Here is a 57,490-nt window from a genome sequence, read left to right as displayed (position 1 = left end):
AAAGTTTTTCCTGCCGCCCCTGCAAAAACTGCAGATGGGACGGCTGATCCGACAGAGAGTGATCGCATGGCACGCAAAGTAGTCATAACCGGTCTGGGGGCCACCACTCCCATCGGCGGCGACGTCCCCACAATGTGGCAGAACGCGCTGAAAGGGGTCTCAGGTGCACGCACACTCGAAGACGAGTGGGTGGCCAAGTACGACCTCCCCGTCCACTTTGCTGCCCGGTGCTCGACGCCGGCCCTGGAAGTCCTGAGCCGGGTGGAAGCCAAGCGTATGGACCCGTCCACGCAGTTTGGTGTCATCGCTGCCCGTGAAGCATGGGCTGATTCAGGCATCCAGGACATCGACCACGACCGCCTGGCCGTGGCATTTGCCACGGGCATCGGCGGCGTATGGACGCTCCTTGATGCCTGGGACACGCTCAGGGACAAGGGTCCGCGCCGGGTCCTGCCCATGACCGTTCCCATGCTCATGCCCAACGGCGTAGCCGCTGCTGTCAGCCTTGACCTGGGCGCCCGAGCCGGAGCCCATACTCCAGTCTCCGCCTGCGCATCCGGTACTGAGGCCCTGCACCTTGGCTTGGACCTGATCCGTTCCGGCAAGGCCGACGTCGTCATGTGCGGTGGCGCCGAAGCCGCCATTCACCCGATGCCCTTGGCCGCCTTCTCGTCCATGCAGGCACTCTCCCGTCGCAATGACGATCCTGAGCGCGCTTCACGCCCGTATGACATCGATCGCGACGGCTTTGTCATGGGTGAGGGTGCCGGTGCGCTGGTACTCGAAGCAGAAGAGCACGCAATCGCCCGCGGTGCCCGCATCTACGCTGAGCTTGCCGGTACATCGGTAACGGCCGACGCCTACCACATCACAGCCCCTGATCCCGAAGGTCTCGGCGCCACCCGCGCACTCAAGGCCGCAATGTTTGACGGCAGGATCCAAGCGGAGGACGTAGTCCACGTCAACGCCCACGCCACCTCCACTCCAGTAGGTGACAGGCCTGAATACACGGCCCTCCGCGCCGCACTGGGGGCTCACGTCGACAACGTGGCGGTATCTGCCACCAAGTCCCAGATGGGCCATCTCCTGGGCGCCTCCGGGGCTGTAGAGGCGGTCCTCACTGTCCTGGCTGTCTATGAGCGCAAGGCACCTGTCACCATCAACCTCGAGAACCAGGATCCTGAGATCCCCCTCGACGTCGTGACGTCCGCGCGTGACTTGCCTGCGGGCGACATCGTGGCGCTGAGCAACTCCTTCGGCTTTGGCGGACACAATGCTGTCATCGCGGTCCGCAACGTCTAAGACCTGCGTTCGCCGAATGCGGTGACGTGAAGAGAAGGGCCCACCATCAGGTGGGCCCTTCTCTGTTGCTATGGGAATGTTTTGGCGGTCAGGAGTTGCTGCTACCCGACTTGGTGCAGCCACCGGACCGGAGCGCCCTCAGCAGCGTGGCGGAAGGGCTCCAGTTCCTCATCCCAGGCTTCGCCCAGGGCCAATGACAGCTCATGGTAAACGGCGGACGGGTCTCCGGCTCCTGACTCATAGGCATAGCGGATGCGGTCCTCACCGACCATGATGTTGCCGTGCACATCCGTGACAGCATGGAAGATTCCCAGTTCCGGGGTATGCGACCAGCGTGCGCCATCCACGCCTTGGCTCGGTTCTTCAGTAACCTCGTACCGCAGATGTGCCCAACCCCGAAGAGCAGAAGCCAATTGGGCACCGGTGCCGGGCGTACCTGTCCAGGACAGTTCGGCACGGAACATTCCGGGCGCAGCCGGCTGAGGGGTCCACTCAAGATCGGTCCGCTTGTCCACGACCGATCCGATGGCCCACTCAACGTGCGGGCACAACGCCGTAGGGGCCGAGTGCACGAAAAGGACACCGCGGGTTGTTGCAACAGACATTCCATCCTCCATAGCTGTAGGTACGTCTTCCCCAACGACCTCTGCGACGGATGTTTACTGTTGCTGCCCGGCCCTGTCATTCTTACGGACCCTGCAGGCTATTCAATTAGCTAAGACTCTTTGATTGTGACACGAAACGAACCCTCAACCCTAAATTGAAGGTTCGGCCGTGGTGCTTTCATTTTGCCGTACCCTTCCCTTTTCCGCCAGTGCAACTCTTTGGGCGTCATTTTCAGGCCCGCGGATGTGCCTGCTGGTAGCTCTTCCGAAGCCTGTCCACGGAAACGTGGGTGTAGATCTGGGTAGTGGCAAGGCTGCTGTGACCAAGAATTTCCTGCACTGCCCGAAGATCAGCCCCACCATCCAGCAAATGCGTTGCAGCGCTATGTCTCAAGGCGTGGGGCCCCGTTGCAGCGGTATCGCCAAGCGCCTGCAGGAGGGCGGCTACAACGGCACGGACTTGGCGTGGGTCAACGCGGTTTCCCCTTACGCCCAGGAACAGAGCCGGGCCGCTCGTGGCAGTTACCAGCGCCGGGCGTCCCCTGCGGAGCCAATCGTCGATTGCAAGGGCAGCTGGAACTCCGAAAGGAACGGTACGCTCCTTGTTTCCCTTGCCGATGACACGAAGGGTCCTTCTATCCGGATCCATATCATCGATGTCCAGCCCGGCAAGCTCCCCCACGCGCACACCGGTTGCGTACAGCAATTCCACCATCGCACGATCCCGAAGGGCCAGTGGACCTCCGTCTGCCGCAGCAGCGTCAAGGCTATCCACGACCCTCAGAATTTGCTGCTGCTGGAGGACTCCAGGCAACGATTTCCCGCGTTTAGGAGCTTGCAAACGAAGGGCTGGATCCGTGGCGATGAGTTCCTCCCTCAGAGCCCACTTGGTAAACGACCTGGCCGTGGCGGCACGGCGGGCAAGAGTTGACCGGGCCATCCCGGCTTCACTTTGCGCACCCAGCCATCGGCGGAGCGAACCCAACTCCAATTGATCGAGATCGCGTAGTCCCTCCTGGACCGCGAATCCGAGAAGGCTGTACACATCCGCCAGATATGCGCGGACAGTATGTGCCGACCTCGCGCGTTCACCGTGGAGGTAGCGTTCGAAACCCTCCACTGCGCTCTTTAGCGATGCTGGTAATGATTCTGCGTCCACCCTTCCAACCTTGCCAGCAACATGGACCCTCGCTGCGTATCAACATGCTTCGCTGCTCGTCCGCCTAGGCATTCTTCGTGCGCTTCCAGGCCCCCCGTTCTGAGGATGCGAGACCCAGCAGTCCCAATCGACCCAAGCCCGCACGCACAGAGTCCGGGCTGAGGCCCGCAACGACCGTGAGTTTCTCCACGGAACTTGCCGATCGAAGCGGCAATGCGTCCAGGAGAATCAGGTCTTCCAAGGACAAGCCATCATGCGGTGCGGCCGGCGAATCCTTCTCGGAGACCATCACCTCGCCATTCCGGCCGGCCAGTTCAGCAATTTCTCCGACGTCCGTCACACAGATCGCCCCGCCATCCCGGAGCAGCCTATGGCAACCCGCCGAGTTCGCGCTGTGAATGGATCCGGGAACAGCTGCCACTACCCGCCCTATGCTCTCAGCGTGGTGGGCTGTGTTCAATGCGCCTGACCGCCAACGTGCCTCCACTACCACCGTGACAGCCGCGAGCGCAGCAATGAGGCGGTTTCGCTGCAGGAATCGGTACCTTGTAGGGGCGGATCCGGGTGGAACCTCCGAAATCACGGCTCCTTGGTTGGCGACGGCACGAAGAAGATCCTCGTTCCCGGAGGGATAGAAGCGGTCCACTCCCCCAGCCATGATGGCTATGGTCGGTACGTTTGCCACCCCACCACGGAGGGCCCCACGGTGGGCGTGGGCGTCAATGCCGTAGGCTCCCCCGGAAACAACGCAGTATCCACGCTGGGCCAAGCCGTAGGCAAGATCCCCAGTCACGGACGCTCCATAGCTCGTGCTGTCCCTGGACCCCACCAACGCGATGGTCTGCCGCGTTGAGGGAAGGGGCTGCTCGTGTCCGCGCCACCACAGGCATAAAGGCTCCTGGAGGCCGAGGTCGGACAACTGCTCGGGCCAAAGCTCGTCGCCGGGAACAATCAGGCGGCCTCCGAGCCGCCTCATCGTCTCCAGGTCACGGTCCGGCGCGAGGTCCGGAACACGTGGAGCCCATCGTCTCTTGCTGGCCGTGAGCCCCGGCCAGGAAGCCGGACCTCCGCTTTCGGTCAGTAAAGCGGAGATCTCTTGTTCAAGGCGCGGGCCTGCAGCGAGTTCGCCTGTCACGATACCAAGGGCATCAACAGGTCCAACAGCATGAACCAAGGCGAGCCCCACGGAATCCTGTGGTTCCATCAGACGCGCCAATGCTGCCCGTGCAAGCCTTTCCTTTTCCAGCTTCCCCAACACGGTTCCCCTTGCGCCTTCGGTTGTCATTCCGTCCTTCGTCACGTTGTCCTTCATGCCATCGCCGTTGCTTGCCGGAGGCCGAGCGCTTGTCCGATGTGGTCTGCAGTAGGAGTCTTGCTATGGTCCAGGTCTGCCAGTGTCCACGCCAACCGAAGGACACGGTCATAGCCTCGGGCTGTGAGGATGCCCCGCTCCAGTGCCGTGTCCAGGATGCGGGTGGCGCCCGGTGGCAGCCTCAGTTCCCCGCGCAGGGTGCGTCCCGGCACTTGGGAATTGGTTTCAATGCCAAAAGCCCCCAAGCGATCGGCCTGTCTCTGCCTCGCAGCCAGTACCCGTCCCGCAACAGCTTCCGTTCCCTCTTCCGTGCCTGCCTGCCCAAAATCGGCGAGGGACACGCGTTCGACTTGGAGTTGTATGTCGACGCGATCCAGGAGGGGACCCGATATGCGGCCGAAGTACCGCCTGCGCATTATTGCAGTGCAGGTACAGTCCATCCCCTTGCCCGAGGCTTTGCCGCATGGGCAAGGATTGGCTGCCAGGACCAGTTGAAACCGCGCGGGGTACGCCGCTGTCCCTGCCGAGCGGTGAATCACCAGTTCGCCGCTCTCCAATGGCTGCCGAAGGGCATCCAGGACGCGTCGTTCATACTCGGGAGCCTCGTCAAGGAAGAGGACTCCACGATGTGCCCGCGAGGCAGCTCCCGGGCGCGGAAGTCCAGAGCCTCCGCCGATGATCGCAGCTGCGGTGGCACTGTGGTGGGGATTCTCGAACGGCGGCCTCCGCAGCAACGTGCCGGTTGATGAGCGGACCGCTGCCAGGGAGTGAATGGCAGTAACCTCCATTGCTGCCTTGTCCGCAAGATCCGGCAAGAGTCCTGGCAAACGCTCCGCGAGCATCGTCTTACCGGCACCTGGTGGACCGGTCAGGAGCATATGGTGGCTGCCTGCAGCTGCGACTTCCAGCGCGCGCCGAGCCTCTGATTGCCCCGAAACGTCGGAAAGATCAGGCACGATGCCCACTGCGCCATCATTTTCATCTCCGGGATCACCCGCGGGCGGGTCGTAGTCCAGGGCGAGTTCTTTGGGGTCGGCACCGAAGTCGTAGGCGAGCCGGGCGAGAGTCCGGTATCCCCTGACATGAGCACCCGGTACCAACGTTGCCTCGGCGACGTTTGCCTCGGCGACGACGATCTCCGGGTACCCCGCCTGAACGGCAGCCATCACGGCTGGGAGGATGCCCCTCACCGGACGGAGCCGGCCGTCCAAACCCAGCTCAGCAATGAAGACTGTTCCATCGATCGAACGAATATCCTCCGCAGCACGGAGAACAGCCATGGTGATGGCAAGGTCAAAGCCCGAACCACGTTTGGGCAAGGATGCTGGAATGAGATTGGCTGTGATCTTCCTCCGGCTCAGAGGAATTCCCGAGTTTTGTGCCGCGGACCGAATTCGTTCTTTGGCTTCATTAAGGGCGGCATCGGGTAGCCCCAGAATCACGAATGCGGGGAGGGTTTGGCCGATATCGGCTTCTACCTCGACGATGTAGCCATTGAGTCCAACCAGGGCAATGCAGTAGCTGCGCCCAACCCCCATCAGCCAACACCCTTCAGGTGTTCCAGTTGGGGATCCCCAATGCCGTCGTGGATGACCGAGACCACATCAATGCGTCTTCGTGGAGCATTCACTTCATGTTCCCGGCACCACGATGAAGCGAGCCGATGCAGGCGTCCCAGCTTGGCCGGACCTACTGCCTCAAAGGGATGTCCATAGTCCAGGCTGCTGCGGGTCTTTACCTCCGCCACCACCAGGGTGTCACCCTCAAGTGCCACGATGTCGATTTCACCATCGGCACACCGCCAATTGCGATCGACAATACGCATGCCCTGGTCTTCCAGGAATCCTGCCGCCAACGCCTCGCCGTTACGGCCAAGAATGTCTTTTGCTCTCATGAGCATCACCTCCGCTATCCAGCTTTGACGCTGGCAGCGGCTTGTGACAGACGGCCCAGATGCTATGTGGGTAAACCCGTCACATCAGCCTTGTGGAGGAAGAGTACACGCGGCTGCAGGTGCTAGTTGCCGAGGTCTCCCAGATCTCCGAGGCCACCATCTTTGGGCAACGCAAGATCTTCATTTCGTGGTAGTTCCTCGACGTTGACGTCCTTGAAGGTTATGACCCGGACATTTTTCACGAAGCGGGCTGAACGATAAACATCCCAAACCCAGGCATCCTGCAGGGTCAGATCAAAATAGACTTCGCCGTCTGCGCTGCGGGCTTGTAAATCAACATGGTTGGCCAGGTAGAAACGCCGCTCAGTTTCGACAACGTAGCTGAACAAACCGACAACGTCCCGGTATTCACGGTAGAGCTGAAGCTCCATGTCGGTTTCATAGTTCTCAAGGTCCTCGGCGCTCATAGTTCCATCTTGCACCATCTGCCGCGCACCGGACGCCATCCGCAGGACAGACGCTGCCAAGCAGGCTGTTAGACCACGTCCGGCCCGGTCAGGTTCCAGCTCGTCCGGTGATAGGCACTGGGTCCCTGCAGCCTGATCACGTCGCGATGCGCTGCTGTGGCGTAACCCTTGTTTTCGTTCCAGCCGTAGGCCGGTACTTCAGCGTGGAGATCAACCATGATTCGATCGCGGGCTACTTTTGCCAAGACACTGGCGGCGGCCACGCTGAGACAGCTCATATCCGCTTTTACCTTTGTGTGCACCGGAGCTTCACACCAGGGCCCCGTGTACGCGGTATCGAACAACGAAGCTTGAACTTCCGGAGAAAGCCAGTTGTGGCTGCCGTCCAACAACACGACGTCAGGCGTGATGCCACCGGCCAGAATCTCAAACCAGGCCCGTGTTCCCGCCAGGCGAAGGGCGGCTATGATGCCGACGTCATCGATTTCCCGGGCGGAGGCATGTCCAACTGCGGATGCTACGGCCCAGTCACGGACCAAAGGCTCCAACCTGTCACGGTCCTCGGGCTTGAGCAACTTGCTGTCCCGCACATCCGCCAGCAGGGCATGATCCGCGAGGTTGACCACGGCGATTCCCACACTGACGGGGCCAGCCAGCGCGCCCCTGCCGACCTCGTCCACGCCGGCCAGCAAACGCACCCCGGAAGACAGGAAGGAACGCTCGACGTCCAGGGTCGGAACTTCGGTTGGTGTCTTGGTTTTCAGCCGGGTGCTTGCCATGGCCGTTACTTTCCTGACGTGCCCGCAGGAACGTTCTTGAAGACATCCGGGTAATTGTCCAGCACCGTCCACCGGTTGACGGGCCAGGCTATGACCGTGGCTTTGCCTTCAACGTCCTCGATATTAATGAAACCACCATTGACTTCCTGGTGCGCGCGGGAATCGGCCGAGTGATTGCGGTTGTCTCCCATGACCCAGACCTTGCCCTCTGGAACGATGATGTCGAACGGGTTGGGCTGTGGCACTTCCGCGGGGTTGATGTACGTTTCGTCCACCGGGGTGCCATTGATGCTGACTCGACCCTGCGCGTCACAACAGGAAACGTGATCACCCGGAAGCCCAATCACGCGCTTGACCAGGTGCTGCTCGTTGTCGTCAGCGGCCAACCCAACGAATTCCAAAGTGTCGCCTACCCAATCAAGGGGGCCTGCCGGTTTTTTCAGAACCGCCGGAAGCCAACCTTGCGAATCCTTGAAGACCACTACGTCGCCCCGTTCCAAGGCGAAGGGCTCCGGCACCAGCAGATTGATGAAGATGCGGTCATTGACGTCCAAGGTGCTTTCCATGGATTCAGAAGGAATGTAGAACGCCCGGAAAAGGAACGTCTTGATAAGGAAGGAGAGCACTACGGCAATGGCCACGACTGTGACGATTTCCTTCAGCCATCCCAGGGCAGGGTTCCTGCGGGGCTTCTCAGCCTCGTCGGTTTTGTTGCCGGCATCGGCGGCAGCGTCGGCGACCGGGCTGGGCTCAGCCACTCCAGCGACGCCACCCGTTCCATCCGAGAGCCGCGCGTCGTCGTCGTGTCGCTCGGGATTCTCGGGAACTTTGTCCGGCATTTATTGTCCGTTCTTCGATGGTTCGGCCTGCACGGAGCGAGGCACCTCTGCAAATCTATCAAGGGGCCAGATGATCTGGACGGGTCTGCCGATCACCCGGTCAAACGGGACCATTCCCCCGCCGGGTGCTCCCAGCAATCCGCGGGAATCAGCAGAGCGGGATCGGTGGTCGCCCATCAGCCAGAGCCGGTCCTCGGGGACCTCGACGTCGAACTTCTGTTTGCTGGGTTCGTCCCCGGGGTACACATAGGGTTCCTCAAGTACCTGACCGTTCACTGTGAGGCGCCCCTCGGAGGAACAGCACTGAACGTGGTCACCCGGAACCCCAATGACACGCTTCACGTATGTTGTATCGCTCCCAGTGAGCCCGAACCATTGGCCCGCCGCTGCAATCGCGTCGACAAGAGGACCCTTACCGCTGCTGAGCGGGGCGAATGATCCACGCCCATCAAAGACAACCACGTCTCCACGCTGGATGGGCTCTGAGGTGAATGCCGTCCGCGAAACCAGGATCCTGTCCCCAGTGCCAAGCAACGGCTCCATGGACTCGGAGGGAATGTAGTAGACGTCGATCCACAAGGAGCGGACCAGGCCGCTGATGGCTACGGCAAGGACCAATGCCAGCAAAACAAAACGCCAGCCCTGTTTCCGGGGCTGGCGTTCTGATGTGTCCATGACTCGTATCCCTGTTGCGTTGCGGATTGCTCCGGAACGAACCGGGCACGAATCCTGGACCCGTTGCGTAAGTCGCTGGACTTACTTGGCGAAGTCGCGCTTTTCCTTGATCTTCGCTGCCTTACCGCGCAGTGCGCGCATGTAGTAAAGCTTGGCGCGGCGGACGTCACCCTTGGTGACGACCTCGATCTTGTCGATGATCGGGGAGTGTACCGGGAAGGTACGCTCTACGCCGACACCGAAGGAAACCTTGCGTACGGTGAAGGTTTCGCGAACGCCGTCACCCTGGCGGCCCAGGACGAAGCCCTGGAATACCTGGACACGGGAGTTCTTGCCTTCGATGATGTTGACGTGAACCTTGAGGGTGTCACCCGCGCGGAACTCGGGAACATCGTTACGCAGCGAGGCTGCATCTACGCTATCGAGGATATGCATTAATCCACTCCTGGTGAACGCCACAGGTCATCCACTTTGGGTTACGGCAGATAAGCCCGCGGCACAAAGCCAACCGGAAATCTCCGCCGAAGTTTCTTGGTGTCCGGTTCCACCACTGATTGGCGGCACCGGGTTGTCCGGCTGTTGGCTTCGCTCCCCCTGTGGCAGGTGCTGGCCCAGCAGACACAAGGGTTAATTCTGCCACATGCCGCAGCATCCGACCAACTATGCGGACTCGCAACGCCCGACGGCGGCCAGCGGGGTACTACAGTCGCGTCGGTGACGTGTTGCTTTCCGTGCGGCGGCGCAGGCGACCATCCACGACGTCGTAACCCAGGTCCGCGAGTGCGTTGCGGTCCGCGCGACTCAACTGACCGGCGTCGAAGTGTTCAAGGAGATCCGGACGGCGCTCGGCAGTGCGGCGGAACTGTTCATGGCGCCGCCACTGCGCTATCTTCCCGTGATTGCCGCTCAGCAGGACTGGAGGAACCTCGTGCTCCCGCCATGAGGATGGCTTGGTATATACCGGATACTCCAGGAGGCCGTCCGAATGTGATTCTTCCACGAGGGATTCCGGGTTGCCCACCACGCCTGGAAGCAAACGGCCGATTGCTTCAACCATGGCCAGGACAGCAACTTCGCCGCCATTGAGAACGTAGTCGCCAAGGCTTACAGGCCTCACTGTGAAGTGCCCTTGCGCCCAGTCGATGACGCGCTCATCGATTCCCTCGTACCGACCGCAGGCAAAGACCAGGTGTTCCTCTTCGGCGAGCTCGTAGGCAAGGGCCTGGGTAAACCTCTCCCCTGCCGGCGACGGCACTATCAGGACAGGTTTGGTGCCTTCACCAGGCCCGGAAACCGATTCGAGCGCCTGTGCCCATGGCTCTGGTTTCATGACCATGCCCGCGCCGCCCCCATAAGGAGTGTCGTCCACGGTCCGGTGCTTGTCAGTAGTGAACGTCCGGAGGTCGTGGACGTTAAGTTCCAGGAGCCCATCCTGGCGGGCCTTGCCTATCAGCGAAAGTTCAAGCGGGGCAAGGTACTCCGGGAAGATGCTGACGACATCGATCCTCATTCAGGCATCATCCCCGGCGCCGTCCTTGGACTCCTCAGCCGTGTCATCGTTGATTTCGAAGAGACCGGCAGGCGGAGTGATGAGAATGAACCCGTCCTCGATGTTGACCTCAGGCACGATTTCATCGACGAAGGGAACCAGAATTTCCTTCCCTTCCTCCGTCCTGACCGTCAACAAGTCCTGAACCGGCAGTGTGGTCAGCGCGGCAACTTTGCCCACAACCTGTGAGCCAACCCGCGCCTCCAGCCCAACGAGTTCGTGCTCATACCAGCCTTCGTCGTCGTCTTCGTCATCGAGTTCTTCGGTTTCGATGAAAAGCTTCGCACCGCGGATGGCCTCAGCGGCGTTGCGGTCCCCGATCTCTTCAAAGCCCAGCAGCAGGATGTCTTTGTTCCATCTCGCGCTGCGGATAGTCAGCGGGCCAGCAGAGGCCGGCTCCACGACGAACTCGGTTCCGGCGACAAAGCGCTCGGAGGGGGCGTCGGTGAGCACTTGCACCGTCACCTCGCCGCGTATGCCATGGGGTTTGCCGATCCGGGCCACCTGGAGCTGCATGGGTTCCTCTGAATTCTCGTTGTGCCCGCGCTGCCAGGCAGCAACGGAAGTGAAATGATCGATAAAGCAATCCGGCCCCTCCACCATATTCGGTGAAGGGGCCGGATCTAAGACAAGTATTGCTGAGCGCGCTTACCGGCGACGATCGGTGTCGACGACGTCGACCCTGACCTGCTCGCCACCTGCCAAGGCTGCAACCACAGTGCGCAATGCACGTGCGGTGCGTCCCTGGCGGCCGATCACCCGTCCGAGGTCCTCCTGGTGAACGCGCACCTCAAGGGATTCCCCGCGGCGGTTGTTCCTGGCACTGACCTTGACATCCTCAGGGCTGTCAACGATCCCACGGACCAAGTGCTCGAGCGCTTCTGCCAGCAATTTACTCAGCCTCGGTGGTCTCTGCTTCAGCCTCGGCCGGAGCTTCGGCTTCGTCCTTCTTGGCCTTCTTGGTGATGGCTTCCGGAATGATGACGGAACCCTTCTCCGGGGCTACGAAGGCTTCCTTCGGAGCTTTGGTCTTCAGGGTGCCTTCCTGGCCCGGCAGGCCCTTGAACTTCTGCCAGTCACCGGTGATCTTGAGGATCGCGGCAACCTGCTCGGTCGGCTGGGCGCCAACGGAAAGCCAGTACTGGGCGCGCTCGGAAGCGACCTCGATGTACGACGGCTCTTCGGTGGGGTGGTACTTGCCGATTTCTTCAATGGCACGGCCATCGCGCTTGGCGCGGGCATCCATGACGACGATGCGGTAGTACGGTGCGCGCATCTTACCGAAGCGCTTAAGGCGAATCTTTACGGCCACTTTTGTGGTCACTCCTGTTTCTGAAACGGGGTTGAACCCGACGTTCTGCACCCGTGGGGCGGGCCATACTAAGGGGTTCCAAAGGACAAGATTTGGTCACGGAGAGAGGGGCCGCGCCAATCAAGTACCTGACCATTGTGCCAGATGCCGGAAGTAATTACGACTTTCGCCACTCCCGGGCCCAACGGTCAGACAGACCAGACGTAGAGTCCTGACCGCTCCGCCTTCTCAACGTCAGTGGCCAAGGAAGCCAGCTGCTGCACGTACTGACGCGATTGATCCGCACCAAAAGGCATCTCGTCCTGCTCAGCCCATGCCGCAGCGACGTCGTCGAGAACGTTCCCGTCGCCTTCGCTTTCATAGGTGAGCAGTTCAGCAAGCGCCCTCACCATCGCCTCGGGAACGCCAAGGAGGGCGTCGCTGGTGACATCCACCAGCGCCAGCTCGTAGTCTGCACCGGCAGCATGGACGGCTTTGCCCGCAAGGTCCCCCAGTTGCTCGACCTCAAAGTCGGTGATGCCATCGATCCTGACGGCGGGGCCGGTAACGTCGGCACCCCGGTCCAAGGCAGCTGCCCTCTTGAGTGCTTCATCGTGGGTGGCTACAAAAATTTCGGCAAAGCCCATGGAGAGTGCTCTCATTCGTTCGTGCTGACGGGGCGGCGGCAAGGGCCCCAGGGGGCAAATACCGTCAATGCCCAGCCTAGTGCAGTCCCGGCCCCTGCATTCGGAAGCCAGCGCGAGGGCGCTTCCCGCCAGGGTGCTTAGCGCACTGCCACGCGCAGCTTGTTGCGCCAAGGGTCTTCGAACTGCAGCTCCAGGCCCGTGTGGCGGTTCGCCACGGACGCAACTTTCAGCCGGTCAGCCAGTGCGGCGACGTCATCGGCAGTCGGAACTTCGATCAGGACCTCGCCCAGGCCCAGGGTATCCCTGCGGGGCCCGGCCCCGCGGCTGTTCCACACGTTCATCGCCATGTGGTGGTGGTAGCCGCCCGCAGAAACAAACAACGCCTGCCCGTGCCAGCCCGCCGTCCTCTCAAAACCCAGGGTGTCCACATAAAAATCCTGGGCAGTCTGCACGTCGCCTACCTGAAGGTGCACGTGCCCGACGCCGGCAGCTGCTTCCCGCTGGCCAGTCACGGCCGCCTCATTCAAGTGCTGCTGGAGGAAACGCTGGGGCGGCAAAGCAACATTGTCCATCACCACATTCTTGCCATCCCACTGCCAGACATCGCGCGGCTTGTCGTAATAGAGTTCAATGCCGTTGCCTTCCGGATCTGTGAAGTAGAACGCTTCGCTCACCAAATGGTCGGCACTGCCCACAAAAGCGCGCGGCTCATACTCTGCGGCCGTGGCAATGGTGGCCGCCAGGGAAGGCTGGTCCTGGAACAGGATGGCTGTATGGAAAAGCCCGGCTTCCCCACGGCCTGGAATCTGCAGGCCGGCAGCGGGAGCGAGATGGACTACTGGCTTGCCCACCCGCCCCAGGTACAGCCCGCCATCCTGCTCGGCCACGATCTCCAACCCCAGGGCGCGCTGGTAATAGTCACTCATGACCCTCATATCGCCAACCTTGAGCATGACGGTGCCCATAGTGAGTTCGGCAGGAAGGAGGTCCTGATTGGATGTCGTGGTCATGTCAAGCTCCCGATTTAATAGATGGCCGCCCTTCGGCACGTTCTACTTATCTAAATTACTTGAAGCTTCAATTTATTCCCACTGGACCACTTTGCCCCGCAGGACGACATGGTTCAGGCTCGCCACAGTTGCAAGGTTCTTCCTCGGGTCATCCCGGCAAAGCACGACGTCGGCACTTGCCCCTTCGCTGATGCCCTGGGCTCCCAGCCACTTCCGTGCGCCCCACGTGGCGGCGTCCAGGACGGCCGTGGGCGGCAGGCCGGCGTCGTAAAGTTCCTTCATTTCGTCAGCGATCCTGCCGTGCTTGATCACGCTCCCTGCATCCGTTCCCGCAAAGATGCCAACACCGGCTTCAAAGGCCTCCAGCACCCTTTCACGGCGTCGCTCCCAAAGCCGGGTCATGTGGTCCGCGTACACCGGAAACTTCGGGGCAGCCTGGGCAGCGATATCCGGAAAAGTCGCGATGTTAACCAACGTAGGAACAATCGGGACAGACTGCTCCACAAGACGGGGAATATGCCTGGGCAAGAGTCCTGTGGCGTGCTCAATGCAGTCAATCCCGGCGTCGAGCATGTCATCAATGGTGTCTTCAGCGAAGCAGTGGGCCGTCACCCTGGCCCCTTCGTCATGTGCGGCCGCAATCGCATCCCTCACGACGTTCCGAGGGAAGGAAACCGAGAGGTCTCCCGTCCCGCGATCGATCCAATCGCCCACGAGCTTCACCCAACCGTCCCCGTCCCGGGCTTCCTTGCGGGCTGTCTCCACGAGTTCGTCCGGCTCCACTTCGTGGCCCAAACCACGCAGGTAACGCCGGCTCCGGGCGATGTGGCGTCCGGCGCGAAGAAGCCGTGGGAGATCCTCCCTGCGCTGAACCCAACGCGTATCGCTTGGCGAGCCGGCGTCACGGATCAACAATGTGCCGGCTTTCAGGTCGGCCTGCGCCTGGGCAAGAGTTGTCTGCTCATCAACGGCCCCGCCGACCCCAAGTCCAATGTGGCAATGGGCGTCCACAAAACCAGGAAGGACCCATCCATCCAGCACGGAATCCGGCGCAGCGACTGGACGTTCGAACGTGAGTTTGCCATCAACGGACCAGAGCCCGTGCCGTTGATCGTCGCCTGCCACAAGCACTGGACCGGTGAATTCGATGATGTAGGCCATGCCAAAAGACTAATCTGCCGACATGCCACAAACCTCCGGGATGGGTAAGCGCTACGACGATGACTGTGTCCCCGATGAGAGCTGTGGTAGCTTCGTCTACGACCACACGGGGGCCCCTGCAGGGGCTGAGATCGGACTGAAGCAGTCTGCGACCGTTGAACCTGTCCGGGTAATGCCGGCGAAGGAAGTGAGTAATCCTTTGAGCACCACCGAAACACAGCACAGCCCTGCCGAAAACCAGGCCAACATCAGCGAAAAGACGACGGAAACCGTCACACAGTCACTGAAATCCCACTCGTTGGCGTGGCTGGAAGACCCGGCACATGGTATCCGCGTCCCCGTTACGGAGATTGCCTTGGAGCCCTCCCCCAACGGTGAGGCCAATGAACCACTTCAGGTATACCGAACTGCCGGACCGGGCAGTGACCCCGTGGTGGGCCTTGAACCGTTCCGCACCGGATGGATCGAAGCCCGAGGAGATACCGAGGCATACTCCGGACGGGAGAGGAACTTGCTCGACGACGGCAAATCAGCCGTACGCCGCGGCGCAGCATCCCAGGAATGGAAGGGAACGCAACCGGTGCCCCGCCGCGCCGTCGAAGGTAAGACCGTCACCCAGATGCACTATGCCAAACAAGGCATCGTCACGCCGGAAATGCAGTTTGTGGCGCTGAGGGAGAACTGCGACGTTGAGCTGGTCCGCAGCGAAGTGGCTGCCGGGCGCGCCATCATCCCCAACAACATCAACCACCCCGAGTCCGAGCCCATGATCATTGGCAAGGCCTTCCTGGTCAAGATCAACGCCAACATTGGAAACTCGGCCGTCACCAGTTCCATCGCCGAGGAAGTTGACAAGCTGCAATGGGCAACCCAGTGGGGTGCCGATACCGTCATGGACCTCTCCACCGGAGACGACATCCATACAACCCGCGAATGGATCATCCGCAACTCCCCCGTTCCGATCGGCACCGTGCCCATCTACCAGGCCCTGGAGAAGGTCAACGGTGAAGCCAACAAACTCACGTGGGAAATCTTCCGGGACACCGTAATAGAGCAGTGTGAACAAGGCGTTGACTACATGACCATCCACGCCGGGGTGCTCCTGCGCTACGTGCCCTTGACGGCAAACCGTGTGACAGGCATCGTCTCCCGTGGCGGCTCGATCATGGCCGGGTGGTGCTTGGCGCACCACGAGGAGAACTTCCTCTACACGCATTTTGATGAGCTCTGTGAAATCTTCGCCAAGTACGACGTCGCATTCTCCCTGGGCGACGGATTGCGCCCCGGTGCCACGGCTGACGCCAACGACGCCGCGCAGTTCGCCGAGCTCGATACGCTTGCAGAGCTGACCCAGCGGGCTTGGGAATTCGATGTGCAGGTGATGGTTGAAGGACCCGGACACATTCCCTTCCACTTGGTCCGCGAGAACGTGGAGCGCCAACAGGAACTGTGCAAAGGTGCCCCCTTCTACACCTTGGGACCGCTGGTCACGGACGTCGCTCCTGGCTATGACCACATCACCTCGGCAATCGGCGCAACGGAAATTGCGCGGTACGGCACGGCCATGCTCTGCTACGTAACGCCCAAGGAACACCTGGGACTGCCGAACAAGGATGATGTGAAGACCGGTGTGATCACGTACAAGATCGCAGCGCACGCAGCGGACCTCGCCAAGGGACACCCGGGCGCAAACGAACGCGACGACGCTTTGTCCAAGGCCAGGTTCGAGTTCCGTTGGCGGGACCAGTTCGCGTTGTCGCTGGATCCGGTTACTGCCGAAGCCTTCCACGACGAAACACTTCCTGCCGAACCTGCCAAGACGGCGCACTTCTGCTCGATGTGCGGACCCAAATTCTGCTCGATGCGCATCAGCCAAGACATCAGGGACGAGTTCGGTTCCGCCGACGCGCAGGCCGCCATTGCAGGGATATACGACGGCATGCGGGAAAAGAGCGAAGAATTCCTGGCGTCGGGCGGCAAGGTGTACCTGCCGGAGCTGCAGCTTCCCACTACCCGGATATCCTCCACCAAGAGGGCAGCGTCAGGAAACCTTAACTGACCTCGTCCGGACAATATCGGCTACAAAAGAGCGAATAATCCGGTCTCCATCTACCGAGTCCTGGGGCCGGTGCCCTCCCGCTGCTACGCGTCGGAGGGCACCGGTGTCCTCCAGGTACCCGGCGATTTCTTCGTACAGTGGCTCCCACCCGCCTGTCAGGACAAGGGTAGGAACGCCAGGAACAATGTGCAGGGGCGCCTCCCAAGGAGGCGCCTGAAGCCGGAGGCGACGTGCGGAACGGCGCGCTTCGGGTGTGTCCAGCCCGCTGGCTTCGGCCGAAAATGCACGCCTGAAGTATTCGCGTTCGTAGTCGGCGTCCTTAACCTTGCTCCGCACATCAAACAGCGGCTCCATGAGCGAACGATGGAATGTCGTGGCAGGCAACTCGGCCGTCAAGGATAAACAAGCCGGTTCAACAAGTGTCAGCGAGTGCACGAGGTCCGGGCGTTCAACTGCTGCGAGCATGGCAGAAATTGCACCTTGCTCATGCGCCACCACATGGCCTCCACCAGAATCCACCAGCGAAGCCACTACGATGCCTACATCCGCAGCGACGTCGGATTCCAACGGTTCAGCCACGGGATCAAAGCCGTGCCGGCGGAGGAAAAGTGCGTCATACGACAGGGCCATACCGTGCTGCTTGGGCCATGCCGAGGCGCCAAAGCTCCCCAGTCCGTGGACGAAGACTACGCGCTGCTTGTGCATGGATTCACCCTAGTCCAGAGCTCTGACATCCCAGCCAAAAAGCAGTCGGCGCCGTTATGGACATTCACAACGGCGCCAGCTGTCACAGTATTGATTCGGAGGTTCCGCTTACTTACCCAGGAACTTCTCGAAGCCCTTGGGGAGGTTCAGCGTGGACGGATCGAAGTCCGCAGCGCCCTGACCAAACGCCGCACCCGTCGGAGCTGCCGAGGCCGCGTTGGCTCGCTTGGCCTCAGCCTCGCGGAGTTCCTGGGCTGCCTTTGCGGGGTTGCCGGAGCGCGCCTTCTTCTTGGGAGCGTTCTTGCCACCCTTGCGGCCGCCGCCTGGGCCGCCCATTCCAGGCATGCCCGGCATGCCGGGCATGCCGCCCTGGGCCATCTTTTTCATCATTTTCTGGGCTTGGGCGAAGCGCTCCAGGAGGCCGTTGACCTCCGAAACGTGCACACCTGAACCCTTTGCAATGCGGGCCCTGCGGGAGCCGTTGATGATTTTGGGAGCAACGCGTTCATGCGGAGTCATGGACCTGACGATCGCCTCAACGCGATCGATTTCACGTTCGTCGAAGTTCTCCAGCTGCTGGCGGATGTTTTGGGCACCCGGCATCATCATGAGCATCTTCTTCATGGAACCCATGTTGCGGATCTGCTGCATCTGGGCCAGGAAGTCGTCCAGGGTGAAGTCTTCCTGGTCGGCGAACTTCTTCGCCATCCGGGCAGCTTCGTCCTTGTCCCAGGCCTTCTCAGCCTGTTCGATCAAGGTCAGGACGTCACCCATGTCCAGGATGCGCGACGCCATACGGTCCGGGTGGAAGAGTTCGAAGTCGTCCAGGCCTTCACCAGTGGACGCGAACATGACTGGCTTACCCGTGACCGACGCAACCGAAAGTGCGGCGCCACCGCGGGCATCGCCGTCGAGCTTGGACAGCACAATGCCGGTGAAGTTAACGCCTTCATCAAAGGCCATGGCCGTGTTGACGGCGTCCTGGCCGATCATGGAGTCGATGACGAAGAGGACTTCGTTCGGGATGATCGCCTGACGGATCCGGCGTGCCTGATCCATCATCTCGGCATCCACGCCGAGGCGACCGGCGGTGTCAACGATCACGACGTCGTGAAGCTTCTGGCGCGCTTCTTCCACACCTGCGCTGGCGACCGCCACAGGGTCACCAGCAGGGTGATCCAGCTCCGAGGTTGCTCCCGGGTGCGGCGCGAAGACGGGAACGCCTGCGCGCTTGCCGACAACCTGAAGCTGCGTTACGGCGTTGGGCCGCTGGAGGTCGCAGGCAACCAGCATGGGGCTGTGACCTTGCGCCTTCAGCCACTTTGACAGCTTGCCGGCGAGGGTGGTCTTGCCTGCACCCTGGAGGCCGGCCAGCATGATGATGGTGGGGCCGGTCTTGGCCAAGCGGATGCGCCGGGTTTCACCGCCGAGGATCTCCACGAGTTCCTCGTTGACGATCTTGACGATCTGCTGGCTCGGGTTCAACGCACCGGAAACCTCGGCACCAAGAGCCCGCTCACGGATGCGGGACGTGAATTCGCGGACCACCGAAACGGCAACGTCCGCGTCCAAGAGGGCACGACGGATCTCCCGGACGGTGGCATCGACATCAGCCTCGGAGAGGCGGCCCTTGCCACGGAGGTTCTTGAAGGTTGCTGTCAACCGGTCAGAGAGTGAATTGAACACGCGCCGTGCACTTCTTTCGATGGTCTGCGATTGGCGGCCAGTGCGGCACGCCAGAGTCTTGACTTGTTCTTGTCCCAACAAATTTGTCTCAACCCCAACAAATCTGCGTCAACCAAGGGACTCGACTATCTAGGGTACCAAGTCGCACCTGCAAGATGGCATGCTGGCACAATGACCAGCAAAACAACTGTAAAAACGTTGCTTATCCTTGGCGCCTCCGGTGACCTGACCGGCAGGCTGCTCCTCCCCGGACTGGCAGGGCTGCTCGCTACCGGTCGGGCACCCGGGTTGCGGCTGGTGGGAGCCGGGTCCGACCCCTGGACGCTGAAGCAATGGCAGGAACGGGTCGAGGGAGCATTTGCGGCCGCATCAGAGGCCGCCGATGCAAGCGGGCGCAACGCTTTGGCAGCTGTGGCCGGATCCACCGAGTACCACCAAGTGGACGTGACTGCCGATGGGCCCCTGGCGGACCTCCTGGCACACTTGGAAGGGCCGATAGCTATCTATTTCGCCCTGCCGCCCCACATCAGCCAGAAAGCCTGTGAAGTCCTGCGCCGCGAGCAATTGCCCGCAGGTACTCGCCTGGTGATGGAAAAGCCCTTCGGTTCCGGAAGCGAATCTGCACGCGAACTCAACCAAACCCTGGCCACGCTGGTGCCCGAGGACCACATCCACAGGGTGGATCACTTCCTGGGCAAGGCCACTGTCTTGAACATACTTGGCTTGCGGTTCGCCAACCGGTTCCTTGAGCCTGTGTGGAACCGCGACCACATCGAAAAGGTGGAAATCGTCTTCGACGAGGACCTCGCGCTTGAAGGACGGGCACGCTACTACGACGGCGCCGGTGCGTTACGTGACATGATCCAAAGCCATTTGCTGCACATCATGGCCTTCATCGCTATCGATGCACCAGCCAGCATCCATGAACGTGACCTCCGTGACGCTGTGGCCACGGTCCTGAGGGCCAGCAGCATCAAGGCCCCCTACCACGATTCAACGCGCCGGGCCCGTTATACGGCAGGAACCCTCGGGGCACGGACGGTGACCGATTACACCGCCGAGGAAGGCGTCGATCCTTCCCGCAATACCGAGACGCTGGCCGAAGTCCGCGTAGACATTGATAACTGGCGGTGGAAAGGCGTTCCCTTCCTCCTTCGCTCCGGTAAAGCCATAGGGAGCCGAAGGAAGGAAGCCGTGATCACCTTCCGCCCGGTACCGCACCTGCCCACCGGATTCTCCGGCGTGGACTCCCCCAACCAACTGCGGATTGGATTCGGGCCGGACGTCCTCCAACTCGACGCCGACGTGAATGGTCCAGGCGACATCTTCACACTGGACCGGGCCAGCCTCGTCGCAGAGCTCAACGCGGCAGACATGCTTCCCTACGGTGAAGTACTTGAAGGCGTGCTCACGGGCGATCCCTTGCTCTCCGTCCGGGGTGACACAGCCGAGGATTGCTGGCGGATCGTTGAGCCCGTCCTTCGCGCCTGGGAACGGGATACGGTCCCCTTGGAGGAGTACGACGCCGGTAGCGCCGGGCCGGCGGACTGGCCCACCGCCGTCGAAAATTAAGACGGTCCGCGACGAAGCAGCAGCTACGCACAAAGCGGGCCGGGTACCTTGGCTGGTACCCGGCCCGCTTTCGCGTCAGGAGTGTGATGTCAGGATTGTGACCTCAGGACTTAGATGGCGGCAGAGCCGCGCTCCCCGGTCCTGACTCGAACTGCTTCGTAGACGTCCACGGTCCAGGCTTTGCCGTCTCCGGCTCGTCCGGTATTCGAGCTTGCGATCAGGACATCCAGGATGTCGTCTGCTTGCTCGTCTGTGGCAAGAACCTCAATGCGAATCTTTGGCAGCAGGTCCACGTTGTATTCGGCCCCGCGGTACACCTCGGTGTAGCCGCGCTGCCGGCCGTAGCCGCTTGCCGCGCTGACCGTCAAGCCCTGGACCCCGTACGCTTCCAGGCCTTCCCGGACTGCTTCAAGCTTTTCCGGACGGACAATCGCTGTGATGAGCTTCATGCCTGGACACTCTCCTTGCCTGATACTGCTGCTTCGGAATCGGCCGGTGCCTTGCCGGTGATGAGGTCATGAAGGGGCTGGAAGCTGCCGCCGTGTCCGCCGATGCCGAATTCGTAGGCCGTTTCAGCGTGGAGGCTGAGGTCCGCCCCGGCAATCTCCTGGCGTTCGCTGATACGGAAGCCCATGAGCTTGTGGATGGGGAAGGCGATGATGAACGTCATGACCCCGGTGAAGATGATCGAGCCAAGCGCCGCGAGGCACTGTGCAACCAGCTGGGTGGTTCCACCGCCGTAGAACAGACCGGCGGGGCCCTGGGTCGGGGTAGCGAGGAAACCGATGGCTACTGTGCCGATGACGCCGGACACCAAGTGCACGCCCACCACATCCAAGGAGTCGTCATATCCGAGCTTGAACTTCAACCCGACAGCGAGGGCAGAGGCGACGCCGGCTACGACGCCGAGGGCAATGGCGCCGAGCGGGGAAACGTTGGCGCAGGCAGGGGTAATGGCAACGAGTCCGGCAACGACACCCGAAGCTGCTCCGAGGGAGGTGGGGTGGCCGTCACGGATGCGCTCTACGATCAACCAGCCGAGCATGGCTGCTGCCGGTGCGGCGAGGGTGTTGATCCAGATGAGGCCAGCCTGCTCCACGGTAGCAGCTGCACCGGCATTGAAGCCGAACCAGCCGAACCAGAGGATTGCCGCACCGAGCATGACCAGGGGTACGTTGTGCGGACGGTGGTTGGGGTCCCTGCCGAAGCCCTTGCGGTTGCCGATGATCAGAACGAGGATCAGGCCCGCAACACCGGCGTTGATGTGCACTACCGTTCCACCGGCGAAGTCGATGACCGGTGCAAACGTCTGGCCGAACCAGCCGTCCTTGGAGAAGAGCCCGCCGCCCCACACCATGAAAGCCATGGGTGCGTATACCAGCGTGGCCCAGATCAAAGTGAAAAGGGTCCACGCCGAGAACTTTGCACGGTCCGCAATCGCGCCGGAGATCAAAGCCACGGTGATGATCGCGAAGGTTGCGGCGTAGCCAACGTGAAGGAGGTCCGCGGGATCCGTGAAGTTGTGCAGTCCGAAGTGGCTGAACGGGTTCGCGAAGATCTGGAAGAAATTGTCCGTGTTGCTGGTGGACATTGACGCGCCCCACAGCACCCAGACAATTGTCACCGTGCCGATGGCGATGAAGCTCATCATCATCATGTTCAAGGCGGCCTTGGCGCGGGTCATGCCACCATAAAAGAATGCCAGGCCCGGGGTCATGAACAGCACTAATGCTGAAGCGACCAGGAGCCAAACGAGACCGGCGGTGAAGTCCATGTCTGCGTCCTCTCTGCTTAAGATGCGGGCTAAGCCGCCTGTGCCAACGCATTTGCGTTCTACATAAGAGTTTTGCGGCGCAGTGTTTCGCCTGCGCAGGTTTTACATTGCAGGCTCGTTACAACAACCTCCCCAACGTAAATGGTGCATATCACCGTTGTTACGGATATGTTTCATGCGTCACACTTCACCGCAAATACACAGAATTGAAGGACCCGCACCACATGACTGAGTCGCCCAGATCCGTTGAAGATCCAAGGATCCGGCGGGAGAAGGAACCGCTGCCCCGCGACATCAAGGTGATGTTGGCTGCAGCGCTCTTAATTGCGCTGGGCTTCGGGCTCGTAGCACCGGTACTCCCTCAATTCGCCACCACCTTCGACGTCGGAGCCACCGCTGCCGCCGTCATTGTCAGCATTTTCGCTTTCATGCGGTTGGTTTTCGCCCCGGCAGGGGGCTCGCTCATCGGACGCTTCGGCGAACGGAACGTGTATGTGTCCGGCCTGCTGATCGTTGCCGCTTCCACTGCCGCCTGCGCTTTCGCCCAGAACTATTGGCAGCTGCTGATTTTCCGGGGGCTCGGCGGAGCGGGTTCCGTCATGTTTACAGTCGCCGCCATGGGGCTGCTCATCCGTTTGGCACCGCCGGAACGAAGGGGCCGTGTTTCGGGCGCATACGCGTCGGCCTTTCTGATTGGGAGTGTCCTGGGCCCGGTTGTTGGTGGCCTGCTGGCTGGCTTCGGCCTTCGGGTACCGTTCCTTGCCTACGCGGCGGCCTTGCTCGTTGCAGCACTGGTGGTCCGCACAATGCTCAGCGGCGAGGGTACGCCCGGTCAGGATGCCACCCACGCTCCGCCCATGACGTTGAAGGAGGCGCGCTGGCGGATTCCGCATACCGGGCGGCTGTGTTTTCCAGTTTTGGTAATGGCTGGGTGACTTTTGGTGTGCGGATGGCCACGATTCCGCTCTTTGCCGTCGCGGCACTTCAGTCGCGACCGGAGACCGCGGCATGGGCTTTGGCCGTCTTTGCTGTAGGCAATGCCCTCGCTTTGACGTTCTCCGGGCGCCTTGCCGATGCCTGGGGAAGGAAGCCCCTGCTCATTCCTGGCCTTGTCATCACTGGCCTCGCCACTGGAATCATCGGTTTGACGACGGATCTTCCGGCATTCTTCGCTGCTTCCGCCGTGGCCGGCTTCGGATCCGGCTTGCTGGGCCCGGCGCAGCAGGCTGCTGTCGCTGACGTCATTGGCCGTGGGCGCTCCGGTGGCAAGGTGCTGGCAGTCTTCCAGATGGCCGCAGATACCGGAGCCATCATCGGGCCCGTCGTGGCTGGAATCCTCGCCGATCGCTTCGGCTACGGACTTGCATTTGCTGTCACCGGCGGAGTGCTGCTGCTTACGGCCCTGGCATGGCTCCTTGCGCGCGAACCCCTTAAAAGCAAAAACTGACTGACAGTAGTGGTTGCTTTGATCACTCAAAACAACCACTACTGCAAGTCAGTTGGGCGCCGGCGCTAGTTAAGCAGGGCGTCCACAAAGCCCTCAGCATCGAACGGTGCGAGGTCGTCTGGACCTTCGCCGAGGCCGATGAGCTTGACGGGCACACCGAGGGACTTCTGGATAGCGACCACAATGCCACCCTTGGCCGTGCCGTCCAATTTGGTCAGCACAATGCCTGTGATGTTGACCACTTCAGCAAAGACGCGTGCTTGGTTCAGACCGTTCTGACCCGTGGTGGCGTCCAGGACCAGCAGGACCTCGTCCACCTCGGCCAGTTTCTCGATGACTCGCTTGACCTTGCCGAGTTCGTCCATCAAGCCGGTCTTGTTCTGCAGGCGTCCGGCAGTATCCACCATGACGACGTCGACCTCCTGGTCGATGCCCGCTTTGACTGCTTCGTAGGCAACGGAGGCAGGATCGGCGCCATCGATGTCTGACTTAACGGTGGGTACGCCGACACGCTGGCCCCATGTGGCCAACTGCTCAGCAGCTGCGGCGCGGAAAGTGTCCGCAGCACCGAGGAGCACGTCCTTGTCCTCGGCCACCAGCACGCGCGCCAGCTTGCCAACCGTTGTGGTCTTGCCCACACCGTTGACACCAACAACAAGCACGACGGCGGGTCGGTCACCCTTGCGCTCGACGTTGAGGGAACGGTCCATGGTGGGATCCACGAGCTTGATGAGTTCTTCACGGAGCATGGCCTTGACATCCTCGGGACTGCGGGTGCCCAGCACCTTCACGCGTTCCCGGAGGGCATCAACCAACTGCATGGTGGGCTCGGTGCCGAGATCGGCAAGAAGCAGTGTCTCCTCAACCTCGTCCCACACGTTCTCATCGATTTTGTCGCCGGACAGCAGAGCCAGCAGACCCTTGCCCAGAATGTTGTTCGATTTCACCAAACGGGCGCGGAGGCGAGTGAGGCGGCCTTCCACAGGCGCCGGTGTCTCTACTGCGATGGTCTCCAAGCCGGCGGCGTCATCCGGAACATCGGCACCTTCGACTCGTCCGTCGAAGGTTGGGGCAGGAGGTGCTGTAACGGCGTCCGGCCGGTCCTCCACAAGGGTTCCGCTGCCTGCGGCCGATGACTGAACGGGGTCATTGGCGTCCCGCGTTCCAGGGTAGTTGGCGCCGGACTTCCGGGCCTTCATCAGTACCGGCACCAGCCCGCCGACCACGACGAGCGCAGCGAGAATGGACAGAATTATGGGTAGGAAATCGTTCACTCCCCTACCTTCTCATAAAGCTATGCCCCGGCACCGAGCCGTTGGCTGATGACGGTGGACACCCCGTCGCCACGCATCGTGACGCCGTAGAGGGCATCCGCGACTTCCATGGTGCGCTTCTGGTGCGTGATGACGATCAACTGACTGGACTCCCGAAGCTCTTCGAAAATCGTGATGAGCCGGCTCAAGTTGGTGTCGTCCAAGGCCGCTTCCACTTCGTCCATGACGTAAAAGGGTGACGGCCTGGCTTTGAAGATCGCCACCAGCAGTGCCACAGCTGTGAGTGATCGTTCGCCGCCGGAGAGCAAGGACAACCTCTTGATCTTCTTACCTGCCGGCCTGGCTTCCACCTCGATCCCAGTGGTCAGCATGTCGTCCGGATCCGTCAGGACCAGTCTGCCCTCGCCTCCGGGGAAGAGCCGTGCAAAGACGCGGTCAAACTGCGCTGAGGTATCGGCAAAGGCTTCGGTGAAGACCTGTTGGACGCGGTTATCGACTTCTTTGATGATGTCCAGCAAGTCCTTCCGGCTGGACTTGAGGTCCTCCAGTTGGGAACTGAGGAACTGGTGACGCTCCTCAAGGGCGGCAAACTCTTCCAGCGCCAAGGGGTTGACTTTGCCCAGTGCCGCCAATTCACGCTCGGCCTTTTTTAGCCTTTTCTCCTGCCCCGCCCGGTCGAAGGGAATTCCTTCCACGAGCGGTACACCCGCTTCGTCTACCGGTGCGCGGAGTTCCGCCCATTTGTCCGTGGTTGCGCCAGCCGGCTGTGGGACAGGTTGATCGGGGCCGTAATCTGCAACGAGCTGTTCGGCCGATAATCCGAGTTCCTCGATGGAGCGGGCCTCCAACGCTTCGATGCGAAGACGCTGTTGGGTCCTGGCCATCTCATCCTTGTGCACAGAGTCGGTAAGTTCGGCGAGTTCCTTTGCCAGCGACTCGTTGCCGGAGCGTACGCCGGACAGTTCCCTCTCCAGTTGCTCGCGTGCTTGCTCGGCAACGTCGCGTTCACGGTCTGCGAGATCCACTGATATATCGATGAAACGAAGCGCTTGCTCAACGGCCGACACCACTGCACCAGCACGTTGGGCTTGGGCGCGCCGCCTCTGCGCCCGGCGCGCGGCTTCTTCACGGGCCCGCCGCTCCGTAGCTGCTGCGCGTTCCAGGGAGGCCGCCCGGCCAGCGATGGCCCCCAATTGCTCTTCTGCAGTGCGCAGGGCAAGACGGGCTTCCATTTCGTTGGAACGGGCCAACCTCGCCTGCGCCGCGAGTTCATCCCGCTGGTCGGTGGGGGGTTCCTCGTCGGGAGCTTCCTGGGCGGCGGCGAGCCGCTCGGCCGCGACTTCAAGGTCCAACCTGGCTTCTGCAATGTTCGCTTCCGCGCGCGCCAGCGAAGACTCCAGGCGTTCGCTTTCACCCACTGCACTGCGAAGAAGTGAGTTCAAGTGCCCCAGGCGCTCTGCCACGGCGGCAAGGCGGGCATCGGATTCATGCAGCCTTTCCAAGGCAGCATCGGCCCGGTCTTGCGCCTCGGCCCGGCGGGCTTCAGCGCCAGCCAAGGCAAACCGTCCCCGTTCCAACCGGGCAGTTACCTCCTGGAGCCCGGCAACAGCCTCGTCCACTGCTGCCTGGATCTCCAGCAGGGAAGGCGCGGTGGCTGAACCGCCCTGGGCGGTCAGCGACGTGAAAACATCCCCTGCACGGGTGACCACCTTGAGTTCGGGGTTCCCACCAATCAGCGCCGCAGCACCTGCCGGATCATCGACGACGGCGATCCCGGCCAGCAGGGCCAAGGCACCTTGGGCAGCCGGTTCCGTGACCTTGAGGACGTCCACGGCCCATCTGCAGCCAGCCGGGAGCTGTAAGGAGGACGCTTCAGTAGCCCCAGGCCAAACGTCAGCCAACAGCAGCGCGGCCCTGCCGGCGTCGTCCGCTTTTAACAGTTGGATCGCGGCCACGGCGTCAGCGGAGTCCCCGACCACGAGCGCGTCCGAAGCAGAGCCCAGCGCCGCTGCTATCGCGGCCTCATAACCTGGCTCAATGGCCAGCATCCCGGCAAGCGGCCCCAGGATCCCTTGGACATCTCCGGAGAGCAGGCGCTCCGAGCCGTCCTTGCGGTTGAGACCCAAAAGGAGAGCGTCCCGGCGGGCGTTCAGGGCATCCCGTTGGCGAAGTGCTTCCCGTTCTGCGGATTTCAGCTCTTCGATGTCCGCCAGCACGGCGTCCAGGGCCTCAGTGGCATTCTCGTACTCGGCGTCAAGGCTCTCTTCGCCGTCTTCAACCCCTGCAACCTGGGATTCGAGTGCTGCGAATTCGCTCTGGGCGTGCCGGCGTCGCTCGTTGCCCGCGGCCAATGATTCGCGGAGTCGGCCACGCTCCGCCTCCGCCGCTTCTGCCCTGGAGCGTGCGGCCGCGACCTGGCCCGCGAGCCTGGCGAGCCCTTCGCGGCGGTCAGCTGCTGCCCTTAACATGGCCGTCAGCCGTTTGTCCTCGGCGGCTGCGAGCGCCTCCGCAGAATCCTTCGCCACTGTTGCTTCCAGGAGGGCGGCCTGCTTGGCAAGGATGTCGTGTTCCAAGACGGCCTGTTCCCCGCGGACCTTCGCCGCCTGGCGCTCCAGCTGTTCGGGGTCCCGACCGGCGTCCGGCAAGGCTTCTGATGAGCCCAGCAGCCGACGACGCTCGGCTGCCAGGGAACCCAGCGAGCGGAGCCGCTCACGGCCTGCTGACAGCTGGTACCAGTTGTCCCGTGCTGCGTTGAGCCGGGGGGTTGCTTCGGCTGCTTGCTGCTCCAATGCGGCCTGGCGTCGCCGGCCCTGGCCCAGTTCTGCCTCGACCACCTGCCGGCGTTCCTTGAGGGCGGCTTCGTCTGCGACATCCTGTTCCAGGCTCGATGTCAGTGCAACGAGGTCGTCGGCGAGGAGCCGGGCGCGGGCATCCCTGACATCGAATTGGACTGTTTGTGCACGCCGGGCGATTTCTGCCTGCTTGCCCAAGGGGGTGAGTTGGCGGCGGATCTCTGCGGTGAGATCGCCAAGTCGGGCGAGGTTGGCCTGCATGGCTTCGAGCTTGCGGACGGTTTTTTCCTTGCGGCGCCGGTGCTTGAGGATACCTGCGGCTTCCTCAATGAAACCGCGACGGTCTTCAGGCGTCGCGTGCAGTACCCGGTCCAGCTGGCCTTGGCCCACTATCACGTGCATCTCGCGTCCCAGTCCGGAATCGGACAAAAGCTCCTGGATGTCCAGGAGCCGGCAAGGCGCACCGTTGATGGCGTATTCGGAGCCTCCCGTCCGGAACAGTGTCCGGGAAATCGTGACTTCGCTGTACTCAATGGGAAGCGCGTTGTCCGCGTTGTCGATGGTCAGGGAAACGTGGGCGCGTCCCAACGGAGGCCTGCCCGATGTGCCGGCAAAGATGACATCTTCCATTTTTCCACCGCGCAGCGTCTTGGCGCCTTGCTCGCCCATGACCCATGCCAAGGCATCCACGACGTTGGACTTACCCGAGCCGTTCGGACCGACGACCGCGGTGACGCCGGGCTCGAAGTCGAACGTCGTGGCCGACGCAAACGACTTGAATCCGCGGACAGTCAGACTTTTCAAATGCAAGGTACTTGGTTCTCCTGGATGGCCCGTTGTCAGCCCCTGCGGGCGGCTGCGTCTCCCTAAATCTACTGCCGTTTGGCCGAAATCCATGGATCTGTAACGGGAAAGCCTTGCGGCAGGGATGCTGCGCCCCTACACTCCTGCCAAGGGTTACTTGGCGGATTCGCTCCGGTGATCCGGCTTCTACCTGAAGGTCCCTCGGGTAAAGGCTGGATACGGTTCAGATATTCGGAAACGATCATCCAAGTGCAGAACCCGTATTCCATAACTGAAGATCTTGGTTTGACCCTGGCTGGGGAGCGGCAAGCAGGGACCGTGCGCTAAACGCGGACCCATATTCGCAATTGGCGTACCACTCCAGGAGTTCTGATGACCGGTCCTTCAGCTACCCGACCACAGCAAGTCCTCAAAGGCTTTCTCTTGCCTTTGGTGATTGCCATGGTTGCAGCTTTGCTGCCTCTTACTGCCCCGGCGGCCGTCGCAGCGGGACCATGCGACCCCGGAATGAATCCTGTGGTGTGTGAAAATTCCAAACCCGGAAGTCCACCTTCGGAGTGGGACATTGATGGTGCCGGTGACGACAGCATCCAAGGCTTCTCCACGGAAATCAGCGTCAATGCGGGGCAGGCAATCAAGTTTAAGATCGATACCAGAGCTCCGAGTTACACCATCGCCATCTACCGCACCGGCTGGTATGGCGGCAACGGAGCACGCAAGATCGCCGATGTCACGCCCTCGGCGTTCCGCCAAACCCAACCAGCTTGCCGGAGCGATCTCACAACGGAACTCTATGACTGCGGCACGTGGGCCGTTTCGGCGACGTGGCAAGTTCCTTCGACGGCAGTCTCCGGCGTCTACATCGCGCTCCTCACGCGGCCCGACACAGGTGGGCAGAGCCACATCACCTTTATTGTCCGCAACGACGGCAACCACTCCGCCGTTGTCTTCCAGACTGCCGACGAAACCTGGCAGGCCTACAACACGTACGGCGGTTCAGACTTCTACCAGGGCGCCAACAACGGCCGGGCCTATAAAGTCAGCTACAACCGTCCTGTAGCCACCCGCGACGGGATTGGTGGCCGCGACTTCTATTTCGCCAATGAATACCCCATGGTGCGCTTTCTGGAGCAAAACGGATACGACGTCAGTTACATCAGCGGCCTCGACTCGGACCGCAACGGAGCCGAATTGCTCAACCATAAGGTGTTCCTGTCCGTGGGCCATGACGAATACTGGTCCGGCCCGCAACGCGCCAATGTCACTGCTGCACGGGACGCGGGCGTCAACCTCCAATTCCTCTCCGGCAACGAAATGTATTGGCGCACCCGATTCGAACCGTCCAGTGTCGATGGCGCGGCGGGGAGGACGTTGACCTGCTACAAGGAGACCTGGTCAAACGCCAAGATCGATCCCACTGCCCAATGGACGGGAACCTGGAGGGATCCGCGGTTCGCCTCGCAGGCGAATGGTGGTGGCCTCCCGGAAAACGGCGTAACTGGGACGCTTTACATGTCTAATTTCACTGATCTTCCCGTGACTGTCTCCGCTGCGGAGGGAAAGACGCGCCTGTGGCGGAACACGTCCTTGGCCTCACTTGCAGCAGGCTCTTCGGCAGTGCTGGCTCAGCACACCATAGGTTATGAATCCGACGAAGACTTGGATAACGGCTTCCGGCAGGCGGGCCAGATCCAGCTGTCAACCACCACTGGAGCCGTCAGCGAATACCTCCAGGATTTCGGAAACACAACCAAGCCCGGCACCACGACACATCACCTGACCCTCTACCGGGCTCCCAGCGGCGCACTGGTGTTCTCTGCCGGCAGCGTCCAGTGGACGTGGGGACTGGACCAGGAACACGACGGCACCGGCGCCCCCGCCGATGCCCGTATGAGGCAGGCCCAAGTGAACCTGCTTGCAGACATGGGTGCCTCGCCGGCCTCCCTTGCTGCAGGGCTCGTTGCAACTGCGGCCAGCGGGGACAAAACCGGCCCGACTGTCACCATCAACGCACCAGCCGATGGTGCCTCACTGGCTCATGGAACCAACGTGACTGTCAGCGGAACTGCAACTGACGTCGGTGGTGTGGTTGCCGGCGTCGAAGTTTCAACGGACGGCGGTGCCACGTGGCACCCAGCCAGCGGTAAAGCGACGTGGACTTACAGCTACATTCAGAAGGGCCTTGCCACCGCGACAATTCAAGTGCGTGGCATTGACGACAGCGCCAACATCGGTGCTGTGGCCACCCGAAACCTCAGCCTGAACGGCCCTTACAGCGTCTTTGGGCAAACAGTCCCGCCGACGGTGGACTCCGGCGACGCCGGCGCGTACGAGATGGGTCTGCGGTTCTCTCCCTCCGTTGACGGATTCGTCACCGGTGTCCGGTTCTACAAGAGCACGGCCAACACCGGAACGCACACGGGATCCCTCTGGTCCGCTACCGGTACCCGCCTGGCTACCGCGACCTTCGCCAGTGAGACAGCGTCCGGTTGGCAGACTGTGCTGTTCAGCCAACCCGTCCCGGTGACTGCGGGCCAGAAATACACGGTCTCCTACTGGGCGCCCAAGGGGCATTACTCCACGAAGGACTTCCAGTGGGCCTACACCGGATTCAACGACCCCCCGTTGAAAGTGGCAGGTGGCTTCGGCGCTGAAGCGGCCGGTGTGTACAACACATCGCAGGGCTTCCCCACCTCGAGCTTTAACGGCGGCAACTACTTTGTGGACGCGGTGTTCAGCACCACAGACACCTCACCACTGACTGTTTCCGGACAAACACCCATCCCCTCTTCCTCGAGTGTCTCCGTTTCGACCACGGTGAGCGGTGTCTTCTCGAAGGCCGTCACTGCTACCACCATCCAATTGACCGTAAAGTCCTCTGCCGGCGCGGTTGCGGGCACCACCACCTACGACGCCGTGGCCCGGAAGGCGACGTTCACACCGACGTCCCAACTGGCGTTTAGTACCCAATACACGGCGACGCTTGCCGCCACGGCTACCAACGGCGGGCAAGTAACCTCGGGAGGTACGTGGTCGTTCACGACTGCTGCCACCATTCCACCCCCAGGGTCCTGCCCCTGCAGCCTGTACAACGATAGTGTCACCCCCGGCATCGCCGAGATCCAGGACGGCGTTCCCTTGACACTGGGTGTCCGCTTCTCCAGCGTGTCCGCGGGGCAGGTGACAGGAGTCCGCTTCTACAAGTCGGCAGGAAACACCGGCACTCACACTGGTGCCCTGTACTCCTCCAGCGGACAACAGCTGGCGACAGTGACCTTCGCCAACGAGAGCAGTGCGGGTTGGCAGACGGCTATGTTCAGCCAACCTGTCCAAATGGCTGCCAACACGGAGTACATCGCCTCGTACAAGTCGCTGACGGGTGCCTACTCCGCTACCAGCAACGGTTTTGGCTCGGGTATGAGTGTAGGCCCCTTGCGGACAGTGTCCGATGCGGGCGCGTACTCGTACAGCACCGATTTCCCGAGCTCCCGCTCTACGGCCAGCTACCTCGTGGATGTCGTAGTCATGGTCTCCGCACCGCCATTTACTGTGGGTAACCAGTCTCCGCTGCCAAACGCCTCCAGTGTGCCGTTGGATACGACCGTCAGCGGTGTGCTCTCCGAGGCTGCCGTAACTTCCAGCGTCGCGCTTTCGCTAAAGACAGCAGGTGGCGCTGCGGTGGCCGGCGCCACAGCGTACGACCAATCAACACGCAAGGTCACGTTCACTCCCAGCGCCCCGCTGGCTGCCGGAACGAGCTACACGGCCACCGTAACCGCAACTGCCGTGTCCGGGACGCCGATCTCAGGAAATACCTGGACGTTCGCCACCGTCCCTGCACCGCGCACCCCGGGCGTATGCCCCTGCACGCTGTATCAGGACACCACCACCCCCACCACTCCCGAAGTGAACGACGGCGCGGCACTGGCCTTGGGCGTCAGGTTCAGCAGTGATACGGCGGGCCAGGTAACAGGAATCCGCTTCTACAAGTCTGGCGGCAACACCGGGACACACACCGGTTCCCTCTACACGACTGCCGGACAACAACTCGCCACTGTTACGTTTACCAACGAATCAAGCATGGGCTGGCAGACGGCAACCTTCAGTCAACCCGTCAACATCCAAGCGGACACTGAGTACGTAGCAGCCTACAAAGCTCCCACCGGCACGTACTCATACACTGCAGGCGGATTCGGTGACGGCTTTGCGAGCGGTCCTTTGCGGGTGGTTACCGATTCCGGAGCCTACTCGTATAGCGGCGACTTCCCGAATACGGCATCCACTGCCAGCTATATGGTGGACTTGGTCTTCGCTCTGGCTCCGCAGCCACTGAGCGTCACGGCCCAGGTGCCGGCACCTGGAGCAACCGGGATCCCTACTGATGTGAAACCCTCCATCACGTTCTCCACCGCCATCAACCCCAGCGCGTCCTTCACGCTCAACGCCAGCGGAGGATCGGTAGCGGGAACAGCAGCATTGTCCGCAGATTCCAGGACCATCACCTTCACACCTGCAGCTGCACTGCCTGCCAGCACTGTGATCACGGCCACTGCCTCCAATGTAGCGACACCCCAGGGACAGACCCTTCCGCCAACCACCTGGCAGTTCACTACGGCGGCGGCAACAGCGCAGCAGAGCACCATCTTCGGTTCGCTCCTGCCGCAAGTTGCGGCGGCATCCGAGACGAAGTCCGTGGAGCTCGGAACGGCGTTCAGCGTTTCGCAAGCAGGCAACGTAACGGGTATCCGCTTCTACAAGGGCACCGGTAACACAGGTACGCACGTAGGATCGCTGTGGAACTCGGCTGGCACCCGACTGGCACAGGTGACCTTTACCAACGAGACCGCTACGGGGTGGCAAACTGCTACATTGTCGGCTCCGGTGGCCTTGTCGACCGGCCAGACCTACGTGGTGTCCTACCGCGCACCCAACGGCCGCTACTCCTACACGTCTGGCTTCTTCAACCAGACCTGGACGAGTGGGGTATTTACGGCTTCTGGACCTAATAACGGCGTGTACCGATACGGTTCCGGAGGTGTGATGCCTGCGAACTCATTCAATGCCACGAACTACTTCGTGGACGTGGTGTACTCCACCAGTGCTGCTCCGGCACAAGCGCAGACACAGACGCAGACCACGGCGACAGCAACTCCAACTCCAACCGCGACTCCCACACCCAGCCCATCCCCGACTCCCACCCAGTCCGGTGGCTTGGTCTGCGGCCTCCTTGGGATTTGCTGAGGATCTGCTGAGGATCTGTTGACGCGTTAACACGCCTCCGAACTGCTAACGTCCGGCCCCCTGAACTCCAGGGCCGGACGTTAGCATTTAACGTCCGAGTTAACCTCGGCACTTGCACGGGCACAGCACGCCCGCCGCTCACCATCACGGTCAGCGGACTACGCTGGGCGACCACGCATGGGGGATAAACAGGCTCGGCTGTGATGCCGGATCAGTCGCCAGCTTCCAGATGTTGCTGTCGCCGGGGGTGTTTTCGTCGGCCAATCCGTAAAGCACGGTTTGGTTGTCCAACCATTCGATTTGGTCATCCACGCTTCGCTTCTCGGAAAGGACAGTTTCCTGTCCTGTAGCCAAGTCAAGCAGTGCTACCTTCCAGTGCGCAGTCAACGGCCCGGCGTCGTTCTTTTTATAGGCAATCCGCGTGCCATCCGGTGAGATGGACGGGCACTCAACGTTATCGTGGACCGCAGTCAGGGTCTTGGCCGACAAGCTGCCGCGAACAAGCCAGATACGCCCGGCGGACGCCGCAGTGGCGTAGAAAACATCACTTTGCCCGGGTACGAACGTGACCCCCCAGATGTTTCTGTCCGTGGCCTGCAAGCGCTCGCCGTTGACTATCAGGGCGAAATCCTCCAGATTCCCTGAACCGCCTGAACCACCGGCAGTGACGTTGATTTCAGTAGCGGTGGAGAACCCGGCAGTCGCATAAGAATGGCCTGTGACGAAGACAGTGGTGGCAATCATGGACCCGTCCGGACTGATCCGCGTTCGGCTCGGTATTCCTGGAACGGGCCACGCCCGCTGCTGTTGCCAGTCGCGATCGAGGACAGCGGCTTCGAAGGCAGTCACGAGGCCGCGGTTCGTTTTGAGGCAAATTACCGTGGACGCGGTGCCGTAGACCCTGTCGCAGGCCTGCTCGCTCACTGCGCGTGTGCCGTCGGGAGAGGACAACGGTACGGTAGCGGCATTACCGTAGCCCTGTCCGCCTGCCGTGTTCCGAAAAAGGACGAACGGAACAGCCGGCAACGGCTGGCCGGCGCTGACCCCTACGGACGGGGCGGCAGTGCGGCTCTCCTCAAATCGCTGATAGGCGCCAATTGCATAAATACCCGCCGCAGCAAGCACAACTGCCGTTACCGCAAGGAGAATGCCCCACCGTAGCCTTCCGCCAATGAAGGTAGCGCTCATTCGTTCGCCAGCTTGGGCCTGGCTCCAGGCAGAATGAAGACGACTGCCACTACTGCACATGCCAACAACGCTCCGGCGGCAACCATGGCTGTGGAGGCACCTACTGCGTACCAGAGAACGCCAAAACCGGCCGAGGCCGTCATCCTGCTCAAAGCAACCACGGTCTGTGCGGAGGCGATGCCTGTCGCCAGCTTGCCTGGAGGGGTCAACTGGCTGGCCAAGGCCGCCAGCACTCCGTCAGTTGCTGCATAGAACCCGCCAAGAAGGATCAGGCAGCCCACAGTGCTCCATAGGCCACCGAAAGGCGCCGCCGCCAGAAAGTAGCAGGCAAGCAGGGCAATGTGGCCGCCCACGAAGACCGGGACCCTGCCCACGCGGTCGGCCAGCCGCCCCAGTGGAATCGCAAACGCCAGGAACACAATGTTGGTTCCGACGAAAAGCAAGGGAAACCACTGCACCGCAAAGGAATCCCGGTCCTGCAGTACCAGGTAGATGAAACCGTCGCCAATGGTGAGCAAGCCAAGGAGACCCGCAGAGATCAATAACTTGCCGAGGCCCGGCTCCCGCAGGTGGCTCCACGAGAACGCGAAGAGCCGAGGCCGTTGCTTCCGGGAGTCGGCTGTTTGTTCGGCGCCGCTGGTGGCTTTGATCCCTCTCAGCCCATCCGCCCGAAGGTCCGGCACCACCAGCCCCAGAACTGCAACGCCGATGATCGCAAAAGCCAGGGACACCACAAAAACGGTGCTGAAGCCATTGGGGATCATCAGCAGCACGAGGAAGGCAATCATTGGCCCTGCGGCGGCCCCGATGTTGTCCAACATTCTGTGGACGCCAAAGGAACGGGCCAGGTGTTCGGGTTGCGCTGAAACAGTGATGAGCGCATCACGTGGAGCCGTGCGAATGCCTTTGCCGATCCTGTCTCCGGTCACAATCGCAGCTACCGCCCAGAACCCTCCTGCGAACAGGAAACCTATCCTGGCGAGCATGGACAACCCGTAGCCGGCCAAGGCGATGCGTTTCGGATGTCCGCTGCGGTCCGCGGCCCAGCCCGCCGCGATCCTGACAATTGCACTTGCGCCTTGGTTAATGCCGTCGATGAATCCGAAGGCGATGGTTGAAAGGCCCAGGAATCCTGTCACATACAGCGGGAGGATTGCCGTCACGGACTCTGATGACACATCCGTTACCATGCTGACCAGGCCGAGCCACAAGATGACCGGGGACAAACGAAACGGCACCTCGCTGGATAGTGCCGTTGTGGCTCCCCGGGGTTTTTCCCGTTTGCCACCGCTACGATCCGAAAGTGAGATGTACATACGCGCCCCTAGTCCGCCGTCGTGTGCAGGGTGCCCAAAAGCTGGAAGCGTGAAACGCCCGTTCCCGTCACCGAAACTGACACCGTCACGGTGTCCGTGCCACGCACGAACCTCGCGGCGACAGCTCCGTCAGGCGCAGGCGCGTCCTCGGACCAGAAGCCTTGCCCGACCAATGACTGGCGGAAGGCTCCCAGAACGTCCTCCTGGGACGTGCCCACGATCCCGTCCGCCGTCAACTGCAGGACGTTGCCTGAACTAGAGATGCTGGTGGAGCCCACCGTGGTCCCGGCTGGCATGGTCACAACGCTGCTGGGCCAGCCCTCTACCACCGAGCCCTTCGCTGTGCCCGGTTTCGGCAATGGACCAGTGATGAGTGGGGCCGGTGCAGACGGTACCGGGAGCCCGGTGGGCGTGGCTGTCACGGGCGGCAGGACCTCCAGCGGCTTGGCTGCTGTTCCGCCGTCGCCTGAACCGTTACCTGAACCGTCACCCGCACCGCCCGTTGGGCTGCTTGACGAACTGCCCGACGTCGGGCTGCCGGAGGGAGGCGCACTGGCGTTGCCGGAAGAGTTGCCGTTCGAGGGATCCCCGCCAGGACTCGGAGATGCCGAGCTCTGGGCAGTTGCCGGTCCGGGTTTGGAGGCCATCTGGTCCAGGACGAGAGCTACCGCGGCGATGAGGACGGCGAGGCAGATGCCCGCGATCACCAGGCGCCGCGCCATCATGGTTTGCCCGGACTTGCCGCGCCGCCGAGGAGCTCGTGGGCCTTCGCCTCAAGCCCGTCGTCGACGAAATCGTAAATGAACGATGCCAACCAGATCACTACGGTAGCGCCGATCCAGCCGAAGATGCCGTTGATGGTGAAACCGTTGGAAAAGATGCTTGTTACCAGAAGAATTGCCAGGGTGGCCAGGAGTCCCGCGGCCACCGTCAGGGCCTTGCTGAGGATCCACGTGCGCCTGTCCGCCCGCTGCTCGTGGCGACGGTGGAAAAGGGCCAGAATCAAGGGTTTGACGAAAAGAGTGGCCACCGTGAACACCACGACGGCCCAAAGAAACCCGGCTCCCAAACGGACTCCGGGAAGAACTGACGCCACCCACAACGTGATGGCGTTGAAAACCAATGCGATGGCGATCCGAACCGCCAAGCTTTTCATGGGGACAGTCTGCCATTGCGATCCGGATTCCGGAACAGTTTCGGCCCTACCAACGCCCGTTTCTCGGCCGTGGCTGACAAACGGGACACGTGTAGGAAGATCGGTTCATGAATTGCTCACGTTTGATGATGGAGTGCAGGCCTGCTGCTTCACAGCGGCTGCACAACTCGCCGGCGCGTCCGTAGGCATTGAGCGAGCGAGCGAAGTACCCCGAATCGCCGTTGACGTTGACATATAAGGAGTCAAAGCTCGTGCCTCCAGCCGCCAATGCCGCCTCCATGACCTCTTGGGCAGCCTGCACAAGCCGGGCGGCATCACCGCGTCGCAACGTGTCCGTAGGCCTTGCGTAATGGAGGCGGGCGCGCCAGAGGGCCTCGTCCGCATAGATGTTGCCGATCCCTGAAATCACCGACTGGTCCAGCAACGCCCGCTTCAGGCCTGTCTTTCGGCTCTTTACCTTGCGGTAGAAGGTGTCGAAGGAGAAGCAGGGGTCCAGCGGGTCCCTCGCAATGTGCGCGGCTTCCTCGGCGATCTCGGGCAGGGGCGTTTCCCCCAAGCCTCCAGGGCCGCCGTCGGGAGTTGGCACCAGGGACGTCACAAACAGGCCGCCGAAAATGCGCTGGTCCACAAATCGCAGTTGCTCAGGCATGCCGTCCACGGGGCTAAGGCAAATTCTGACTTTGAGATGCTTCTCGTCAGGGACATCGGGGTCTTGCATGAGCAGTTGTCCGCTCATGCCCAGATGAGCCATCAGCGCTACCTTGGGTAGCGTGCTGTCAACGGAATCCGAGCTGTCCATGGCCAACGGCATCCAGAGAAACTTGCCCCGGCGGACGACGTCCATCACCGTGGCGTGCTCAAGATTCCCAATGAAGTCCTCTGTGCCAAGGCCATGCCTGCGGATCGAGCGGGGGTCAAGGACGTCAACCCCAGTAATGGTGCGGCCACGGACCCAGCGGGCCAGGCCACGGCGAACGACTTCTACTTCGGGAAGTTCAGGCATGGGATTTGTGGACTCGGCTTCAGGCGGAAGCAGGTCCAGCAGGAGCTTGGTCCAGGGCCGTCAGGGCACGCCAGGCGTCGGCGGCAGCTTCCTGCTCCGCTTCCTTCTTCGAATGGCCAGCGCCGCGACCATAGGGAGTCCCGCCGATGTTCAGGACAGCTTCAAACGTACGCGCGTGGTCCGGCCCTGAGCCTTCCACGGCGTAGTGGATTGCCCCGAGTTGGCGACTGGCGGTCAGTTCCTGGATGCTCGTCTTCCAATCGGTACCGGCTCCAAGGGCGCCGGCGTCCTTCAGGAGAGGGCCCACGAGGCGCATTACCAACTGGCGTGCCGTCTCGATGTCGTTGGAGAGGTACGTGGCACCAATGAGCGCTTCCATGGTATCCGCGAGGATCGAGGCTTTGTTCTTCCCATCGGTGAGCTTCTCGCCCTGCCCCAGGTAGATGAACTCGCCCACGCCAAGCTCGCGGCCAATGCCAGCGAGGGCACGCGTACTCACGACGGCGGATCGCCGCTTTGCGAGCTCACCTTCAGGCAGGGCCGGGTTCTCGCGGTAGAGCGAATCGGTCACAGAGAACCCCAGAATGGAGTCGCCAAGGAACTCAAGACGTTCATTGGTGGGAATCCCACCGTTCTCATATGCGTATGAGCGATGTGTCAGAGCAAGACGAAGCGTCTCGGTGTCAATGGAGACACCGAGACGCTTCAGAAGCTCTTCAGTTGAAGACATCCTTTGTCAGCCTATTGGGCAGATTAGGCGTCTGCTACCTTGCGGCCCTTGTATTCAAGGAACAGCGCGGTGCCGGCAGAGTCAGTGACGACCTTTGCCTGGTGCGGCAGGCTGTAAGTAACCTGACCGTTTTCGATGGTCTTGACCAAGTTGGGGGCAGTTGCCTTCCACTGGGCACGGCGGGCGCGTGTGTTTGCGCGAGACATTTTCCGCTTGGGAACAGCCACGGCTATCTCATTTCTCTCTTAGTCCAACACTTACTAATCAGTTTGCCGGTCAGTCTTAGCCAGATCAGCTAGGGCAGCCCAGCGAGGGTCAATGACCTCGTGGTGGTGCCCCGGCTCGTCTTCCAGGCGTGCTCCACATTCGGAACAAAGGCCCTGGCAGTCTTCCCGGCACACCGGCTGGAACGGCAGCATAGTGACAACTGCGTCCCGCAACACCGGCTCAAGATCGATTAGATCGTGCTCGACTCGACGTTGCTCTTCATCGTCTTCTTCATCCGAAAGCTCAACGCCTTCATAGAAGAAAAGTTCTTGCACATTGACTTCAAGGTCATACGCAAGGGGATCCAGGCATCGACCGCATTCGCCGGTTACTTCGACGATTACGGATCCTGATACCAGAATTCCTTCGTGTACGGCCTCAAGGCGAAGATCCAGCTCGACATCCGAGCCTTCCTTCACGCCAATGAGCGCCACACCAAGGTCACTTGGCGCAGGTACATGTTCGTTGAGTGTCCGCATGGTCCCTGGACTGCGTCCAAGGTCCTTGACTACCAGCGCCAAGGGCGAACTTGCATCTCGCTTAATGAGAACTCCTGTAGAACATATGACCGACGTACCATCTTAGCCTGATCAAGCCTGAGGACTCAAACCGGCGCCGGGCGCGCGAAGAGCGCCATGGTTTCAGCTGGGATCCACCGCAAGAAGCTGCGAGGTACCTATCAAGACTACCCCCTTGCGGGAGGCTTACGTTCCAGACTCGCCAGCGAGGAGGCGCTTCAACACAGATTTCGGTACGAAATCAGAAATGTCGCCACCCAATACATTGACCTCTTTGATCAAGGTGGAGGAAAGGTGCACGTAGTGCGCTTCTGCCGGCAGGAAGACAGTTTCGACGCCGGTAAGCTGACGATTCATGGTGGCCATCGGCAATTCATAGTCAAAGTCCGAGGACGAGCGGAGGCCCTTGACGATGGCCGAAACACCCCGATGCCGGCAATACTCGGCCAACAGTCCCTCCCCCATGGGCTCAACGATGATGCCTCGCAGGGACGCCAGCGTCTCCCGGGCCATCTCCATCCGGTCTTCGAGGCTGAAGCGGTACTTCTTGGCGTAATTGGTGGACACGGCCACGATGACTTCGTCAAACAGCCCCGCTGCCCGCGCGATGACTTCGAGATGTCCGTTGTGGATAGGGTCAAAGGATCCAGGGCATACCGCACGTCTCATGACACGAACCTACCCCATAGCTTCACCGGGATACCATGGCTGACATGTCACCAGCAGGCAGCACTTTACCGCTCAACACAACGGCCCATGCCTCCGCGCCATGGCAGCGGGCCGCCACTGGCGCCAACCTGCTTTCACCTGACGGAAACCTCGGAGTGACCATCTTCGAGGAGATGACCACCTTGGCAATCTCCTCCGGCGCCATCAACCTCGGACAGGGCTTCCCCGACGAGGACGGCCCCGCGGAGATCAAAGCCGCAGCGCAGGCAGCGATCGCCGCAGGAGCCAACCAATACGCGCCCGGCAAGGGCATTACGGAGTTGCGGGAAGCCGTCGCGGAACACCAACGCCGCTTTTATGGGCTCGCTCCGGATCCGCAGACGGAAATCATCATTACGACGGGCGCCACGGAAGCCATAGCGGCGTCACTTCTGGCCTTCATCCAGCCCGGTGACGAAGTCCTCACTTTCGAACCGTTCTACGACTCCTACGGAGCCATCATCGGATTGACGGGAGCGCAACATGTCACGGCTCCCCTGCTCGCTCCGGACTTCCTTCCGGACCTCTCCAGACTGGAAGAGGCCTTCAGCAGCCGCACCAAGATGGTGCTCCTGAACAACCCACACAATCCCACCGGCGCCGTTTTCCCCCGAGAGGTCCTGGCAAAGGTGGTTGAGCTGGCCACAAAGTACGGCGCCATCATTGTCAGCGACGAAGTCTACGAGCACCTCACCTTCGGCGTAACGCATATTCCCGTCGCTTCCCTGCCGGGTGCTGCCGAACGGACCCTCACAATTTCTTCTGCAGGAAAGACCTTTTCCTTCACAGGGTGGAAGATTGGCTGGCTCAGCGGACCCGAAGACCTGGTTGCCGCGGTCCGCACCGTCAAACAATTCCTGACATACAGCTCGGGCACGCCGTTCCAGAGTGCAATCGCCGTGGGCCTTGCGCTTCCTGACACCTTTTACGCGGATATAGCCCAGACGCTGCGACGCAAACGTGACATCCTCTCCGAGGGCCTTCGCGCTGCAGGATTCGACGTCTTCACGCCGAACGGTACGTACTTCGTTAACGTCGACACAGAACCCCTGGGCATCAGGGACTCCGTGGACCTGGCCCGCCGGTTACCCGGCCTGGTAGGTGTCGCCGCGATCCCGGTGCCCGTTTTTTGCCATCCGGAAGGAGCAGAACGGACCCGCAGCCTGTTGCGTTTCGCCTTCTGCAAAAAAACCAGTGTCCTCGAAGAAGCGGCCGAACGACTGGCCACGCTCAAGGACCTGCTCTGAACCGCAACGACGCCGGCCGCAAGGACTCCGGCAGCCATCACGCCACGCGTTTCCTGCGGACCACAGGGCAGCACGCAACTGTTGATGCCGATACGCTCATTGAAGGCAGCTATATCCTCAGCATCGGTGGCGCTGAACAATCCCATGTGAATCTGGCCAACCCCGGGGAGATCTTCTACGAATATCTTCGCAGGATCGGTCATGTGGTGGATCTGGCTGCAGAGCCGGGTGAGCCACTCTCCGTGCTCCATCTCGGCGCCGGCGCCCTGACCTTGGCCCGTTACATCCAGGCCACGCGGCCAGGTTCGGACCAGTATGCCGTGGAACTCGAACGCGAACTGCTGGACTTCGTCCTGCAAAAGCTCCCCATGCCGGAGGGCACGCGGCTGCACACGCACATAGGCGACGCACGCGAGGCACTGGCCGAACTTCCCGCGAACCTGAGGTTCGACGTCGTCATCCTTGATATCTTCTCTGGGCCAGAAGCACCAGCCCACATCGCGTGCAGGGAGTTTTATGAAGAGGCTGCAGCCCGCCTCCTGCCCAACGGCGTACTGATTGTGAACGTAGGCGATGAATCGGCGCTAACGCTGGTGCGTAGCCAGGTAGCAGCACTTCGGCAGGCCATGGCGGACGTTGTCGCATTTGCCGAGACGGGAATGTTCGCCGGGCGCTACCCCGGCAACATCATCCTGGTGGGCACCCGAACGCCATGGCCGGCAGCGTGGAGCAGCGCATTACTCGCGCGAGGCCCGCACCCGGCAACAGTTCTCCACGGCGTGGACCTGGACAGAATTTCGGACTAGGACGGTTCAGCGAACCATAGCTTGGTCTCGCCGTACTTCTTGTCAGCGAAACATTCAAGCGCTTCAGGCCAGGCCGGTTCGGGACTCCTGGAGGACCTCTCCACCACCACAACTGCGCCTTCATCCAGATGGGGCGACAATTTGGCCAGCACGGCACTCAATGCTGGTTCGTCCAGCGGATATGGCGGATCCAGGAACACCAGGTCCCACACATCGCGCCCTGTGGCGCGCTCCAGGAAAGACTCCACCTTGGATCGATGGACCGACACTTTCTTGCCGCCCAGGATTTGGTTGACCAAGTCCGCGTTGCGCTGGCAAGAGTCGCTGGCCTTGGCATCGAATTCCACCAGATCCACGCTGCGGGCACCCCGGCTGGCGCTCTCCACACCCAGGGCTCCGGAACCCGCATAGAGATCCAGCACCCGGGAATCGTCGATGACAGCCAAGGACTCCAACCGGGAAAACAGTGCTTCCTTAACACGGTCCGTAGTGGGCCGCGTTGCGGTCCCGGGCACGCTCGTGAGCGGATTGCCGCCAGCAACCCCGGCAATAATCCGGCTCACAGGGCCTCTCCGCTGCCGATGCCCGACTGGTCGCCGATACCATCTGGGGATTCTCTAACCGCGTTCAAGGAACGCCTCCTTTTCAGGGTTCAAGTATTCTTCAATGGCCGCGGCCAGGACCGGTTGGTGTCCCAATGCCGGATCCTGGGCCACCATGTCCTGTGCGTCTGCACGCGCACGGGCAATCAGATCTTCATGCTCCAGGACACGCAGCAGCTTAAGCGTGGACCGCCCACCTGATTGTGAGGCGCCGAGGATATCGCCCTCACGGCGGAGTTTCAGGTCTTCCTGGGAGAGCTCGAACCCGTCGGTGGTGGACGCAACAGCGTCCAGTCTTCGACGGCTCGGGTGCCCCGGCTCCAAAGTAGTGACCAGCAGGCAAGTCCCTGGCAGGCCGCCACGGCCAACCCGGCCGCGAAGCTGGTGGAGTTGGGATATACCAAAACGATCGGCGTCCAGGATGACCATCAGGGTGGCATTATGAACATCGACACCCACCTCGATGACCGTGGTGGAGACCAGCACCTTGGTCTGGTTTGCCGCGAACGATGCCATGGTTTCGGTTTTAAGCAGCGGCTCCTGACGGCCGTGGAGGGGCGCCACGGGCACCCCGGCCATGGACGGCTCCTGCACCAGGCTTTCGACGACGGCTGTCACCGAAGCGAGCTCGCGGGCCGGACCTTCGTCCGAGAGTTCGGCATCGCTTGGCTCCGCCTCTCCTGGGCTGAAGTCGCCGTCGTCATCGGACCCGATTTTGGGACATACAACGTAAACCTGATGACCGGCGTCGACTTCTTCCCGCGATCGTTTCCAGATTCGATCCGCCCAGCCGGGGTTCTCCGCAAGCCCCACAACATGAGTGGAAATGGGTGCCCGCCCAGCGGGGAGTTCATCGAGGATGGAGGTCTCAAGATCGCCGAACACGGTCATCGCCACCGTGCGGGGAATCGGCGTAGCAGTCATAACCAGCAGATGCGGCGGACGTTGGGCCTTGGCGCGCAGGGCGTCACGTTGCTCCACGCCGAAGCGATGCTGCTCGTCCACCACGATCAAGCCGAGATCCTGGAAACTGGTTTTGTCGCTCAACAGAGCGTGGGTGCCGATCACGATGCCGGCATTCCCTGAAGCGGCGTCGAGCATGGCCTGCTTTCGCGCCGCCGTAGGCATGGACCCGGTCAGCAGGGTCACCTGGACGCCAGCCTTGCCGGCATCGGCACCAAGCATGCAGGCACCACCGAACATATGATCGCGGGCCAGTGGACCCAGGGTCCTGCGGATGGAATCGACATGCTGTGCGGCCAAAACCTCAGTGGGCGCCAGGAGCGCCGCCTGTCCCCCCGCATCAACCACCTGCAGCATCGCCCGAAGTGCCACAATCGTCTTGCCCGAACCGACCTCACCTTGCAGGAGTCGATTCATGGGGGTGTCCTGGCCAAGTTCCTCGGAAAGTGTCTTTCCCACCGCTGTCTGGCCGGCAGTGAGCGTGAAGGGCAGGTTCTGGTCAAACTCTTCCAACAGGCCGCCGCTGACGGGACGCCGCGCAGTGGCTTCCTCTGCAGCAAGCTGGGCACGGCGTCTCGCCAATGCCGCCTGCAGCACCAGCGCCTCCTGGTAGCGGAACCGTTCCTGCGCCCGCTGCCAGTCCTTGGCAGTCTCAGGCGAGTGGATCAGGCGATAAGCATCAGCCACGCTGAGCAGTCCGTCCCTGCTGACGATTGACTCCGGGAGCGGGTCCGCCAGGGCGTCGAGGTCCAAAGTTTGCAGCAACGCCGTAATCACTTTGTGGATGGACCAGCTTGTCAGCTTTGCCGTTGCGGGATAGACAGGGATAGGCATGGCTGCCAGCTTTTCCGGGTCCATGGAGCCGTCAGCATCCGGATCCTCATCCAGCAACAGGAAGTCCGGATTAGTCAGCCCCAAGACGCCCCCGTATCGGGTCACCTTCCCGGAAAACATTGCACGGCGTCCCGGAAGGAGCTCCGCCTTGGCCCGGAATCCATTGAAGAAACTGACTTTCAAAGTGCCAGGAACGTGGCTTCCACCGGCTTCATCGGTCACGACGACGTCAGTGATGGAACCCCGCCGGGCACGCATTTGACGGGTGCTGTTGGACAGAACCCGCGCAATCAACGTGACTTCCTCGTCCAGGGGAAGGTTGCTGATGGGAGTAAGTTCGCCCCGGCTCAAATACCTGCGCGGAAAGTAGTTCAGAAGGGCGCCGGTTGTCTTGAGGCCAAGGTGCTTGTCAATGACGGATGCCGAACGCTTGCCGATCCTGCGTTCCAGAGGCAGTTCCAGCTCAGTATTCATGCCGTGACTGGCCCGGGATGCTGCTGGGTTCTGCAGTTTGTGTTGCTTCCTGATGCCGGTGCCCGTCTTCAGAATCGCGGGACCCGTCTTCAGGATCCCGGGACCCGTCTTCAGAGTCACGAGGTAGGGCAAGCTGACTGACGGCAATGTCCGTTGGCTCCCCCAGAGACCGGATGAGCGCCACTGCCGGCGCGGGATCAGGTACGTGGACATGAACCCGCCAACGATAACTGGCTTCAGCAGTGGATTCGTCGTCGTCGTCGGGATGGTGGCCTGTATTGCCAACCTGGCTCATGATGACGGAATCACCCATCTCGTCCAGGCGTTGGCGCAGCACGGCCGCGTCCAATGGCGAAAGGCTGATGGTGCACATGACTTCCACGCCGTCGTCGGCCGGCATCTGCTGGTGGATGTGCGGATCCTGCAACTGGTAACCGTGGAGGCCATCAAGGAGCTCATCCTGCAGTTCTTCGCCGAGCACTGCGGAGCGGAGACAGTCCAGCACCAACAACATACCTACACCGCCGGCGTCCACCACATGCGCCGCCTGCAGGGGTGCGAGTTCATCCTCTGTGCGTACGACGGCTTGAAAGGCAGCTTCCACCACAGCATCCAAGGCGAGGCCCAGTGCGTGGTTGCTGTCATCACCATTCTGGGAAGAATCCGCCGCTTGGGCTGCATTGGCTGCTGCTTCAAGGACGGACAGCATGGTTCCGGAGACCGGTTCGCTCAAGGCCGACCATGCCCGGATCTGGGCCCTGTTAAGGGCCGTGGCCAGCAGCGGCGCGCTCAAACGTGTTTTTCCGGCAAGCGGCTCCGCCGCTGCACACAGGAAAACAGCAAAAAGGGTGCCGGAGTTGCCTCTTGCCTGCTCCATGGCTGCCTGACCAGCGCGCGACAGCACAGCACCGACGTCGTTACCGGCCTCGATGGCGTCAGGAGCGGTGCCGGCCAACGCGGACACAGCCGCGCGCGCGGTGAGGTAAAGGTTGGTTCCAGTATCGCCGTCGGCGACGGGGAAGATGTTGATCGCGTTCAGGCGGTCGCTATGGTTGCCAAGGACCACCTCTGTCTTGCCGAGCCAACGTTTCATGGCGTGCGCATTCGCGGCGATCTTAGTCTGCAAAATGATCCCATCCCACGGTGTCAGCAGCTTGCCCGGCAATCCGGACGCCGCTGCCTTGAGACTGGACAACGGCTTGAACTGAGCCTATCGCAGTGAAGCCCTGCGGCAGCTGAATTCCCGCTGGGAACGTAGCGAGCAGTCCGTGGTCTTCCCCCCCGCCCAGAACCCACGGCATGGAATCTACGCCCAGCAAGGCGGCAGCTGGTTCCAGCGGAAGTGCGTGCGCCTTCAACGCAACAGCGTCAAAATCCAGGATGACGTTGCTTGCCGCAGCGAGCCTGCCGCCGTCGCGCAGCAAACCATCTGAAATGTCCATCATTGCTGTTACGCCCGAACGTGCGGCAAGCGGCCCGCCAGCCAACGGCGGCAAGGGCCGGCATTGGCTATCCAACAGTGCACGCTGCTCAGCCGAGAGGTCCGTTAAGGCGATATCGCTTTCCAACAGCGCCAGACCGGCGGCAGCACGCCCCAGGGTGCCTGCCACCGCCACCACGTCTCCCGGGCTCGCCCCGGAACGCAGAACGGGGGCCCGTCCGGCCAAACTTCCGACGACGGCCACAGTCACCGCAATCTCCCGTCCGCGGCCCAAGTCTCCCCCCGCGACGGAGCAGTCAGGAACCCCCAACCCGATGATTCCAGCGGTGAGGCCATCCGCAAAGTCCTCCACCCATTGAACTGGTGTGGCCGGCGGCATAGTCAGGCTCACCACCAGTGAGGTGGCCGTTCCGCCCATGGCGTTGATATCGCTAAGGTTCTGCGCCGCGGACTTCCATCCGACGTCGTAGCCTGTGGTTCGGTAGCCGTTGTTCCACTCCAGCCGGAAGTCCTGGTCCTGGGTCTGGGTATCGATGGAAATCAGTGTGCGGCCGTCCGAGGCGGCAACCAGGGCGGCGTCGTCGCCGGGACCCAGCAGGACGCTGGGGCTGCTGTTCAGGCGGGGGAAGATCCGGGCAAGGAGCTGGGACTCCGAGAGATCCGCGACTGTTGGACATTCTTCGGATGGATGTTTTACGTCGGATGGCTGTTTTGGGGGCACGGCTCTACGCTATCGCGGCACACCGACAAAACAGTGCCGCAGCCTGTACAGCACAGACCACCGGCAATGTGACCCTCGCAACGGGTGCACCAACCGCACGTCAGGCGGCAGCGTGGGCGGGATAGGCTGGACTGATGCACCGAAAGACCCTTCCGCGGAAAGCCGTGGCCTTCAGCTTGGCCGCAGCGTCCGTCCTCGCAGTATCAGCCTGCGCCCCCATTGTGGACGTCACGCCGGCAACCGACGCCGCCAATCCGGCCTGCGCCCCCATGATGGTGGCGCTCCCGGACAAGATCGGGGATGCCGCACTCCGCAAGACCAACAGCCAGGCCACTGCTGCGTGGGGCGATCCCTCCCAGATCATCCTGCGTTGCGGTGTCAACGTCCCGGGGCCAACCACTGACCGCTGCGTTAGCGTGAATGACATCGACTGGGTGATCAAAGAAGACGATGGTGTCTACACCCTGACTACTTTTGGACGCGAGCCGGCGACGGAAATCCTCGTGGATCCGGTCAAATTGGAAGCCGCCAACATCAGCTCCGCCACAGTCCTCACCGAACTTGCAGCCGCCGCTGGCAAGATCAAAGCCACGCGCCACTGCGTAGGCCAGGAAGACCTGCAGAACCTGCCGACCACCAAGTAGCGGGTGCTCTGCCGCTACTTGTTGGGGTTACCGCAGGCCCGTTTTGCGGGTCAGGGCCAAGTGAATGAGTTCGTCAATCAGCTCGGAATACGCCAAGCCGGAAGCCGCCCACATCTGCGGATACATGCTCTTGGGGGTGAAGCCTGGCATGGTGTTGATTTCGTTAATGATCAGCTCCCCCGCGGGCGTGTAGAAGAAGTCCACACGGCTCAGGCCCTCCGCGCCCACGGCGTCGAAGGCGGCAGCGGCCAATTCCCGGACGCGGGCAATGGCCTCATCCGGCATATCAGCCGGGCAACTCAGCGCAGCAGCACCGTCGTCGACATATTTGGCAGCAAAGTCGTAGAACTGGTGTTCGCCGATAGCCACCGCGATTTCGCCGGGCATGGACGTACGGGGCGCGTCTGTGCCCCGGCCTTGCAGGACAGCGCACTCGATTTCGCGCCCGACTATGCCGGCTTCGATGACCAACTTCAAGTCGTGGCGGCGGGCTTCCTCGATGGCAGCGTCCAGTCCCTCCAAAGAATCCACCTTGGAAATTCCCATGGAGGAGCCTGCACGGGCAGGTTTGACGAACACCGGGAAACCGAGCTTGTCCACGCGCTTGCGGACAGCCTCGGCATCAGTGAGCCATTCGCGGTCCGTGACAGCGATATAAGGGCCCACGGTCAATCCAGCGGCTTCGAAAACTACCTTCATGAAGTGCTTGTCCATGCCCACTGCCGAGGCGAGCACTCCGGCACCAACATAGCGTGTGTCGGATAGCTCCAGGAGGCCCTGGACCGTTCCATCCTCGCCCCAAGGACCATGGAGCAAAGGAAAGACGACGTCCACAGAACCGAGTTCCTCGGGGATGGCATTCGGCGCGGTCACGATGAGCTGGTGCTCGCCGCCCACCTCTGCCAAGGTGACAGTCCGGTCCGACGGCGATACTTCAGGAAGTGCCGACGAGCTCAAGGACCACTGGCTGGTGTCCCCCGAGGCAAGGACCCACTGTCCGGACTTGGCAATACCGATGGGCACGACGTCGTATTTGCTCTTATCAATGGCACCCATGACGCCTGCCGCCGTCACGCAACTAACAGCGTGCTCGCTGGAACGTCCGCCGAACAGGACCGCCACGCGGGGTCGACGGCCGGTTACGGGGGTGGATTCTTCAGTCACAATCAGTAGTCGCCTTCGGACTTCAGGGCCCGGGCCAGCAATCGCGGCCCCAGGTCATCAACGGACATTTTGCCTTCAAGCACCGCCACAACGGCGGCCGTAATGGGCATTTCGACGTTCAGTTTGCCCGCCAATTCATGCACGGCAGGGCCGGATTTAATGCCTTCTGCGGTTTGCGTCATCTGTTCGGCCACCTGCTCGAGGCTCAGCCCCTCGCCCAACAGCCTTCCAGCTGTGTGGTTTCGGGAGAGGGCAGAAGAGCATGTCGCAACGAGGTCGCCGAGCCCCGCCAGACCGGCCATGGTGTGAGCCTCGCCTCCCAGGGCAAGGGCAAGGCGGGAGGTCTCGGCGAGTCCCCGCGTGATGACTGACGCTTTGGTGTTGTCACCCATCTGGCGTCCCTCGCAAATACCCACAGCCAGGGCAATCACATTCTTGACGATTCCGCCGATCTCCACGCCCACAACATCGGTGCTGGTGTAAGGACGGAAGTACGGTGCGGTGCAGCAGAGTGCAATTGCGGCGGCGGTATCGGCGTCACTGCAAGCAACCACAGACGCAGTGGGTTGTTCCCTGGCAATCTCCATGGCGAGGTTGGGTCCGGAGACCACCACCACACGTGATTCCGGGATGCCAAGCTCTTGGGCGATCACCTCGCTCATGCGTGCATCAGTCCCCAGTTCCAGGCCCTTCATCAGCGACACGACAATTGCGTCCGGTGCGAGCAGGCGCTTCCACTCTCCCAACTGGGGCCGCAGCGATTGGGCCGGCACGGCCAGAACCACGAGGCCGGCATCCTGCAGGACCTCAGCAACATCCGTCGAGGCGGTGACTGCGTGGGGAAGTTCGATGTCCTTCAAGTACTGCTCATTGCGGTGATCCGCGTTGATCTGATCCACGACTCCGGCGCGACGCCCCCAAATCCGAATCCTCCGCTCCACCCCGGCAGTGGCAGCGGCATCGGCGAGGATCTTGGCGAACGTAGTTCCCCAAGAACCTGCGCCAAGTACAGCTACGGTGTCCGGAGCGCGGAGAGGGCTTTCAATATCCGTCATTTGCCGCCCTCCGATTCCGGATCCTCAAGAGATGCTTCCTTGGCAGCGGGTTCTGCGGCCTTTTCAGGCGCGGCACCCCGTGCAGCGTTTGAACCGCGCTCCACGAACCGGCCATGTTTGGCCTGCTTATGAACGGCCGGATCCCAGCGTTCGGCGGGCGGCTGCTCACCGCGGAGGGTTGCCAGCAGCTCGGTGACCGCCTGCATGATGACGTCTGTAGCTTCGGACAGCGTGGCCCGGTCCATGGGCCGGTCCGCGAAAGCGCTCAGATCCACGGGCTCACCTACCAGAACCCTGACGGTCTTTCGAGGAAAGACGTGGAAGCGCTTGGCGTACCGGGGGAAAACCTCATGGGCCCCCCAGTGGGCCATCGGAACAACCGGTGCACCTGTCTGCAATGCCAGCCGGGCAGCTCCGGTGTGCCCCTTCATCGGCCACAGGTCCGGATCCCGGGTCAGGGTTCCCTCGGGGTAGATAATGATGGCGCCTCCGGCGTCCACCACCTCTTTGGCGATTTGCAGAGAGCGGTTCGCTCCCGCCGTCGAGCGTTCAACCGGAATCTGGTTCGTCGCCCGCAGCAAGGCTCCCAACACAGGTGCTTTGAAGAGTCCCGCCTTCGCGAGGAAGTGCGGAGGACGCTTCAGGTTGTAGAGCATGTGCCCAATCACGACGGGATCAATTTCAGTGCAGTGGTTCGGTGCTGCGATGAAGCCGCCCGCGGGCAGTTTCCCAGTGCCCTCCCACTTCTTGCCCATCAGGAGGTTCATCAACGGACGCGCCATGCCCGCCAGGAGCATGAACGTGGCCCGGCTCTTGGCCGATTCCTTCAAAGGGTCCCCCGCTACTTGGTGGTGATGATGTCGAAATCGGCGCCCAGGCCAGCGAGCTTCTCCGTAAAGCGCTCATATCCGCGGTTGATGATATCGATGCCAGTGACCCTGGAGGTGCCGGTGGCAGCCAAAGCTGCGATGAGGTGGCTGAAGCCACCACGAAGATCGGGGATGTCAATCTCGGTCCCCCGCAGCGGCGTGGGACCGGAGATCACGGCAGAATGCAGGAAGTTCCGCTGGCCGAAGCGGCAGGGGACGCTGCCAAGGCACTCACGGTGGACTTGGATGTTTGCACCCATCCGGGCCAGGGCATCGGTGAACCCGAAACGGTTCTCATAGACCGTCTCATGCACAATCGACACACCCTCCGCCTGGGTCAAAGCGACCACCAGGGGCTGCTGCCAGTCAGTCATGAAGCCGGGGTGAACATCCGTCTCCAGGACCAGCGGGGAAAGCTTGCCTCCGGGGTGGTAGAAACGGATGCCGTCGTCCCCAATGTCCATGCCGCCCCCCACCTTGCGGTAGGTGTTCAAGAAAGTCATCATGTCCCGCTGCGAAGCACCTTCAACAAAGATGTCGCCACGCGTGACCAACGCGGCCGAAGCCCAGGACGCCGTCTCGTTCCGGTCCGGAAGCGCCCGGTGGTTGTAGCCACCCAGGTCCTTGACACCCTCGATGCGGATGGTGCGGTCAGTCTGGACACTGATGATGGCGCCCATCTTCTGCAGCACGGCGATGAGGTCTATGATCTCCGGTTCCGTTGCAGCACCGCTGAGTTCTGTGATGCCTTCCGCGCGCGTGGCGCTCAGCAACACTTGCTCGGTCGCGCCGACGGACGGATAAGGAAGGGAGATTTTAGCGCCATGCAGGCCGTTGGGCGCGGAGATGTGGATGCCACCAGGTCGCTTTTCCACGACGGCGCCAAACTGTCGCAGCACGTTCAGGTGGTAGTCGATAGGACGATCGCCAATTTTGCAGCCACCAAGGTCTGGAATGAAGGCCTCTCCAATCGCATGGATCAGGGGACCGCAAAGGAGGATCGGAATGCGTGAATCGCCGGCATGGGCGTCGATGGCGGTGCTGGATGCCGTTTTGGCGTCCTTCGGATTCAGTGTCAGATCGCCCGTGTCGGGGTCCTTGACCACAGTCACGCCGTGGAGCTTCAGCAGGCTGGTAACAACCTCCACGTCCTTGATTTCCGGCACGTTCCGAAGCACTGATGGTTCGCTGCCCAGCAACGCCGCCACCATGGCCTTGGGCACAAGGTTCTTGGCACCGCGAACGGTCACCCGCCCTGTCAACGGGACGCCACCGCGGATTGTCAGAACACTACTCATCTATACCGGTTTCCTCACGACTACTCGCCCCCCATACTTACAAAGGCTCCAGCTAAGCATAGAAGCTCGGGTTACCTAACCGAAATGGAGCCGCCCCGCGCCGGACAGATCCGGCGTCCATCAACCCCTCGAAAAAAGAACCGGCGAGCCCACCCTAAGGGGGCCCACCGGTCCTGGTTCCGCAGCCTTCCAGCCACCGACGAGTACGTCAGCTTTTCGCCGGAAGTGTCTTCGGTTTAAAGGAAGGCCGCGTGGCCTCATAGGCGGTGATGTCTTCCTCGTGCTGCAAGGTCAGCCCGATGTCATCCAGGCCTTCCAGGAGGCGCCAGCGGGTATAGTCGTCGATCTCGAACGGAGCCACGACATTGCCGCATTCCACGGTCTTGGAGACCAGGTCCACCTTAACCTCAGTGCCAGGGCTGTTCTCCAGGACCTTCCAGATGAGCTCGATGTCATCCTGTCCCACCTGGGCTGCCAGCAGTCCCTGCTTACCTGAGTTACCGCGGAAAATATCGGCGAAACGCGAGGACAAGACAGCCTTGAAGCCGTAGTCCTTTAACGCCCAGACAGCGTGCTCACGGGAGGAACCCGTCCCAAAATCGGGGCCCGCCACCAGCACGGAGCCGGACGTGAACGGTGCCTGGTTGAGGATGAACGATTCGTCCTTGCGCCATGCCGCAAACAGGGCGTCTTCGAAGCCTGTGCGTGTGATTCGCTTGAGGTAGACCGCGGGGATGATCTGGTCGGTATCCACGTTGCTCTGGCGCAGGGGAACACCGATGCCGGTGTGGGTAGTGAATGCTTCCATGGGATCCTCCTAGACTGCGATTCCGGTCAGTGCGCCTGCCGAAGCCGGCTCAAGGTCCGAGGGCGAGCTCAACGTTCCGCGAACAGCTGTCGCGGCAGCCACCACGGGTGAGACAAGGTGCGTACGGCCACCCTTGCCTTGGCGGCCCTCAAAGTTGCGGTTGGACGTCGATGCGCAGCGCTCTCCCGGTTCCAGTTGGTCCGGGTTCATGCCCAGGCACATCGAGCAACCGGCGAAACGCCATTCGGCACCGAAATCCTTGAAGACTTTGTCCAGGCCCTCAGCTTCGGCTTCGAGGCGGACACGGGCGGAGCCCGGAACTACGAGCATGCGAATATCCGGGTCCTTCTCGCGGCCACGGATGATGTCAGCGGCAGCACGCAGGTCCTCAATACGGGAGTTGGTGCAGGAGCCCAGGAACACCGTATCCACGCGGATGTCTTTCATGGGGGTGCCGGCTTCCAAACCCATGTACTGGAGGGCGCGCTCGGCGGCAGCCTTGGCATTTTCGTCGCCAAAGTCCTCGGGGGACGGAACCTTGGCTGAGAGCGAAACGCCCTGGCCGGGGTTGGTGCCCCAGGTGACGAACGGCTCCAGGGTGTTGGCGTCGAGGTCCACTTCGACGTCGAACGTCGCGTCGGCGTCAGTGTGCAGCGTGTTCCAGTACTCGACGGCGGCGTCCCAGTCAACACCCTCGGGCGCATGCGGACGTCCCTGCATGTAGTCGTAGGTGATCTGGTCCGGAGCCACCATACCTGCACGAGCGCCGGCTTCGATGGACATGTTGCAGATGGTCATGCGGGCATCCATTGATAGCGCCCGGATGGCGGATCCACGGTATTCCAGGACGTAGCCCTGTCCCCCACCGGTACCGATCTTGGCAATGACGGCCAGGATGATGTCCTTTGCGGTAACGCCAGGGCGGAGCGTCCCTTCAACGTTAATGGCCATCGTCTTGAAGGGCTTCAAAGACAGTGTCTGAGTTGCCATGACGTGCTCGACTTCAGAGGTTCCGATACCCATGGCCAGCGCACCGAAGGCGCCGTGAGTAGAGGTGTGCGAGTCGCCGCACACCACCGTCATGCCCGGCTGGGTGAGACCCAACTGCGGACCCACGACGTGCACGATGCCCTGCTCCTTGTCGCCGAGCGAGTGCAGGCGGACGCCGAACTCCTTGCAGTTGGCGCGCAGGGTTTCAATCTGGGTGCGGCTGGTGAGGTCCGCAATGGGCTTGTCGATGTCCAGCGTGGGAGTGTTGTGGTCCTCCGTGGCAATGGTGAGGTCGGTGCGGCGGAGCTTGCGGCCAGCCAGGCGGAGCCCCTCGAAAGCCTGCGGGGAGGTCACTTCGTGGACCAAGTGCAAGTCAATGAAAAGAAGGTCGGGCTGGGCATTGGCTCCTTCGCCTTCACCCTTGCGCACTACGTGTGCGTCCCAGACTTTCTCGGCCAGTGTCTTTCCCACGGCCTTGCTCCCTTCACTGAAGTTGGATGTTCATCCACTGAACTGTTCTTCTAACCACTGAACTCTTCTGACGCACTGAGCTCTTCTAACCACTGAAGCAGCAGGGCCACAAAATAAGCCAGTGAAACAACTTGCATCTCAGATATTGAGACGGCAATATCATTACATGGACAATTCTAGTGGAGTCGGTGTCATTGATAAAGCGGCCCAAGTACTCGATGCCCTCGAGGCCGGCCCGACGACACTCGCACAACTTGTAGCGGCTACGGGCCTTGCCCGGCCGACCGTTCACCGGCTCGCGCTGGCCCTGGTCCACCACCGCCTGGTCAGCCGTGACATCCAGGGCCGATTCGTCCTGGGCAGCCGGCTCGTGGAACTCGCATCTGCCGCTGGTGAAGACCGGCTCATCGCTTCCGCGGGGCCAGTGCTTATCCAGCTGCGGGACGCTACCGGCGAGAGCGCCCAGATTTTCCGCAGGCAGGGCGATTGGCGCGTGTGCGTTGCCTCAGCGGAGCGGCCGATCGGCCTGCGCGACACCATTCCGGTGGGAACCCAATTGTCCATGAAAGCCGGCTCCGCAGCGCAGGTCCTCCTCGCTTGGGAAGACCACGACCGGCTGCTGGAAGGACTCCAGAACGCCCGCTTTACGCCCACCGTCCTGGCAGGAGTACGACGCCGGGGCTGGGGTCAGAGCCTGGGCGAACGCGAGCCTGGGGTCGCCTCAGTTTCCGCTCCGGTCCGTGGGCCGTCCGGAAGGGTCATAGCCGCCGTTTCCATTTCAGGTCCGATTGAGCGCCTCACGCGTCAGCCGGGACGCCTGCATGCGGAGGTCGTCTGCAATGCCGCACGGGTACTGACCGAAGCCTTGCGCAAGAACAACGACTAGGGCTTCTGTCTTTGAAGGGGGACATCCATGAACACCTATGCCGTATTCCTCAGGGGCATCAACGTCAGCGGGATCAACATCAAGATGGCGGACCTGAAGTCAGCTCTTAAGGCCTACCCATTCTCTGACGTCAAGACGCTTCTGGCGAGTGGAAACGTTGTCCTGAGGAGCGACTTGAGTATCAAGGATGTAAAGGGCCAATTCGAAAAGTGCCTTCGTGAATCCTTCGGCTACGACGCCTGGGTTGTTGTCCTCACTTCTTCACGGGTGGCCGAACTCGTGGATGCATGCCCGTACCCCGCCGACGACAAGGCCACGCACAGCTACATCACGCTCACCTCCGACGAAGCCATGCTGGACGAACTCTTTGAGTCCGGAGAGGCCCTTGGTGGCGTGGAACAGGTGCGGCTTGGGCCGGAAGCTTCGGCGTGGCTTGCACCCGCCGGAGGCACATTGGAAAGTCCTTTCAGCAAACTGTCCGCCAAACCGCGGTACAAGGCCAGCACCACTACGCGGAACCTTCGGACCCTTATCAAGGTCAGGGACGCTGCGGCCGATCTCTAGATGTATCCCTATCCTGCGCGCGCGGTTTTTAATGCCGCGTTGAATGCGGCCAAGCGCGCAATCTCCACCTCTACCGGTTCCACGATGCGCTGCTCAGCTACGCCTGCTATTGCTGCCTTCAGTCGTTTGGCCACGCCTTTGGCGCGCAGACGCGCGGCCCAGCCGCCGATGGTTCTGCCCAAGACTGCCAGAACAATCCCCAGAACCACTCCGCAGGCCACCATCAACGTAGGCCAGGGCCACCCCGCGGTCCGGGGCACCTCCGGGACGGGCATTTGGAAATAGCCGAGCGCCGCCAAGACCCCAAGCCAGCCAAGGCCACCGACTGCCAGGAGAAGCGCGATCCATTGAAGTGTGTTGAACAACAACCACCAGAACGGGCGTTTTGACGTTTTGAGATCCGTCCCGGCGATGGCTTGGTCCAGGGCATCCGGCAGGTGCTCGCGGCCTTCTCTGGCCACACCACGGATGGACGCCCGCCACGGACCCGGAGCGCCTTCCGAAGCCTCATCCACAAAATCACGCACCGCGGCATCTGTCCTCGCACGTTCGGGTGCGCCCGCCACCGGCAAGGAAGTCCGGTTGAGCTCGGGCCTGGCGTCCTGCCTGCCCAGGTTCAGCCTCCGCAGGGGATCAGGCCGGAAGCGCAGCAACCAGCGCGTCACGGGCCATCCAGTCCTGCGCGCCGATTCCCTTTTGAAGGATCGCGCCACCGCGTCAACC

52 protein-coding genes, 1 pseudogene and 1 riboswitch (1 of these 54 cut by a window edge) are annotated in these 57,490 nt (G+C 61.7%); of the genes and pseudogenes, 10 read left to right on the top strand and 43 right to left on the bottom strand.

The window, feature by feature from the left end:
• The first annotated feature begins 66 nt into the window (after positions 1-66).
• Entirely contained in the window at positions 67-1,302 is a 1,236-nt protein-coding gene (locus tag AB4Z15_RS10300; RefSeq protein ID WP_442003965.1) for a beta-ketoacyl-[acyl-carrier-protein] synthase family protein, read from the top strand.
• A 101-nt stretch (positions 1,303-1,403) separates the two neighbouring features.
• Here the strand turns inward: AB4Z15_RS10300 and AB4Z15_RS10295 are convergent, their stop codons facing one another.
• From AB4Z15_RS10295 to AB4Z15_RS10215, 17 genes are all read right to left on the bottom strand, one after another.
• Positions 1,404-1,907 carry a DUF3145 domain-containing protein gene (locus AB4Z15_RS10295; RefSeq protein WP_442017170.1) on the bottom strand — a complete coding sequence of 168 codons (504 nt, stop codon included), beginning with the start codon at positions 1,905-1,907 and terminating at the stop codon, positions 1,404-1,406.
• A 232-nt stretch (positions 1,908-2,139) separates the two neighbouring features.
• Entirely contained in the window at positions 2,140-3,066 is a 927-nt protein-coding gene (locus tag AB4Z15_RS10290) for a tyrosine recombinase XerC (protein WP_442017169.1), read from the bottom strand.
• A 64-nt stretch (positions 3,067-3,130) separates the two neighbouring features.
• Entirely contained in the window at positions 3,131-4,351 is a 1,221-nt protein-coding gene (gene dprA, locus AB4Z15_RS10285) for a DNA-processing protein DprA (protein WP_442017179.1), read from the bottom strand.
• A 23-nt stretch (positions 4,352-4,374) separates the two neighbouring features.
• Complete coding sequence (locus AB4Z15_RS10280; protein ID WP_442017168.1) at positions 4,375-5,916, bottom strand: YifB family Mg chelatase-like AAA ATPase; 1,542 nt, start codon at positions 5,914-5,916, stop codon at positions 4,375-4,377.
• On the bottom strand, positions 5,916-6,281 hold the full coding sequence (locus AB4Z15_RS10275; RefSeq protein ID WP_442017167.1) for a YraN family protein: 366 nt from the start codon (positions 6,279-6,281) through the stop codon (positions 5,916-5,918). The genes AB4Z15_RS10280 and AB4Z15_RS10275 overlap by 1 nt, the downstream gene beginning before the upstream one ends.
• 113 nt (positions 6,282-6,394) lie before the next feature.
• Positions 6,395-6,739 (bottom strand): DUF2469 domain-containing protein, encoded by a 345-nt coding sequence (locus tag AB4Z15_RS10270; protein ID WP_216923842.1) that lies wholly within the window; start codon positions 6,737-6,739, stop codon positions 6,395-6,397.
• 68 nt (positions 6,740-6,807) lie between these two features.
• A complete protein-coding gene (locus AB4Z15_RS10265) occupies positions 6,808-7,518 on the bottom strand; it encodes a ribonuclease HII (protein ID WP_442017166.1) in 711 nt (236 codons plus the stop codon).
• Positions 7,519-7,523: 5 nt separating this feature from the next.
• Positions 7,524-8,357, bottom strand: a complete 834-nt coding sequence (gene lepB, locus AB4Z15_RS10260; protein WP_442003960.1) for a signal peptidase I — start codon at positions 8,355-8,357, stop codon at positions 7,524-7,526.
• Positions 8,358-9,032, bottom strand: a complete 675-nt coding sequence (gene lepB, locus AB4Z15_RS10255) for a signal peptidase I (protein WP_442017165.1) — start codon at positions 9,030-9,032, stop codon at positions 8,358-8,360.
• 81 nt (positions 9,033-9,113) lie between these two features.
• Positions 9,114-9,467 carry a 50S ribosomal protein L19 gene (gene rplS / locus AB4Z15_RS10250; RefSeq protein WP_014922079.1) on the bottom strand — a complete coding sequence of 118 codons (354 nt, stop codon included), beginning with the start codon at positions 9,465-9,467 and terminating at the stop codon, positions 9,114-9,116.
• Positions 9,468-9,732: 265 nt separating this feature from the next.
• Complete coding sequence (gene trmD / locus AB4Z15_RS10245) at positions 9,733-10,542, bottom strand: tRNA (guanosine(37)-N1)-methyltransferase TrmD (RefSeq protein ID WP_442017164.1); 810 nt, start codon at positions 10,540-10,542, stop codon at positions 9,733-9,735.
• Positions 10,543-11,097, bottom strand: a complete 555-nt coding sequence (rimM, locus tag AB4Z15_RS10240) for a ribosome maturation factor RimM (RefSeq protein ID WP_442017163.1) — start codon at positions 11,095-11,097, stop codon at positions 10,543-10,545.
• Positions 11,098-11,229: 132 nt separating this feature from the next.
• On the bottom strand, positions 11,230-11,472 hold the full coding sequence (locus AB4Z15_RS10235; RefSeq protein WP_144659985.1) for an RNA-binding protein: 243 nt from the start codon (positions 11,470-11,472) through the stop codon (positions 11,230-11,232).
• A gap of 1 nt (position 11,473) precedes the next feature.
• Positions 11,474-11,893 carry a 30S ribosomal protein S16 gene (gene rpsP, locus AB4Z15_RS10230; RefSeq protein WP_017199647.1) on the bottom strand — a complete coding sequence of 140 codons (420 nt, stop codon included), beginning with the start codon at positions 11,891-11,893 and terminating at the stop codon, positions 11,474-11,476.
• A 188-nt stretch (positions 11,894-12,081) separates the two neighbouring features.
• On the bottom strand, positions 12,082-12,534 hold the full coding sequence (locus tag AB4Z15_RS10225; protein ID WP_442003956.1) for a hypothetical protein: 453 nt from the start codon (positions 12,532-12,534) through the stop codon (positions 12,082-12,084).
• A 122-nt stretch (positions 12,535-12,656) separates the two neighbouring features.
• Positions 12,657-13,529 (bottom strand): VOC family protein, encoded by an 873-nt coding sequence (locus AB4Z15_RS10220; RefSeq protein ID WP_442017162.1) that lies wholly within the window; start codon positions 13,527-13,529, stop codon positions 12,657-12,659.
• A gap of 72 nt (positions 13,530-13,601) precedes the next feature.
• Complete coding sequence (locus AB4Z15_RS10215; RefSeq protein ID WP_442017161.1) at positions 13,602-14,690, bottom strand: amidohydrolase family protein; 1,089 nt, start codon at positions 14,688-14,690, stop codon at positions 13,602-13,604.
• Between the two features lie 96 nt (positions 14,691-14,786).
• A riboswitch (TPP riboswitch) is annotated at positions 14,787-14,894 on the top strand.
• Here AB4Z15_RS10215 and thiC point away from each other — a divergent pair.
• Positions 14,890-16,749, top strand: coding sequence for a phosphomethylpyrimidine synthase ThiC (thiC, locus tag AB4Z15_RS10210; RefSeq protein WP_442017160.1), 1,860 nt, complete (start codon positions 14,890-14,892; stop codon positions 16,747-16,749). (Overlaps the previous riboswitch by 5 nt.)
• Here thiC and AB4Z15_RS10205 read toward each other — a convergent pair.
• Positions 16,732-17,454: an alpha/beta fold hydrolase gene (locus AB4Z15_RS10205; RefSeq protein WP_442017159.1), complete on the bottom strand. Its 723-nt coding sequence runs from the start codon at positions 17,452-17,454 to the stop codon at positions 16,732-16,734. The genes thiC and AB4Z15_RS10205 overlap by 18 nt on opposite strands.
• A gap of 108 nt (positions 17,455-17,562) precedes the next feature.
• A complete protein-coding gene (ffh, locus tag AB4Z15_RS10200) occupies positions 17,563-19,140 on the bottom strand; it encodes a signal recognition particle protein (protein WP_442003951.1) in 1,578 nt (525 codons plus the stop codon).
• 171 nt (positions 19,141-19,311) lie between these two features.
• Between ffh and AB4Z15_RS10195 the strand changes: the two genes are divergently transcribed.
• The gene (locus AB4Z15_RS10195) at positions 19,312-20,712 is read left to right on the top strand and encodes a glucose-6-phosphate dehydrogenase (RefSeq protein WP_442017158.1); all 1,401 of its coding nucleotides are present in this window, start codon (positions 19,312-19,314) and stop codon (positions 20,710-20,712) included.
• Positions 20,713-20,822: 110 nt separating this feature from the next.
• On the opposite strand, the gene AB4Z15_RS10190 is transcribed toward AB4Z15_RS10195, so the two are convergent.
• A complete protein-coding gene (locus AB4Z15_RS10190; RefSeq protein ID WP_442003949.1) occupies positions 20,823-21,161 on the bottom strand; it encodes a P-II family nitrogen regulator in 339 nt (112 codons plus the stop codon).
• On the bottom strand, positions 21,158-22,486 hold the full coding sequence (locus AB4Z15_RS10185; RefSeq protein ID WP_442003948.1) for an ammonium transporter: 1,329 nt from the start codon (positions 22,484-22,486) through the stop codon (positions 21,158-21,160). Before AB4Z15_RS10185 ends, AB4Z15_RS10190 begins: the two co-directional genes overlap by 4 nt.
• A gap of 224 nt (positions 22,487-22,710) precedes the next feature.
• Between AB4Z15_RS10185 and AB4Z15_RS10180 the strand changes: the two are divergent.
• Positions 22,711-23,933: pseudogene (locus AB4Z15_RS10180) on the top strand (MFS transporter).
• Between the two features lie 65 nt (positions 23,934-23,998).
• Here the strand turns inward: AB4Z15_RS10180 and ftsY are convergent.
• Together ftsY and smc are read right to left on the bottom strand one after the other, a co-directional pair.
• Positions 23,999-25,207 (bottom strand): signal recognition particle-docking protein FtsY, encoded by a 1,209-nt coding sequence (ftsY, locus tag AB4Z15_RS10175; RefSeq protein WP_442003946.1) that lies wholly within the window; start codon positions 25,205-25,207, stop codon positions 23,999-24,001.
• Between the two features lie 20 nt (positions 25,208-25,227).
• Entirely contained in the window at positions 25,228-28,809 is a 3,582-nt protein-coding gene (gene smc / locus AB4Z15_RS10170) for a chromosome segregation protein SMC (RefSeq protein ID WP_442017157.1), read from the bottom strand.
• Positions 28,810-29,175: 366 nt separating this feature from the next.
• Between smc and AB4Z15_RS10165 the strand changes: the two genes are divergently transcribed.
• Positions 29,176-34,044, top strand: a complete 4,869-nt coding sequence (locus AB4Z15_RS10165) for a DUF4082 domain-containing protein (protein ID WP_442017156.1) — start codon at positions 29,176-29,178, stop codon at positions 34,042-34,044.
• A 150-nt stretch (positions 34,045-34,194) separates the two neighbouring features.
• On the opposite strand, the gene AB4Z15_RS10160 is transcribed toward AB4Z15_RS10165, so the two are convergent.
• The 9 genes from AB4Z15_RS10160 to coaD form a co-directional block, all read right to left on the bottom strand.
• Entirely contained in the window at positions 34,195-35,232 is a 1,038-nt protein-coding gene (locus AB4Z15_RS10160; RefSeq protein WP_442017155.1) for a TolB family protein, read from the bottom strand.
• Positions 35,229-36,470, bottom strand: a complete 1,242-nt coding sequence (locus tag AB4Z15_RS10155; protein ID WP_442017178.1) for an MFS transporter — start codon at positions 36,468-36,470, stop codon at positions 35,229-35,231. Before AB4Z15_RS10155 ends, AB4Z15_RS10160 begins: the two co-directional genes overlap by 4 nt.
• Before the next feature lie 86 nt (positions 36,471-36,556).
• On the bottom strand, positions 36,557-37,273 hold the full coding sequence (locus AB4Z15_RS10150; protein ID WP_442017154.1) for a hypothetical protein: 717 nt from the start codon (positions 37,271-37,273) through the stop codon (positions 36,557-36,559).
• Complete coding sequence (locus AB4Z15_RS10145; RefSeq protein WP_442017153.1) at positions 37,270-37,704, bottom strand: hypothetical protein; 435 nt, start codon at positions 37,702-37,704, stop codon at positions 37,270-37,272. The genes AB4Z15_RS10150 and AB4Z15_RS10145 overlap by 4 nt, the downstream gene beginning before the upstream one ends.
• 46 nt (positions 37,705-37,750) lie before the next feature.
• Positions 37,751-38,707, bottom strand: a complete 957-nt coding sequence (gene mutM, locus AB4Z15_RS10140; protein ID WP_442017152.1) for a bifunctional DNA-formamidopyrimidine glycosylase/DNA-(apurinic or apyrimidinic site) lyase — start codon at positions 38,705-38,707, stop codon at positions 37,751-37,753.
• Between the two features lie 19 nt (positions 38,708-38,726).
• A complete protein-coding gene (gene rnc, locus AB4Z15_RS10135) occupies positions 38,727-39,437 on the bottom strand; it encodes a ribonuclease III (protein WP_216923862.1) in 711 nt (236 codons plus the stop codon).
• A 23-nt stretch (positions 39,438-39,460) separates the two neighbouring features.
• Positions 39,461-39,664 carry a 50S ribosomal protein L32 gene (gene rpmF / locus AB4Z15_RS10130; protein WP_011775139.1) on the bottom strand — a complete coding sequence of 68 codons (204 nt, stop codon included), beginning with the start codon at positions 39,662-39,664 and terminating at the stop codon, positions 39,461-39,463.
• Positions 39,665-39,697: 33 nt separating this feature from the next.
• Positions 39,698-40,225: a YceD family protein gene (locus AB4Z15_RS10125; protein WP_224090813.1), complete on the bottom strand. Its 528-nt coding sequence runs from the start codon at positions 40,223-40,225 to the stop codon at positions 39,698-39,700.
• A gap of 183 nt (positions 40,226-40,408) precedes the next feature.
• Entirely contained in the window at positions 40,409-40,891 is a 483-nt protein-coding gene (gene coaD / locus AB4Z15_RS10120; protein WP_223933289.1) for a pantetheine-phosphate adenylyltransferase, read from the bottom strand.
• 35 nt (positions 40,892-40,926) lie between these two features.
• On the opposite strand from coaD, the gene AB4Z15_RS10115 reads away from it, so the two are divergent.
• Complete coding sequence (locus AB4Z15_RS10115) at positions 40,927-42,177, top strand: aminotransferase class I/II-fold pyridoxal phosphate-dependent enzyme (RefSeq protein ID WP_442017151.1); 1,251 nt, start codon at positions 40,927-40,929, stop codon at positions 42,175-42,177.
• Positions 42,174-42,983, top strand: a complete 810-nt coding sequence (locus tag AB4Z15_RS10110; protein ID WP_442017177.1) for a spermidine synthase — start codon at positions 42,174-42,176, stop codon at positions 42,981-42,983. The genes AB4Z15_RS10115 and AB4Z15_RS10110 overlap by 4 nt, the downstream gene beginning before the upstream one ends.
• On the opposite strand, the gene rsmD is transcribed toward AB4Z15_RS10110, so the two are convergent.
• Genes rsmD through thiL form a run of 4 tightly spaced genes read right to left on the bottom strand, consistent with a single transcriptional unit; the run spans position 42,980 to position 48,018 of the window.
• Entirely contained in the window at positions 42,980-43,546 is a 567-nt protein-coding gene (gene rsmD / locus AB4Z15_RS10105) for a 16S rRNA (guanine(966)-N(2))-methyltransferase RsmD (RefSeq protein ID WP_442003936.1), read from the bottom strand. The genes AB4Z15_RS10110 and rsmD overlap by 4 nt on opposite strands.
• A 54-nt stretch (positions 43,547-43,600) precedes the next feature.
• Positions 43,601-45,856 carry an ATP-dependent DNA helicase RecG gene (locus AB4Z15_RS10100; RefSeq protein ID WP_442017150.1) on the bottom strand — a complete coding sequence of 752 codons (2,256 nt, stop codon included), beginning with the start codon at positions 45,854-45,856 and terminating at the stop codon, positions 43,601-43,603.
• Positions 45,846-46,949: a DAK2 domain-containing protein gene (locus tag AB4Z15_RS10095; protein WP_442017149.1), complete on the bottom strand. Its 1,104-nt coding sequence runs from the start codon at positions 46,947-46,949 to the stop codon at positions 45,846-45,848. The genes AB4Z15_RS10100 and AB4Z15_RS10095 overlap by 11 nt, the downstream gene beginning before the upstream one ends.
• Before the next feature lie 22 nt (positions 46,950-46,971).
• Complete coding sequence (thiL, locus tag AB4Z15_RS10090; protein WP_442017148.1) at positions 46,972-48,018, bottom strand: thiamine-phosphate kinase; 1,047 nt, start codon at positions 48,016-48,018, stop codon at positions 46,972-46,974.
• Between the two features lie 134 nt (positions 48,019-48,152).
• Between thiL and AB4Z15_RS10085 the strand changes: the two genes are divergently transcribed.
• On the top strand, positions 48,153-48,662 hold the full coding sequence (locus AB4Z15_RS10085; RefSeq protein ID WP_442017147.1) for a DUF3515 family protein: 510 nt from the start codon (positions 48,153-48,155) through the stop codon (positions 48,660-48,662).
• Between the two features lie 27 nt (positions 48,663-48,689).
• Here the strand turns inward: AB4Z15_RS10085 and AB4Z15_RS10080 are convergent, their stop codons facing one another.
• The 6 genes from AB4Z15_RS10080 to leuC all read right to left on the bottom strand — a co-directional run bounded on the left by AB4Z15_RS10080 (position 48,690) and on the right by leuC (position 55,317).
• Complete coding sequence (locus AB4Z15_RS10080; RefSeq protein ID WP_442017176.1) at positions 48,690-49,829, bottom strand: D-alanine--D-alanine ligase family protein; 1,140 nt, start codon at positions 49,827-49,829, stop codon at positions 48,690-48,692.
• A complete protein-coding gene (locus AB4Z15_RS10075) occupies positions 49,829-50,881 on the bottom strand; it encodes an NAD(P)H-dependent glycerol-3-phosphate dehydrogenase (RefSeq protein ID WP_442017146.1) in 1,053 nt (350 codons plus the stop codon). Before AB4Z15_RS10075 ends, AB4Z15_RS10080 begins: the two co-directional genes overlap by 1 nt.
• Positions 50,878-51,711: a lysophospholipid acyltransferase family protein gene (locus tag AB4Z15_RS10070; RefSeq protein WP_442017145.1), complete on the bottom strand. Its 834-nt coding sequence runs from the start codon at positions 51,709-51,711 to the stop codon at positions 50,878-50,880. Before AB4Z15_RS10070 ends, AB4Z15_RS10075 begins: the two co-directional genes overlap by 4 nt.
• A gap of 11 nt (positions 51,712-51,722) precedes the next feature.
• The gene (gene murA / locus AB4Z15_RS10065; RefSeq protein ID WP_224090824.1) at positions 51,723-53,048 is read right to left on the bottom strand and encodes a UDP-N-acetylglucosamine 1-carboxyvinyltransferase; all 1,326 of its coding nucleotides are present in this window, start codon (positions 53,046-53,048) and stop codon (positions 51,723-51,725) included.
• Positions 53,049-53,256: 208 nt separating this feature from the next.
• Positions 53,257-53,856 (bottom strand): 3-isopropylmalate dehydratase small subunit, encoded by a 600-nt coding sequence (leuD, locus tag AB4Z15_RS10060; RefSeq protein WP_442017144.1) that lies wholly within the window; start codon positions 53,854-53,856, stop codon positions 53,257-53,259.
• 9 nt (positions 53,857-53,865) lie between these two features.
• On the bottom strand, positions 53,866-55,317 hold the full coding sequence (gene leuC / locus AB4Z15_RS10055; protein ID WP_442017143.1) for a 3-isopropylmalate dehydratase large subunit: 1,452 nt from the start codon (positions 55,315-55,317) through the stop codon (positions 53,866-53,868).
• A 166-nt stretch (positions 55,318-55,483) separates the two neighbouring features.
• On the opposite strand from leuC, the gene AB4Z15_RS10050 reads away from it, so the two are divergent.
• Together AB4Z15_RS10050 and AB4Z15_RS10045 are read left to right on the top strand one after the other, a co-directional pair.
• Positions 55,484-56,203: an IclR family transcriptional regulator gene (locus AB4Z15_RS10050; protein ID WP_014922101.1), complete on the top strand. Its 720-nt coding sequence runs from the start codon at positions 55,484-55,486 to the stop codon at positions 56,201-56,203.
• Between the two features lie 27 nt (positions 56,204-56,230).
• Positions 56,231-56,767 carry a DUF1697 domain-containing protein gene (locus AB4Z15_RS10045; protein ID WP_442017142.1) on the top strand — a complete coding sequence of 179 codons (537 nt, stop codon included), beginning with the start codon at positions 56,231-56,233 and terminating at the stop codon, positions 56,765-56,767.
• A gap of 8 nt (positions 56,768-56,775) precedes the next feature.
• On the opposite strand, the gene AB4Z15_RS10040 is transcribed toward AB4Z15_RS10045, so the two are convergent.
• On the bottom strand, positions 56,776-57,490 hold the end of the coding sequence (locus AB4Z15_RS10040; protein WP_442017141.1) for a GTPase. It continues 905 nt past the right edge of the window; the window shows 715 of its 1,620 coding nt (coding positions 906-1,620); the start codon falls outside the window, past its right edge; it ends in the stop codon at positions 56,776-56,778.

Source organism: Paenarthrobacter sp. 2TAF44 (assembly GCF_052114885.1).
Classification (GTDB): Bacteria; Actinomycetota; Actinomycetes; order Actinomycetales; family Micrococcaceae; genus Arthrobacter.
The sequence above is the reverse complement of the archived record's forward strand: the minus strand, read 5'-3'. Positions and strand labels throughout refer to the sequence as shown.

Excerpts from the sequence above, each read along its gene's own strand:
- AB4Z15_RS10300 (WP_442003965.1), top strand. The coding sequence starts at position 67 with ATGGCACGCAAAGTAGTCATAACCGGTCTGGGGGCCACCACTCCCATC.
- AB4Z15_RS10295 (WP_442017170.1), bottom strand. The coding sequence starts at position 1,907 with ATGTCTGTTGCAACAACCCGCGGTGTCCTTTTCGTGCACTCGGCCCCT.
- dprA (WP_442017179.1), bottom strand. The coding sequence starts at position 4,351 with ATGACAACCGAAGGCGCAAGGGGAACCGTGTTGGGGAAGCTGGAAAAG.
- AB4Z15_RS10280 (WP_442017168.1), bottom strand. The coding sequence starts at position 5,916 with ATGGGGGTTGGGCGCAGCTACTGCATTGCCCTGGTTGGACTCAATGGC.
- AB4Z15_RS10270 (WP_216923842.1), bottom strand. The coding sequence starts at position 6,739 with ATGAGCGCCGAGGACCTTGAGAACTATGAAACCGACATGGAGCTTCAG.
- AB4Z15_RS10265 (WP_442017166.1), bottom strand. The coding sequence starts at position 7,518 with ATGGCAAGCACCCGGCTGAAAACCAAGACACCAACCGAAGTTCCGACC.
- lepB (WP_442003960.1), bottom strand. The coding sequence starts at position 8,357 with ATGCCGGACAAAGTTCCCGAGAATCCCGAGCGACACGACGACGACGCG.
- lepB (WP_442017165.1), bottom strand. The coding sequence starts at position 9,032 with ATGGACACATCAGAACGCCAGCCCCGGAAACAGGGCTGGCGTTTTGTT.
- rplS (WP_014922079.1), bottom strand. The coding sequence starts at position 9,467 with ATGCATATCCTCGATAGCGTAGATGCAGCCTCGCTGCGTAACGATGTT.
- trmD (WP_442017164.1), bottom strand. The coding sequence starts at position 10,542 with ATGAGGATCGATGTCGTCAGCATCTTCCCGGAGTACCTTGCCCCGCTT.
- rimM (WP_442017163.1), bottom strand. The coding sequence starts at position 11,097 with ATGCAGCTCCAGGTGGCCCGGATCGGCAAACCCCATGGCATACGCGGC.
- AB4Z15_RS10225 (WP_442003956.1), bottom strand. The coding sequence starts at position 12,534 with ATGAGAGCACTCTCCATGGGCTTTGCCGAAATTTTTGTAGCCACCCAC.
- AB4Z15_RS10220 (WP_442017162.1), bottom strand. The coding sequence starts at position 13,529 with ATGACCACGACATCCAATCAGGACCTCCTTCCTGCCGAACTCACTATG.
- AB4Z15_RS10215 (WP_442017161.1), bottom strand. The coding sequence starts at position 14,690 with ATGGCCTACATCATCGAATTCACCGGTCCAGTGCTTGTGGCAGGCGAC.
- AB4Z15_RS10205 (WP_442017159.1), bottom strand. The coding sequence starts at position 17,454 with ATGCACAAGCAGCGCGTAGTCTTCGTCCACGGACTGGGGAGCTTTGGC.
- AB4Z15_RS10195 (WP_442017158.1), top strand. The coding sequence starts at position 19,312 with ATGACCAGCAAAACAACTGTAAAAACGTTGCTTATCCTTGGCGCCTCC.
- AB4Z15_RS10190 (WP_442003949.1), bottom strand. The coding sequence starts at position 21,161 with ATGAAGCTCATCACAGCGATTGTCCGTCCGGAAAAGCTTGAAGCAGTC.
- AB4Z15_RS10185 (WP_442003948.1), bottom strand. The coding sequence starts at position 22,486 with ATGGACTTCACCGCCGGTCTCGTTTGGCTCCTGGTCGCTTCAGCATTA.
- AB4Z15_RS10165 (WP_442017156.1), top strand. The coding sequence starts at position 29,176 with ATGACCGGTCCTTCAGCTACCCGACCACAGCAAGTCCTCAAAGGCTTT.
- AB4Z15_RS10160 (WP_442017155.1), bottom strand. The coding sequence starts at position 35,232 with ATGAGCGCTACCTTCATTGGCGGAAGGCTACGGTGGGGCATTCTCCTT.
- AB4Z15_RS10150 (WP_442017154.1), bottom strand. The coding sequence starts at position 37,273 with ATGATGGCGCGGCGCCTGGTGATCGCGGGCATCTGCCTCGCCGTCCTC.
- AB4Z15_RS10145 (WP_442017153.1), bottom strand. The coding sequence starts at position 37,704 with ATGAAAAGCTTGGCGGTTCGGATCGCCATCGCATTGGTTTTCAACGCC.
- mutM (WP_442017152.1), bottom strand. The coding sequence starts at position 38,707 with ATGCCTGAACTTCCCGAAGTAGAAGTCGTTCGCCGTGGCCTGGCCCGC.
- rnc (WP_216923862.1), bottom strand. The coding sequence starts at position 39,437 with ATGTCTTCAACTGAAGAGCTTCTGAAGCGTCTCGGTGTCTCCATTGAC.
- coaD (WP_223933289.1), bottom strand. The coding sequence starts at position 40,891 with ATGAGACGTGCGGTATGCCCTGGATCCTTTGACCCTATCCACAACGGA.
- AB4Z15_RS10115 (WP_442017151.1), top strand. The coding sequence starts at position 40,927 with ATGGCTGACATGTCACCAGCAGGCAGCACTTTACCGCTCAACACAACG.
- AB4Z15_RS10100 (WP_442017150.1), bottom strand. The coding sequence starts at position 45,856 with ATGAATACTGAGCTGGAACTGCCTCTGGAACGCAGGATCGGCAAGCGT.
- AB4Z15_RS10095 (WP_442017149.1), bottom strand. The coding sequence starts at position 46,949 with ATGAAACGTTGGCTCGGCAAGACAGAGGTGGTCCTTGGCAACCATAGC.
- AB4Z15_RS10085 (WP_442017147.1), top strand. The coding sequence starts at position 48,153 with ATGCACCGAAAGACCCTTCCGCGGAAAGCCGTGGCCTTCAGCTTGGCC.
- AB4Z15_RS10075 (WP_442017146.1), bottom strand. The coding sequence starts at position 50,881 with ATGACGGATATTGAAAGCCCTCTCCGCGCTCCGGACACCGTAGCTGTA.
- murA (WP_224090824.1), bottom strand. The coding sequence starts at position 53,048 with ATGAGTAGTGTTCTGACAATCCGCGGTGGCGTCCCGTTGACAGGGCGG.
- leuD (WP_442017144.1), bottom strand. The coding sequence starts at position 53,856 with ATGGAAGCATTCACTACCCACACCGGCATCGGTGTTCCCCTGCGCCAG.
- AB4Z15_RS10050 (WP_014922101.1), top strand. The coding sequence starts at position 55,484 with ATGGACAATTCTAGTGGAGTCGGTGTCATTGATAAAGCGGCCCAAGTA.
- AB4Z15_RS10045 (WP_442017142.1), top strand. The coding sequence starts at position 56,231 with ATGAACACCTATGCCGTATTCCTCAGGGGCATCAACGTCAGCGGGATC.